At 70.2% G+C, this 47,594-nt stretch carries 41 protein-coding genes and 1 pseudogene (1 of these 42 cut by a window edge); 29 read left to right on the top strand and 13 right to left on the bottom strand.

Annotated elements, in window-relative coordinates:
• Positions 1–161: 161 nt before the first annotated feature.
• Entirely contained in the window at positions 162–752 is a 591-nt protein-coding gene (locus ACI2LP_RS09395) for a TIGR03086 family metal-binding protein (RefSeq protein WP_404723923.1), read from the bottom strand.
• A gap of 100 nt (positions 753–852) precedes the next feature.
• Here ACI2LP_RS09395 and ACI2LP_RS09390 point away from each other — a divergent pair, with 100 nt between their 5' ends.
• The gene (locus ACI2LP_RS09390; protein WP_404723922.1) at positions 853–1,938 is read left to right on the top strand and encodes a helix-turn-helix transcriptional regulator; all 1,086 of its coding nucleotides are present in this window, start codon (positions 853–855) and stop codon (positions 1,936–1,938) included.
• Here the strand turns inward: ACI2LP_RS09390 and ACI2LP_RS09385 are convergent.
• Positions 1,907–2,521 (bottom strand): TetR family transcriptional regulator, encoded by a 615-nt coding sequence (locus ACI2LP_RS09385; protein ID WP_404723921.1) that lies wholly within the window; start codon positions 2,519–2,521, stop codon positions 1,907–1,909. The genes ACI2LP_RS09390 and ACI2LP_RS09385 overlap by 32 nt on opposite strands.
• A 103-nt stretch (positions 2,522–2,624) precedes the next feature.
• Between ACI2LP_RS09385 and ACI2LP_RS09380 the strand changes: the two genes are divergently transcribed.
• From ACI2LP_RS09380 to ACI2LP_RS09370, 3 genes are all read left to right on the top strand, one after another.
• Complete coding sequence (locus tag ACI2LP_RS09380) at positions 2,625–2,777, top strand: hypothetical protein (protein WP_360881202.1); 153 nt, start codon at positions 2,625–2,627, stop codon at positions 2,775–2,777.
• A gap of 21 nt (positions 2,778–2,798) precedes the next feature.
• A complete protein-coding gene (locus tag ACI2LP_RS09375) occupies positions 2,799–3,179 on the top strand; it encodes a hypothetical protein (protein ID WP_404723920.1) in 381 nt (126 codons plus the stop codon).
• A gap of 153 nt (positions 3,180–3,332) precedes the next feature.
• Positions 3,333–4,496 (top strand): cysteine desulfurase family protein, encoded by a 1,164-nt coding sequence (locus ACI2LP_RS09370; RefSeq protein ID WP_404723919.1) that lies wholly within the window; start codon positions 3,333–3,335, stop codon positions 4,494–4,496.
• Between the two features lie 63 nt (positions 4,497–4,559).
• On the opposite strand, the gene ACI2LP_RS09365 is transcribed toward ACI2LP_RS09370, so the two are convergent.
• Positions 4,560–5,243, bottom strand: a complete 684-nt coding sequence (locus ACI2LP_RS09365; protein ID WP_404723918.1) for an N-acetylmuramoyl-L-alanine amidase — start codon at positions 5,241–5,243, stop codon at positions 4,560–4,562.
• Between the two features lie 61 nt (positions 5,244–5,304).
• Here ACI2LP_RS09365 and mnmA point away from each other — a divergent pair, with 61 nt between their 5' ends.
• Positions 5,305–6,432: a tRNA 2-thiouridine(34) synthase MnmA gene (mnmA, locus tag ACI2LP_RS09360; RefSeq protein WP_404723917.1), complete on the top strand. Its 1,128-nt coding sequence runs from the start codon at positions 5,305–5,307 to the stop codon at positions 6,430–6,432.
• Positions 6,433–6,476: 44 nt separating this feature from the next.
• On the opposite strand, the gene ACI2LP_RS09355 is transcribed toward mnmA, so the two are convergent.
• Both ACI2LP_RS09355 and ACI2LP_RS09350 read right to left on the bottom strand, forming a co-directional pair.
• Positions 6,477–7,274: an alpha/beta fold hydrolase gene (locus tag ACI2LP_RS09355; RefSeq protein ID WP_404723916.1), complete on the bottom strand. Its 798-nt coding sequence runs from the start codon at positions 7,272–7,274 to the stop codon at positions 6,477–6,479.
• 76 nt (positions 7,275–7,350) lie between these two features.
• Positions 7,351–7,689 carry a DUF427 domain-containing protein gene (locus ACI2LP_RS09350; RefSeq protein WP_404723915.1) on the bottom strand — a complete coding sequence of 113 codons (339 nt, stop codon included), beginning with the start codon at positions 7,687–7,689 and terminating at the stop codon, positions 7,351–7,353.
• Between the two features lie 217 nt (positions 7,690–7,906).
• Between ACI2LP_RS09350 and ACI2LP_RS09345 the strand changes: the two genes are divergently transcribed.
• The 8 genes from ACI2LP_RS09345 (at position 7,907) to gatB (ending at position 17,965) form a co-directional block, all read left to right on the top strand.
• A complete protein-coding gene (locus tag ACI2LP_RS09345) occupies positions 7,907–8,596 on the top strand; it encodes an SDR family oxidoreductase (protein WP_404723914.1) in 690 nt (229 codons plus the stop codon).
• Positions 8,593–9,588, top strand: coding sequence for a methionine synthase (locus ACI2LP_RS09340; RefSeq protein ID WP_404723913.1), 996 nt, complete (start codon positions 8,593–8,595; stop codon positions 9,586–9,588). Before ACI2LP_RS09345 ends, ACI2LP_RS09340 begins: the two co-directional genes overlap by 4 nt.
• 15 nt (positions 9,589–9,603) lie before the next feature.
• Complete coding sequence (gene ligA / locus ACI2LP_RS09335; RefSeq protein WP_404723912.1) at positions 9,604–11,787, top strand: NAD-dependent DNA ligase LigA; 2,184 nt, start codon at positions 9,604–9,606, stop codon at positions 11,785–11,787.
• 316 nt (positions 11,788–12,103) lie between these two features.
• Entirely contained in the window at positions 12,104–14,218 is a 2,115-nt protein-coding gene (locus tag ACI2LP_RS09330; RefSeq protein ID WP_404723911.1) for a putative bifunctional diguanylate cyclase/phosphodiesterase, read from the top strand.
• 187 nt (positions 14,219–14,405) lie between these two features.
• A complete protein-coding gene (gene gatC / locus ACI2LP_RS09325; RefSeq protein WP_360881180.1) occupies positions 14,406–14,702 on the top strand; it encodes an Asp-tRNA(Asn)/Glu-tRNA(Gln) amidotransferase subunit GatC in 297 nt (98 codons plus the stop codon).
• A gap of 5 nt (positions 14,703–14,707) precedes the next feature.
• Positions 14,708–16,201, top strand: coding sequence for an Asp-tRNA(Asn)/Glu-tRNA(Gln) amidotransferase subunit GatA (gatA, locus tag ACI2LP_RS09320; protein ID WP_404723910.1), 1,494 nt, complete (start codon positions 14,708–14,710; stop codon positions 16,199–16,201).
• On the top strand, positions 16,198–16,440 hold the full coding sequence (locus tag ACI2LP_RS09315) for a hypothetical protein (RefSeq protein ID WP_360881176.1): 243 nt from the start codon (positions 16,198–16,200) through the stop codon (positions 16,438–16,440). Before gatA ends, ACI2LP_RS09315 begins: the two co-directional genes overlap by 4 nt.
• A gap of 16 nt (positions 16,441–16,456) precedes the next feature.
• Positions 16,457–17,965, top strand: coding sequence for an Asp-tRNA(Asn)/Glu-tRNA(Gln) amidotransferase subunit GatB (gatB, locus tag ACI2LP_RS09310; protein ID WP_404723909.1), 1,509 nt, complete (start codon positions 16,457–16,459; stop codon positions 17,963–17,965).
• 314 nt (positions 17,966–18,279) lie between these two features.
• On the opposite strand, the gene ACI2LP_RS09305 is transcribed toward gatB, so the two are convergent.
• A complete protein-coding gene (locus ACI2LP_RS09305) occupies positions 18,280–19,188 on the bottom strand; it encodes a hypothetical protein (protein ID WP_404723908.1) in 909 nt (302 codons plus the stop codon).
• A 198-nt stretch (positions 19,189–19,386) separates the two neighbouring features.
• Here ACI2LP_RS09305 and ACI2LP_RS09300 point away from each other — a divergent pair.
• From ACI2LP_RS09300 to ACI2LP_RS09275, 6 genes and pseudogenes are all read left to right on the top strand, one after another.
• Positions 19,387–20,420 (top strand): annotated as a pseudogene (locus ACI2LP_RS09300) (phospholipase domain-containing protein); the annotation flags it as partial.
• Positions 20,421–20,624: 204 nt separating this feature from the next.
• Positions 20,625–22,829 (top strand): MMPL family transporter, encoded by a 2,205-nt coding sequence (locus tag ACI2LP_RS09295; RefSeq protein WP_404723907.1) that lies wholly within the window; start codon positions 20,625–20,627, stop codon positions 22,827–22,829.
• 40 nt (positions 22,830–22,869) lie between these two features.
• Positions 22,870–23,436 carry a GNAT family N-acetyltransferase gene (locus ACI2LP_RS09290; protein WP_404723906.1) on the top strand — a complete coding sequence of 189 codons (567 nt, stop codon included), beginning with the start codon at positions 22,870–22,872 and terminating at the stop codon, positions 23,434–23,436.
• A 35-nt stretch (positions 23,437–23,471) separates the two neighbouring features.
• The gene (locus ACI2LP_RS09285) at positions 23,472–24,020 is read left to right on the top strand and encodes a hypothetical protein (protein ID WP_404723905.1); all 549 of its coding nucleotides are present in this window, start codon (positions 23,472–23,474) and stop codon (positions 24,018–24,020) included.
• A gap of 266 nt (positions 24,021–24,286) precedes the next feature.
• Positions 24,287–24,469, top strand: a complete 183-nt coding sequence (locus ACI2LP_RS09280) for a hypothetical protein (RefSeq protein WP_404723904.1) — start codon at positions 24,287–24,289, stop codon at positions 24,467–24,469.
• 19 nt (positions 24,470–24,488) lie between these two features.
• Positions 24,489–27,590 (top strand): AAA family ATPase, encoded by a 3,102-nt coding sequence (locus tag ACI2LP_RS09275; RefSeq protein WP_404723903.1) that lies wholly within the window; start codon positions 24,489–24,491, stop codon positions 27,588–27,590.
• A gap of 9 nt (positions 27,591–27,599) precedes the next feature.
• On the opposite strand, the gene ACI2LP_RS09270 is transcribed toward ACI2LP_RS09275, so the two are convergent.
• From ACI2LP_RS09270 to ACI2LP_RS09260, 3 genes are all read right to left on the bottom strand, one after another.
• Positions 27,600–27,776 carry a DUF6191 domain-containing protein gene (locus tag ACI2LP_RS09270; protein WP_404723902.1) on the bottom strand — a complete coding sequence of 59 codons (177 nt, stop codon included), beginning with the start codon at positions 27,774–27,776 and terminating at the stop codon, positions 27,600–27,602.
• 14 nt (positions 27,777–27,790) lie between these two features.
• Complete coding sequence (locus tag ACI2LP_RS09265; protein WP_404723901.1) at positions 27,791–28,939, bottom strand: PQQ-dependent sugar dehydrogenase; 1,149 nt, start codon at positions 28,937–28,939, stop codon at positions 27,791–27,793.
• A 119-nt stretch (positions 28,940–29,058) separates the two neighbouring features.
• Positions 29,059–30,201 (bottom strand): aldo/keto reductase, encoded by a 1,143-nt coding sequence (locus ACI2LP_RS09260; RefSeq protein WP_404723900.1) that lies wholly within the window; start codon positions 30,199–30,201, stop codon positions 29,059–29,061.
• 90 nt (positions 30,202–30,291) lie between these two features.
• On the opposite strand from ACI2LP_RS09260, the gene ACI2LP_RS09255 reads away from it, so the two are divergent.
• From ACI2LP_RS09255 to serA, 6 genes are all read left to right on the top strand, one after another.
• Positions 30,292–31,242, top strand: a complete 951-nt coding sequence (locus ACI2LP_RS09255; RefSeq protein WP_404723899.1) for a 2-hydroxyacid dehydrogenase — start codon at positions 30,292–30,294, stop codon at positions 31,240–31,242.
• A 335-nt stretch (positions 31,243–31,577) separates the two neighbouring features.
• Entirely contained in the window at positions 31,578–34,388 is a 2,811-nt protein-coding gene (locus ACI2LP_RS09250; protein ID WP_404723898.1) for a putative bifunctional diguanylate cyclase/phosphodiesterase, read from the top strand.
• A gap of 203 nt (positions 34,389–34,591) precedes the next feature.
• A complete protein-coding gene (locus ACI2LP_RS09245; RefSeq protein WP_404723897.1) occupies positions 34,592–36,451 on the top strand; it encodes an acetolactate synthase large subunit in 1,860 nt (619 codons plus the stop codon).
• Positions 36,452–36,478: 27 nt separating this feature from the next.
• Entirely contained in the window at positions 36,479–37,003 is a 525-nt protein-coding gene (gene ilvN / locus ACI2LP_RS09240) for an acetolactate synthase small subunit (protein ID WP_005311534.1), read from the top strand.
• A gap of 108 nt (positions 37,004–37,111) precedes the next feature.
• Complete coding sequence (gene ilvC, locus ACI2LP_RS09235) at positions 37,112–38,113, top strand: ketol-acid reductoisomerase (RefSeq protein WP_360877718.1); 1,002 nt, start codon at positions 37,112–37,114, stop codon at positions 38,111–38,113.
• Between the two features lie 259 nt (positions 38,114–38,372).
• On the top strand, positions 38,373–39,965 hold the full coding sequence (gene serA / locus ACI2LP_RS09230) for a phosphoglycerate dehydrogenase (RefSeq protein ID WP_360877715.1): 1,593 nt from the start codon (positions 38,373–38,375) through the stop codon (positions 39,963–39,965).
• A 63-nt stretch (positions 39,966–40,028) separates the two neighbouring features.
• Here the strand turns inward: serA and ACI2LP_RS09225 are convergent, their stop codons facing one another.
• Entirely contained in the window at positions 40,029–41,594 is a 1,566-nt protein-coding gene (locus ACI2LP_RS09225; protein ID WP_404723896.1) for an MFS transporter, read from the bottom strand.
• Positions 41,595–41,690: 96 nt separating this feature from the next.
• Between ACI2LP_RS09225 and ACI2LP_RS09220 the strand changes: the two genes are divergently transcribed.
• Complete coding sequence (locus ACI2LP_RS09220) at positions 41,691–42,266, top strand: TetR/AcrR family transcriptional regulator (protein WP_404723895.1); 576 nt, start codon at positions 41,691–41,693, stop codon at positions 42,264–42,266.
• Between the two features lie 38 nt (positions 42,267–42,304).
• Here the strand turns inward: ACI2LP_RS09220 and ACI2LP_RS09215 are convergent, their stop codons facing one another.
• Complete coding sequence (locus ACI2LP_RS09215) at positions 42,305–43,648, bottom strand: PucR family transcriptional regulator (RefSeq protein WP_404723894.1); 1,344 nt, start codon at positions 43,646–43,648, stop codon at positions 42,305–42,307.
• 174 nt (positions 43,649–43,822) lie between these two features.
• Between ACI2LP_RS09215 and ACI2LP_RS09210 the strand changes: the two genes are divergently transcribed.
• From ACI2LP_RS09210 to ACI2LP_RS09200, 3 genes are all read left to right on the top strand, one after another.
• Positions 43,823–44,749, top strand: coding sequence for a proline dehydrogenase family protein (locus ACI2LP_RS09210; RefSeq protein WP_404723893.1), 927 nt, complete (start codon positions 43,823–43,825; stop codon positions 44,747–44,749).
• Between the two features lie 32 nt (positions 44,750–44,781).
• Positions 44,782–46,413 (top strand): L-glutamate gamma-semialdehyde dehydrogenase, encoded by a 1,632-nt coding sequence (gene pruA / locus ACI2LP_RS09205; protein WP_404723892.1) that lies wholly within the window; start codon positions 44,782–44,784, stop codon positions 46,411–46,413.
• A 109-nt stretch (positions 46,414–46,522) separates the two neighbouring features.
• Complete coding sequence (locus tag ACI2LP_RS09200) at positions 46,523–46,762, top strand: hypothetical protein (protein WP_404723891.1); 240 nt, start codon at positions 46,523–46,525, stop codon at positions 46,760–46,762.
• Positions 46,763–46,799: 37 nt separating this feature from the next.
• On the opposite strand, the gene ACI2LP_RS09195 is transcribed toward ACI2LP_RS09200, so the two are convergent.
• Together ACI2LP_RS09195 and ACI2LP_RS09190 are read right to left on the bottom strand one after the other, a co-directional pair.
• On the bottom strand, positions 46,800–47,150 hold the full coding sequence (locus tag ACI2LP_RS09195) for an ArsR/SmtB family transcription factor (RefSeq protein WP_404723890.1): 351 nt from the start codon (positions 47,148–47,150) through the stop codon (positions 46,800–46,802).
• On the bottom strand, positions 47,147–47,594 hold the 3' portion of the coding sequence (locus ACI2LP_RS09190; RefSeq protein ID WP_404723889.1) for an SRPBCC family protein. Its footprint extends 8 nt past the window's final position; the window shows 448 of its 456 coding nt (coding positions 9–456); its start codon lies beyond the right edge, outside the window; the stop codon is at positions 47,147–47,149. The genes ACI2LP_RS09195 and ACI2LP_RS09190 overlap by 4 nt, the downstream gene beginning before the upstream one ends.

Raw genomic sequence — 47,594 nt, 5'->3', positions numbered from 1 at the left:
TATGTTTGTGTTGGGGTTTGTGTGATTATTTTGGTTGTCCCCTCCCCGCGCCGGCGGCGGGGGGGGGGGGGGGGGCCCCCCCCCCCCCCCCCCGGGGGGGGGGGGGCCCCCCCCCAGAAGAACCCCCTTGCCCGGGCCCCCGTACGCCCGGGCCAGTGAGGTCAGACCTCGCGGCCCAGCCACGCCGCCAAGCGCGCGTACGCATCCGCGCCCGGCCCCGCCTCCCGCACCGCCCCGAACGGCACATCCTCCCCCCGGCTGTCCGCCGGCAGGACCTCCCGGGCGATCGGCAGGATCACCTCCGCCAACTCCTCGTCCAGGGCCAGCGGATGCCCCAGCGCCTGAGACAGATCCCACGTATGCGTCACCGTCTCCATCACATAGCCCCCGACCGCCGCCGCCCCCGGCAGCGCCGTCGCCCACGGCACCGCCACCAGCCCGCCCAGCTTCGCGTCCTGCGACCACGCCGCCGTGAAGCGGGCCCTCGCCTCCTCGTACGCCGCGCTCCAGCCGTCGTCCGCGACGCCGTCCATCCGCGCCGGCACCGACATCCAGTCGCCGCCCTCGCCGATGTGCGCGATCCGGTGCGTACCGCCGACGACATGGGACACCAGCGCCCGTACGTCGTACTCCGTACACGGCGTCGGATCGCCCAGCCGCTCCTGTGTCACGGTCTTCAGCAGGCCCGCGAACTGGTCGGCTGCGCGCTCGTAAAGGGGGCGGGGGTCCTGCATGGTGTTCGTGGCGTTCATGGTGTCCGTCTTCTCCTCATGTCCCGGTCTTGCTGACGGCACGCACTCTGCACGGATAACCTGACACCCACCGTCAAGTTTTCCGGAGACCCTCACACCTGTGAAATCAGACCGGCTGCTCTCGATCCTGCTGCTGCTCCAGACCCGCGGTCTCGTCCCCGCCGCCGAGCTCGCCGAGCGGCTCGAAGTCTCCGTACGCACCATCTACCGCGACATCGAGTCACTCTCCGCCTCCGGCGTCCCCGTCTACGCCGAACGCGGCCGGCACGGCGGCATCGCGCTGCTGCCCGGATTCCGTACCGACGTCACGGGACTGACCGCCGACGAGTCCCGCGCCCTGTTCGTGCTCGCGGCCCAGGGCGCGCACTCCGCGCTCGGCCTCGACGACGCGCTGGGCTCGGCATTGCGCAAGGTCATGGCAGCGCTGCCCGAACCGCACCGGCCCGCCGCCGAGTTGACGAGCCGTCGGATCCTGGTGGATCCGGCCCGCTGGATGCGCGTGGCGCAGCCTGCCGTGGATCTGGACGTGCTGAACTCCGCGGTCTTCACCGACCGGCGGCTGCGGCTGCGCTACCGCCACAGCGGCACGACCGAGCCGCGGACGTACACGCTCGATCCGTACGGGCTCGTCGTCAAGGCGGGCGTCTGGTACCTGGTCGCCGATCACCGGGCCGCGCCCCGGCTGTTCCGGGCCGACCGGGTGCTCGCCGCGACCCTGACCGACGCCCCGGTGCGCCGACGCTCCGGGCAGGAGCTGGCGGACGTCTGGGAGGTGCTGCGCCGTCAGGTCGAGGACCGGCCCGCGGAGGTACGCGTGACCGCGCGGGTGCGGGCGGACCGGCTCGACCTGTTCCTGCGCATCCAGGCGAGTCAACTCGCCGCGGAGCCGGTGCCGGCGGGGGAGTGGGCGCACGTGGAGCTCGCCCTCCCGTCGACGATGGCGGCTCGCGCGCTGCTGGCGTTCGGCGAGAGCGTGGAGGTGCTTTCGCCGCCCGAGGCCCGCGAGGAGCTGGCCCAAGCCGCGGCCGCGGTCGTCGAGTTGTACGGCAACCGCGGGCCCGGTCCGGCCGATGTCGGCGCCCGCGTGCCCCGTCCGGCCGGCGGAGGCGAAGGTGACCGTGCCGTCAGCCCTGCCAGTGACGGCGGGCGTGCCGTCAGTCCAGCCAGTGACGGCGGCCGAGGCTGATCAGCCGCAGTTGACGCCGCGCCAGCGCACCGACCTGCTCCTCCCCCTCCGGACCCGCCTCCAGGAACGTGTACGCGGTCACCACCATGTGGTCCACATACAGCCCCGCCAGCATCATCAGATCCGCCTCGCTCCACCCCGCCGCCTCCGGCTCCCCGGCGAACGCCGCCGCCACCTCCTCGGCGAACCGCCGCAGTTGGGCGTCAATGGCCTCCCGTACAGGCTGCACACCGCCGTACCGCTCGCGTGCGATGAAGCGGACGTGCGCGGGGGATGTCCGCACCAGCTCGGCGATGAGCCCGACGGTCCGGTCGATGCGTACGTCGTCGCCGTTCTCGTCGAGCGCCTCGCCGATCGTGGCGTGCAGACTGCCGAGCGCCTCCTCGACGAGTGCGACGCCGAGGTCGGCCGTGTCCCGGAAGTGCCGGTAGAACGCCGTCGGGGCCACACCCACGGCCCGGGTCACCTCACGCAGTCCGAGGCTGCTCAGACTCTGCTCCTCGAGCAGCTGCAGCGCGGCGTCCAGGAGGGCCTGACGGGTCTTCTGTTTCTGGGCCTGGCGTATCCCGAGGGTGTGACTCATGACATTCAGTAAACAACCGTTCTCTCAAAAAAGGAAGTGTAGACTCGACAGTCAGTGAACAGTCGTACTCTCAAGTGTTCACCGAGAATTCGAAAGGAAGACGATGATCGCCCTCGTCGCAGCGCTTCTCCTGCTGGGAATTCTGCTGGGCGCCGTGGCCCAACTTCCCGTCTCCGTAACCATCGTGGCGTGCTCCGTCATCGGCGCATGGCTGCTCGTCTTCGCCGTGCGTGAGCGTCGCGCACGCCACCACTGACCCGGAAGGAGCAGAACCACCATGCAACTCACCGCTATCGCACGCGCCGCTCGCACCACACGCACGGAGAGCACCCTCGGGGACGCCGACGTCCGGGGCGTCGACCGTGACCCCGACCGTGCCGCGGACCGTTCCAAGACCGAGCCCGAGACCCGGCGCGCGTTGCGCCGGGACGCAGACGGCATGGCCGTCGCCGCCTTCGTACTCGGCCTCGTCGGTCTGCTTGTGATGAACATCCTGCTCGGCCCGATCGCCATCGTGCTGGCGGGACTCGCCCTCTGGCGCGGCACCGCGCGCCGCGGCCGGGCCCTGCTCGGCCTCACCCTCGGCCTCGCCGATCTGGCCGTACTCGCCGTGCTGATCAGCGCGAACGGAACCGTCGTCTGGGGCCTCGGCGACTGACACCGCACCCGGGGGAACGCCTCACAAAGGTCAGGGAAAACCGGGGAAGGCCAGAGAAAGACGGGGAAACCCTGGGGAAATCGGCGCCCGCACGCCCGTGCCCCTCTGCGCCGAGTCCGCGCCCCCGCCGGGCCTCGTAGAATCGTGGCCACCATGGCATACCTCGACCACGCTGCGACCACTCCCATGCTGCCGGAGGCCGTCGAGGCGATGACCGCGCAGCTCACCGTCACCGGCAACGCCTCCGCGCTGCACGCGGCCGGGCGCCGGGCCCGCCGCGCGGTCGAGGAGGCCCGCGAGGCCCTGGCGGACGCGCTCGGCGCGCGGCCCAGCGAGGTGGTCTTCACCTCCGGCGGCACCGAGGCCGACAACCTCGCCGTGAAGGGCCTGTACTGGCAGCGGCGCGACGCCGACCCGGCCAGGACCCGGGTTCTGGCCAGCCCCGTCGAGCATCACGCCGTCCTCGACGCCGTTCACTGGCTGGGCGAGCACGAGGGCGCGACGATCGAGTATCTGCCGGTCGACGCGTACGGACGGGTGCATTCCGAGGCCCTGCGCGAAGCCATCGGGCGCAACCCCGACGATGTCGCGCTCGCCACGGTGATGTGGGCCAACAACGAGATCGGCACCGTGATGCCGGTTGCCGAACTGTCCGCCGTGGCAAGGGAGTTCGACGTCCCCCTGCACGCCGACGCGGTGCAGGCCTTCGGTCAGCTCGATGTCGACTTCGCCGCGTCGGGGCTGGCCGCGATGACCGTGTCCGGGCACAAGATCGGCGGTCCGTACGGCATCGGCGCACTGCTGCTCGGACGCGAGTACACCCCGGTCCCCGTCCTGCACGGCGGCGGCCAGGAGCGCCACGTCCGCTCCGGCACCCTGGACGCCCCTGCGATCGCCTCCTTCGCCGTGGCCGGCCGCATCGCCGCGGAGCGCCGCGAGGAGTTCGCCCGCGAGATCGGCGCCCTGCGCGACGAACTCGTCCAGGCAGTGCGTACGGCGGTCCCGGGCGCGATCCTAGGCGGTGACCCGGACGACCGCCTCCCCGCCAACGCCCACTTCACCTTCCCCGGCTGCGAGGGCGACTCGCTGCTGCTGCTCCTGGACGCGCAGGGCATCGAGTGCTCCACCGGCTCCGCGTGCACCGCCGGAGTCGCCCAGCCCAGCCATGTCCTCCTGGCCACCGGCACCGACCCTGATCTGGCGCGCGGCACGCTGCGCTTCAGCCTCGGGCACACCTCCACGAAGGCGGACGTGGACGCGGTCGCCGAGGCCATCGGCCCGGCGGTGGAGCGGGCCCGTACGGCGGGACTCAGCTAGTCCGTACGCCGGGGCTCGGCCAGTTCCGTACGGCGGGCCCCGGCCCGATTCCGTACGACAGGCTCAGCCGCTGCGCCCCGCGATCTCGCGCGCCCTCGGCAGCGCCTTCCGCACCAGCGCCAGATACCGGTTCCAGTCCCAGTGCGGACCGGGATCCGTGTGGTCCGTCCCCGGCACCTCCACATGCCCGATGATGTGCTCCCGATCCACCGGGATGTCGTACCGCGCACAGATCCTTGCCGTGAGCTGCGCCGACGAGCTGTACATCGCGACCGTGAAGTCGGCAGGCCGGTCCACGAAGCCCTCGTGCTCTATGCCGATGCTGCGTTCGTTGAACGAGCGGTTCCCCGAGTGGAAGGCCACATCCAGCTCGCGGATCATCTGCGCCACATGCCCGTCCTTGCGTACGACGTAGTGCGCCGCCGCCCCGTGCCCCGGGTCCTTGAAGACCTTCAGCGCCGTCAGAAAGCTGCCCTGGACGACATGGATGACCACGCGGTCGATGACATAGTCGTCCGGCCGGTCCGCGAGCCGCCAGTTCGCCCGGGAAGCCGCCGTCCACTCGGCGCCCGGGTAGTCGAGCTCACCCTCCTTGCGCGGCTTCGCCATCCCCGGCAGCCGCCACCAGGCACGTCTCAGCTCGTCCTGCAGCAGCGCACCGGTACCGAGCACCACGGCCCCGCCGCCGATCAGCACGGCACGCCTGCTCGGCCTCCGCCCGCCCCCGCGCTTCGATTCGCTCCCCATGCGATCCACAACGCATACTCGCGAGCTTTCGGTTCCCCGGGCCCCTTACCCTGGTAGAGCTATGACTCCTCAGACTCCCCAGCACCCCCTCCGAGTACTCGCCGCCATGTCGGGCGGCGTGGACTCCGCCGTCGCCGCAGCCCGGGCCGCCGAGGCCGGACACGATGTCACCGGTGTGCACCTCGCGCTCTCCGCGAACCCGCAGTCGTTCCGTACGGGCGCGCGCGGCTGCTGCACCATCGAGGACTCGCGCGACGCCCGCCGCGCCGCGGACGTCATCGGCATCCCGTTCTATGTGTGGGATCTCGCCGAGCGCTTCCGCGAGGACGTGGTCGAGGACTTCATCGCGGAGTACGAGGCGGGCCGCACGCCCAATCCCTGTCTGCGCTGCAACGAGAAGATCAAGTTCGCCGCGCTCCTGGACAAGGCGCTCGCGCTGGGCTTCGACGCAGTGTGCACCGGTCACTACGCGACGGTGATCGTCCGCGAGGACAGCTCGCGCGAGCTGCACCGGGCGTCCGACATGGCCAAGGACCAGTCGTATGTCCTCGGCGTGCTCGACGAGCGACAGCTGGCGCACGCCATGTTCCCGCTCGGCGACACCCTCACCACCAAGGGCGAGATCCGGGCGGAGGCCGAGCGCAGGGGCCTCGCGGTCGCGAAGAAGCCCGACAGCCACGACATCTGCTTCATCGCGGACGGCGACACCCAGGGCTTCCTCGCGAGCCGCCTGGGCACGGCGGAGGGTGACATCGTCGACGAGTCGGGCGCGAAGCTGGGCACGCACGACGGGGCCTTCGGCTTCACCATCGGCCAGCGCAAAGGTCTGCGCATCGGCCACCCCGCCCCTGACGGCAAGCCGCGCTACGTCCTGGACATCTCGCCGGTGAACAACACGGTGACGGTCGGCCCGGTCGAGGCGCTGGACGTCACGGGCCTGACGGCGATCAAGCCCCGCTGGTGCGGGACGGCTCCGGCCGGCCCGGGTACGTACACCGCACAGCTGCGCGCCCACGGCGGCGAGACGCCGGTGACCGCCGAGCTGGTCGGCGACGAGCTCCAGGTCTCCTTCGACGAGCCGGTCCGGGGTGTGGCACCCGGCCAGGCGATCGTGCTGTACGACGGCACGCGGGTGGTCGGCTCGGCGACGATCGCGACCACCGAGCGTGCGGCTGTGTCTGCCGCCTAGGCCCCTGTCCGGCCGATCTTGCCGCACCCACCAGGCGCTCGTCGCTATTCCGTGAAGAACTCGCTCAGCAGCGGGGCCAGCACGTGCGGCGCCACCTCGTGCGTCTGGCCGGTGAGCGTGTGATGCCGGCCGTGCGGCAGGCACTCCGACACCGCGCCGGCCGCGTCCCGCAGCCAGTCCGGGCTCGCGCCGCCGTCCACGACCATCACGCGCTGGGCGATCGTACGCAGCTGCTCGACCGGCACCCGGCCGTCGCCCATCACCTCGTGGTCGTAGGGGAGGGTGTGCGCCACCGCTTCCAGCCCGGCCCACATCGGCGTCTGCCGCATCCCTTCGACCGCCTCCGGCGGCATTCCGGTCCCCGCCAGGAAGAGCGCGAGTGCATCGCCGGGCCGCCCTTCCTGCACCAGCTCACGCAGTCGTGCTGTCCGGCCGGCGCGTCCTTCATGGGCCGCCGGGTCGGTCGTGAACGGCGGTTCGTACACCGAGAACTGGATGATCGGCAGCCCGGCGGCGGCCGCCTTCAGGGCGAGCGCCGCACCCGACGACATGCCGTGCACCGAGGCACTGCCGCCGGCCGCGGCGATGACGGCGGCGAGATCGTCGATCTCGCGCTCCACGGCGTACGGAGCGGTGTCACCGCTCGCGCCACGGCCGCGCCGGTCGTAGGTGAACACGTTGAAGGCCGAGGCGAGGAGCCCGGCCAGCGGCGCATCGCTCGCGGCGGTGCACAGCGCACCGCCGACCAGAACCACCGGCGGCCCGTCGCCCTGCTGCTCGTACGCGATGACCGTGCCGTCACTCGACTTCGCCTTGTTCAGTGCCCTGTTCGTGTTGTCCATAAGAGTGCTGACCGCCGCTCGGCGCGGAACTCATCGCCCCGGCACGAGATTCTTTCCGTCAGTCCTCGACCCGCGGTCAGTCCTGAACGACCTCGGTGTCGTAGAAGCAGAAGTGCCCCTTGATCTCGGCAACATCGTCGATCGGTTCGAGGTAGGCCCAGACCAGATCGGGTGCGTCCGGCAGGGACCAGTAGGAGGCATCGCCCTTGAAGGGACAGTGGGTGTGGTGCTCGGAAGGGGTGAGCAGTTCGGTGCGTACGTCCTCGGGCGGGAGGTAGTATCGGACCGGCAGGCCCGTTTCGCGCAGCAGCAGGGGCCGCCTGCTCTCCGCCAGCACCTGTCCGTCGCGCACGACGCGCACATGGGTCGTGCCCGGCTCCACCGTGATGCGATGTCCACCGCGTGTCTGTGTCATGGCAGTCACAGCGTCGGCGGGCGCGTGTGTTGTTCCCGGCCCGCCTCCGTCGTACCTGCTGTGTACCTGCTGTGCCGTACGTGGACCGTACGGTGGCCTCATGAACGCTCTCTGCCGCTGGCACTGACTGACCTGGTGTTCTTCGCCCAGGACGGCGTTTCGGCGCTCGTCCACCTGGAGGAGTCCGCAGGAGTGCAGTAGTGCGAGCATGTCCCCTATGGCTACACATCTGATCACCGGGGCAGGCTCCGGCATCGGCGCCGCCCTCACGCGTCGTCTGCACGAGCGCGGCGACGAGCTGATCCTGCTGGCGCGCGACGCCGGCCGCGCCAAGGAACTCGCCGCACAGTACGAGGGCGCCCGTACCCTCGTCGCCGACCTGTCGGATCCCGACCGCATCTCCCGGTCGCTCGGCATGCAGCCGATGCCGGACCACCTCGACTCCCTGCTGCACATCGCGGGCATCGTCGACCTCGGCCCGATCGCCGAGCTGCGGCCCAGGACCTGGCACCAGCAGCTCAACGCCAACCTGATTTCGCCCGCCGAACTGACCCGGCTCTTCCTGCCCCAACTGCGCGCCTCCCAGGGCCATGTGCTGTTCGTCAACTCGGGCGCGGGCCTCAAGGCCCATGCGGAATGGGGCGCTTACGCCGCCTCCAAGCACGGCCTCAAGGCGCTCGCCGACTCGCTGCGCGAGGAGGAGCACGCGGGCGGCGTGCGCGTGACCTCGGTCTACCCGGGACGCACCGCCGGCCCCATGCAGGCCAAGGTGCACTCCCAGGAGGGCAAGGAGTACGACGCGTCCCGCTGGATCAACCCGGAGTCGGTGGCCACGACGATCCTGACGGCGCTGGACCTGCCCCGGGATGCCGAGATCAACGACCTGACGGTGCGGCCGGGACGATGAACGCATTCCCCTGGGGCTCCGCCACCGGCGTCGGGTCCATGCCCGGCGGTGACGCCCGCGAGGCCGCCAAGACCGTCGCCGGCTCCGTCGAGGACTTCCCCCACCTGCCCGAGCTCCCCGCCCGTGGGCCCGGTGCCGACATGATCGGGCGCAGCATCGGGCTGCTCGTCGAGATGTACGCGCATGTCGAGCCCAGCGGCTGGCGGATCAGCGACCGGCCGGGGCGCGACACCCGGCGCGCCCACTCCTGGCTCGGCGAGGACCTCGACGCGCTGGAGGAGTTCACCCAGGGGTACGAGGGCACGCTGAAGGTGCAGGCGGTGGGGCCCTGGACGCTCGCCGCCGCGCTGGAGCTGCGGGGCGGCGAGGCCGCGCTGGGCGACCCCTGTGCCGTACGGGATCTCGCGGGCTCGCTCGCGGAGGGGCTGCGGTCACATCTGGCGGACGTACGCCGCCGGGTGCCCGGCGCCCGTGTTGTGCTGCAGCTCGACGAGCCGTCGCTCACCGCCGTACTGCGCGGACAGATCAGGACCGCCAGCGGGTATCGCACGCACCGGGCGGTGGACCGCCAGATCGTCGAAGGAACGCTGCGGGATGTGATCGGCGTGAGCGACGATCCGGTCGTCGTCCACTCCTGCGCGCCGGACGTGCCCTTCGCGCTGCTGCGCCGGGCCGGGGCCGCGGGCGTCTCGTTCGATTTCGGCTTGCTCACCGAACGTGACGATGAACAGATCGGTGAGGCGGTCGAGGGCGGTACCAAGCTGTTCGCGGGCGTCGTGCCGTCCACCGACGCTCCATTGTCAGACCCTGCCGGTAGCGTCATGGGTGTGAGGACGCTGTGGCGCAGGTTGGGGCTGAATCCGGGGACTCTCACCGAGTCCGTCGTGATCACCCCGGCGTGCGGCCTCGCGGGTGCCTCGCCTGCGTACGCACGCGCGGCGCTCGCCCACTGCGTCCGGGCCGCGAGATCGCTCGCAGACAACCCTGAGTAACGGGAGGACGAGACGGTGGCTGTCGAACAGCAAGGGTCTGTGCCCGCCGAGGCACGGGAGAAGCATGCCCAGCTGGCCGAGCAGGTCGAAGAGCACCGCTTCCGGTACTACGTGAACGCCCAACCGGTCATCAGCGACGCCGAGTTCGACAAGCTGCTGCGCGAGCTGGAGGCGCTGGAGGACACGTATCCGGAGCTGCGTACGCCCGACTCGCCGACCCAGAAGGTCGCCGGGCAGTACGAGACGGAGTTCGGCGCGGTCGAGCACCGCGAGCGGATGCTCTCCCTCGACAACGCCTTCGACGAGGCGGAGCTCACCGCCTGGGCCGAGCGCATCGCGCGCGACCTCGGCTCGCAGGAGTACCACTTCCTGTGCGAGCTCAAGGTCGACGGCCTCGCCGTGAACCTGACGTACGAGAAGGGCCGGCTGACCCGCGCGGCGACCCGGGGCGACGGCCGCGTCGGCGAGGACATCACCCCCAATGTCCGCACGATCGCGGACATCCCGGACAGGCTGCAGGGTGACCGCATCCCGGATCTCGTGGAGATCCGCGGCGAGGTCTACTTCCCGATGGAGAAGTTCGAGGAGCTCAACGCCCGCCTGGTCGAGGCCGGTGACAAGCCCTTCGCCAACCCGCGCAACGCCGCGGCGGGTTCGCTGCGCCAGAAGGACCCGAGGGTCACGGCGACCCGCCCGCTGCGCATGGTCGTGCACGGCATCGGTGCGCGCGCGGGTTTCGACATCGAGCGCCTGTCGGCGGCCTACGACCTGCTGCGCGAGTGGGGCCTGCCCACCGCCCGGCACAACAAGGTCGTGGACTCGCTGGAGGCTGTACGGGAGTTCATCGCCTACTTCGGCGAGAACCGCCACTCGGTGGAGCACGAGATCGACGGTGTGGTCGTCAAGCTCGACGAGATTCCGCTCCAGGGGCGGCTCGGCTCCACCTCGCGCGCACCGCGCTGGGCGATCGCGTGGAAGTACGCCCCGGAGGAGGTCAACACCAAGCTGGTCAACATCCGCGTGGGCGTCGGCCGCACCGGGCGCGTCACACCGTATGCGCAGGTCGAGCCGGTCACGGTCGCGGGCTCCGAGGTCGAGTTCGCCACCCTGCACAACCAGGACGTGGTCAAGGCCAAGGGCGTCCTGATCGGCGACACGGTGGTGCTGCGCAAGGCCGGCGACGTCATTCCGGAAATCCTCGGTCCGGTCGTGGATCTGCGGGACGGCAGCGAGCGGGAGTTCGTGATGCCGTCCGAGTGCCCCGAGTGCGGGACGGCGCTGCGGCCGATGAAGGAGGGCGACGTCGATCTGCGCTGCCCCAACGCCCGCTCCTGCCCCGCCCAGTTGCGTGAACGTCTCTTCTATCTGGCCGGCCGCAAGTCGCTGGACATCGAGAACTTCGGCTATGTGGCGGCGGCCGCGCTCACCAAGCCGCTGGAGCCGGCGACGCCGCCGCTGACCGACGAGGGCGATCTGTTCGACCTCACCATCGAGCAGCTGCTGCCCATCGAGGCGTATGTCCTGGACCAGGACAGCGGACTGCCCAAGCGCGACCCGAAGACCGGTGAGGAGAAGGTCGCGAGGGTCTTCGCCAACAAGGAGGGCGAGCCGAAGAAGAACGCCCTGGCGATGCTGGAGAACATCGCGGCGGCCAAGGAGCGACCGCTGGCCCGGATCATCACGGGCCTTTCCATCCGTCATGTCGGCCCGGTCGCGGCCGAGGCGCTGGCCCGGGAGTTCCGGTCGATCGATCGGATCGAGCAGGCCACCGAGGAGGAGCTGGCGGCGGTCGACGGAGTGGGCGACATCATCGCGGCCTCGGTCAAGCAGTGGTTCGCGGAGGACTGGCACCGCGAGATCCTGCGCAAGTGGCGGGCTGCGGGCGTGCGTATGGAGGAAGAGGGCGCGGGCGAGGACGAGGGGCCGCGGCCGCTGGAAGGACTCACCGTCGTCGTCACCGGCACCCTGGAGAACTACACCAGGGATGGCGCAAAAGAAGCCCTCCAGAGCCTCGGAGCAAAAGTGGCCGGTTCCGTTTCGAAGAAAACGGCCTTTGTCGTGGTCGGGGACAACCCCGGTTCCAAGTACGACAAGGCGATGCAGCTGAAGGTGCCGGTTCTGGACGAGGACGGCTTCGTCGTACTCCTCGAACAGGGCCCGGATGCGGCACGTGAGGCCGCTGTGCCTGCAGAGGCGTAACGGAGGGGGCGTGCGCGGGGCTTGGGAGGGGCTCGTACGGGGAGCCGGAGGGGGCGCACGGGACGGGAACCAGACGCGGGTTTCGGCCCTCGAACGACCGGTACAGGTCACCCGTTCAGCGCATACCAGATGGATAAGGGTGGCCGGGTCGCATTCGGGCAAGAGCTGTAGAGCGCTGCCCGTCCGAGCCCCCTGCGGCCTACTGTTGAGATGTGCGCCTGTCGTGCACGGCTGCGTGGTGGGATTTCAGTCGTGGTGGCATGACAACGAGGGCCATCGCGAGGCATCGGCACCGCCGGCTGTGAGAGGGACGGGAATGAAACCGACCGAGAGCACCGCCACGGTCTCACGGCCGCGTGGATTCGCGGCCCTTGCCGGCCTGACGCCGGGTCTGCCCGTCGCCGCCGTCGTATGTGCCGCCGTCCTGCTCACCCTTGGCGTCGTCAGCACACTCAAGGAAGGCCAGGCGCTGTTTCCCGGCGCCACGGTGGGCTGGTCGCTCGCCGTCCTCACCGGGATCATCGTCGGGCATCTGGTCGCGCTCGGCCGGGACCGCTGGTGGGGTGGCACCGGCTCCGGCGCCGCCCTGACCCTCGCCGTCCTGCTGCTCTTCGGCTGGGTACCTGCCGGACTGGTCAGCCTGGCCGTCGTGGCCCTCGTCGGCGCGGCCCGCCGACACCGCTGGCGCCAGGGCGTGTTGCACGGCTCCGTGGACATCATCGGCATCGGCGCCGCCGCCCTCGTCCTGGCCGTCTTCTCGGTGGAGCCGAGCGTCGAGGAGCCCTGGTCGCCACTCGAATGGAGTATCGCGGCCGCACCGGGAGTCGTGCTGGCGGCCACCTCCTATCTCGCGGTGACCCGGCTGCTGCTGTGGTATGTGCTGGCGCCGCAGGGCGGGGGCCTGCCCACCGTCGCCCGTACAGCCCTGCTCAGGCAGGGTCTCGTCGCGGTCGCTCTGCTCGGTATCGCCCCGCTGATCTGCGTTGTCGCGGTCGCCCTGCCACTGATGCTGCCGCTGTTCGCCGTGCCGCTGATCGCGCTGGACTCCACGCTGTGGATCGCCCGGGCCAGAGCCGAGGAGCAGCTGCGCGACCCGCTGACCGGGCTGCCGAACCGGCAGTGGCTCCTTGAGCGGACCTGGTCGGCCCTGGAGGACGCGGAGGGCAGCGGTGCGCGTTCGGCTCTCGTACTGATCGACCTCGACCGCTTCCGTTCCGTCAATGACACGCTCGGCCATCTCGCGGGCGACCGGCTGCTGTTGCAGATAGCCGACCGGCTGCGACTCGCGCTGCCGCGCGGCGCGGAGGCGGCCAGGCTCGGCGGCGACGAGTTCGCCGTACTGCTCCCGACCGCGGACTCCACCACCAGCGCCCAGCGCGTCGCCCGGCATCTGGTGGCCGAGCTCTCCTCGCCCCTCGACCTCGACGGGCTCACGCTCGTCCTGGAGGCGAGCGCCGGCGTCGCCGTCTTCCCCGAGCACGCGCTGGACGCGGAGGGGCTGCTGCGGCGCGCGGACGTCGCGATGTACCAGGCGAAGCGGGACCGTACGGGCGTGGAGGTGTACGAGTCCAAGCGGGACAGCAACACCCCAGACCGGCTCGGCCTGCTCGGCGATCTGCGCCGGGCTCTGGACGCCGGCGACGTGGAGCTCCACTACCAGCCCAAGGTGCGCTTCGACGGTCATGTCGCGGGACTCGAGGCGCTGGTCCGCTGGGTGCACCCGGAACGCGGTCGGGTCCCCCCGGACGAGTTCATCGCCATCGCCGAGTCCTCCGGTCTGATGCCGCATCTGACGGAGTACGTGCTCGACACGGCCCTCGCCCAGGTGGCGAAGTGGCGTGCGCAGGGCCTGAACGTGCCGGTCGCCGTGAATGTCTCGCCCCGCGACGTCCACACCCCCGGCTTTGCCGGATCCGTCGCCGCCCGCCTCGCCCGGCACGGCGTCCCGGCGGGCTCCCTCCAGCTGGAGATAACGGAACACGTGCTGCTCGAGGACCCGCAGCGGGCCGCCGACACCCTCGCCGGGCTGACCGACCACGGCGTGAAGATGTCGCTGGACGACTTCGGCACCGGGTACTCCTCCCTGGTGCATCTGCGCCGTCTTCCGGTCAGCGAGCTCAAGATCGACCGTTCCTTCGTGGCCCGGCTGGCCGTCGACACCGAGGACGCGGAGATCGTCCGCTGCACCGTCGACCTGGCGCACTCGCTCGGCCTGATGGTGGTCGCCGAGGGTGTCGAGGACGACGAGACCTGGGAGCGGCTGCGTGATCTGGGCTGCGACGCCGTACAGGGCTGGCTGGTCGCGGCCGCGATGCCGCCGCAGGAGACCACGGCATGGCTGCGGGCCAGGGGCGAGCGCGGCTGGCACCGCCCGGCCGAGCTGGCCGCCGCGTCGGACGCGGACGAGCCGTCCAGCCAGGTCGTTCCCTGACGCTGCGGGCACCACGGAAGCCGGCGAAGGGCCCGGTTTGATGCCGGTCCGGGGCCGGGTCGGAAGCCGGTGCAGGGCCGGTTTGATGCCGGGGGCAGGGCCCGGTCTCATAACCGTTTCGTGGGCAGGGCCCCGCGCCCCATAGGATTGGGGCCAAACACACACACTCACCCCTGAGGATCGCTGCATGCCTGGCATTACGCGCGAGGAGGTCGCCCACCTCGCCCGGCTGGCGCGTCTGGAGCTGTCCGGCGACGAGCTCGACCACTTCGCCGGACAGCTCGACGACATCATCGGCGCGGTCGCCCGCGTATCCGAGGTCGCCGACCAAGACGTACCCCCGACCTCGCACCCGCTGCCGCTGACCAATGTCATGCGCGCGGACGAGGTCCGTCCGTCGCTCACCCCCGAGCAGGCGCTCTCCTGCGCCCCGGCCCAGGAGCAGCAGCGTTTCAAGGTGCCGCAGATCCTGGGGGAGGACTAATCACCATGACGGACATCATCAAGCTCACCGCGGCCGAGATCGCGGCGAAGATCGCCGCCGGCGAGCTCGCCGCCGTCGAGGTCGCCGAGGCCCATCTGGCCCGGATCGAGGCCGTCGACGAGAAGGTCCACGCCTTCCTGCACATCGACCGCGAGGGCGCGCTCGCGCAGGCCCGCGCCGTCGACGCCAAGCGCGAGGCGGGCGAGAAGCTCGGCCCGCTGGCCGGCGTTCCGCTCGCGCTCAAGGACATCTTCACCACCGAGGGCATCCCGACGACGGTGGGCTCCAAGATCCTCGAGGGCTGGATCCCGCCGTACGACGCCACCCTGACGCGCAAGCTGAAGGAAGCAGACGTCGTCATCCTCGGCAAGACCAACATGGACGAGTTCGCCATGGGGTCGTCGACCGAGAACAGTGCGTACGGGCCGACCGGCAACCCCTGGGACCTGACCCGGATCCCCGGCGGCTCCGGTGGCGGATCCAGCGCCGCCCTCGCTTCGTACCAGGCCCCGCTCGCCATCGGCACGGACACCGGCGGCTCGATCCGCCAGCCCGCCGCCGTCACCGGCACGGTCGGCGTCAAGCCCACCTACGGCGGGGTGTCCCGCTACGGCATGGTTGCCTTCTCGTCCTCCCTGGACCAGGGCGGCCCGTGCGCCCGTACGGTCCTGGACGCGGCCCTGCTGCACGAGGTCATCGCCGGTCACGACCCGCTCGACTCGACGTCCATCGACGCCCCGGTCCCGCCGGTCGTCGAGGCCGCGAAGAACGGCTCGGTCGCCGGCATGCGCGTCGGTGTCGTCAAGCAGTTCCGCGGCGAGGGCTACCAGGCCGGTGTCGTGCAGCGCTTCGACGAGTCCGTCGCGTTGCTGCGCGAGCTGGGCGCCGAGATCGTCGAGCTGGACTGTCCGTCCTTCGACCTGGCGCTCTCCGCGTACTACCTGATCGCGCCGTCCGAGTGCTCCTCCAACCTGGCCCGCTTCGACGCCATGCGCTACGGCCTGCGGGTCGGCGACGACGGCACGAAGTCCGCCGAGGAGGTCACCGCGCTGACCCGTGAGGCGGGCTTCGGCGACGAGGTCAAGCGCCGCATCATGCTCGGCACGTACGCCCTCAGCTCCGGCTACTACGACGCGTACTACGGCTCCGCGCAGAAGGTGCGCACGCTCATCACCAGGGACTTCGAGAAGGCCTTCGAGCAGGTCGACGTGATCGTCTCGCCGACCACGCCGACCACCGCCTTCCCCATCGGCGAGCGCGCCGACGACCCGATGGCGATGTACCTCGCGGACCTGTGCACCATCCCGACCAACCTGGCCGGCAACTCCGCGATGTCGCTGCCCTGCGGCCTCGCGCCGGAGGACGGCCTGCCGGTCGGACTGCAGATCATCGCCCCCGCCATGAAGGACGACCGGCTGTACAGGGTCGGCGCGGCCGTCGAGGCGGCTTTCGTGGAAAAGTGGGGCCACCCGCTGCTCGAGGAGGCTCCGTCGCTGTGAGTAAGGCACTGACCAAGGCAAAGGGCTTCAAGAAGTCCAAGACCGGGACGTATCTGTCGATCGGCACCACCGCCTTCGGCGCGATCAGCGTCGCCAAGCAGGCCAAGAAGGCCCGCAACGAGGGCGACACGCTCCGGCTGATCGACGCCGTCATCTCTGCCGCCGCCATCGCCACCGGCGTCGCACTGCTCGTACGCGAGCTGAAGCGCCTGGGCGACGACGACGTCCTGCTGGGCTGAGAGGGAAAGTTTCACCGTGACCGTCACTGAACTGGTGTCGTACGAGGACGCCCTCGCTGCTTACGACCCCGTCATGGGCCTCGAGGTCCATGTCGAACTCGGTACCAAGACCAAGATGTTCTGCGGCTGTTCGACCGAGCTGGGCGCCGAGCCCAACTCGCAGACCTGCCCGACCTGCCTCGGTCTGCCCGGCTCGCTCCCGGTCGTCAACGAGATCGCCGTCGAGTCGGCCGTCAAGATCGGCCTCGCGCTGAACTGCGAGATCGCCGAGTGGTGCCGCTTCGCCCGGAAGAACTACTTCTATCCGGACATGCCGAAGAACTTCCAGACCTCGCAGTACGACGAGCCGATCGCCTTCAACGGCTATCTGGACGTCCAGCTGGAGGACGGCGAGGTCTTCCGTGTGGAGATCGAGCGCGCGCACATGGAGGAGGACACCGGCAAGTCGACACACGTCGGCGGTGCCACCGGCCGAATCCACGGTGCGTCCCACTCGCTGCTGGACTACAACCGCGCCGGCATTCCGCTGATCGAGATCGTCACCAAGCCGATCGAGGGCGCGGGCGAGCGTGCGCCGGAGGTCGCCAAGGCGTACGTGGCCGAGCTGCGCGAGCTCATCAAGGCGCTCGGCGTCTCCGAGGCGCGCATGGAGCAGGGCCAGATGCGCTGCGACGTGAACCTGTCGCTGCGCCCGCACGGCGTCGAGAAGTTCGGCACGCGCTCCGAGACGAAGAACGTCAACTCCCTTCGTTCGGTGGAGCGTGCGGCCCGCTTCGAGGTCCAGCGCCATGCCGCGGTGCTCTCGTCCGGCGGCACGATCGTGCAGGAAACCCGTCACTTCCACGAGGAGGACGGCTCCACGACGTCGGGCCGGGTGAAGGAGGAGGCCGAGGACTACCGGTACTTCCCGGAGCCCGACCTCGTCCCGGTGGCCCCCGCGCGCGAGTGGGTCGAGGAGCTGCGTGCCTCGCTGCCCGAGCTGCCGCGGGTGCGCCGGAACCGGCTGCGCGAGGAGTGGGGCATCTCGGAGCACGACATGCAGTCGATCCTCAACGCGGGTGCGGTCGACCTGATCGTCGCCACGATCGAGGCGGGCGCGGATGCGGCGTCCGCGCGCAAGTGGTGGATGGGCGAGCTGGCCCGCCGCTCCAACGAGGACGGCGTCGAGCTCGCCTCGCTCCCGATCACGCCGGCGCAGGTGGCCCGGGTGGCCGAGCTGGTCGCTGCCGGAGACCTCAACGACAAGCTGGCCCGTCAGGTCATCGAGGGCGTCCTCGCGGGCGAGGGCGACCCGGACACCGTCGTCGAGAAGCGCGGTCTGAAGGTCGTCTCGGACGAGGGTGCGCTCGGAGCGGCCGTCGACGAGGCGATCGCGGGCAACGCGGCGGTCGCCGACAAGATCCGTGGCGGCAAGGTCGCGGCGGTCGGCGCGCTGGTGGGCGCGGTCATGAAGACGACCCGCGGCCAGGCGGACGCCGCGCGTGTGAAGGAACTGATCCTGCAGAAGCTGGGCGTCGAGGGCTGACGCGAGGCGGTCGAGGGCAGACGGAGGCGGCTTGCACCGGAAGGTGCGGGCCGCCTCTGCTGTGGGGCGGCGGGCGCGGGTTTCCTGTGGGCGGCGGGCTCCGTCGAGCGCTGCGCCCATCTGTACGTCCTGTGCCCGCTGTACGTCCGGCGCTCGGCTCGCGCTGTATACGGCGCCGGATCGGCGGACCGCCGCGGCCGGGGTCCGTCTCCGCCGGGGCACGCAGTCCCCGGCCCGCATTCCGCACGATGTCGCGCCTGCGCGTCCGGGCCCCGTGACGACCGTGTCCGTACGGCATCGGCCCCGCGGTCAGCTCAGTGGCGTATGCCCAAGCCCGGGAGCCACAGCTCGCCGCGGTCCTTGCAGCTCGCGTCCCTCGCGCGCAGTTCGTCCGGCTCCTTTGTGCCGCGGGCCCGCAGTTCCGTGATGGCCAGGTGGGCCACCGCGGCGGCCTCCTGGCGGTCCGGCTCCGGGAAGTCCGTCTGCCACCAGCCGCGGTCGCGGGACTGCCAGCCGCGTGAGTGCATCAGCTGCGCGCGCTCCGGGCTGTCCTCGCCGTCCCGGTCGTCGACCGAGATGTGCAGCCCGTCCGCCAGGGCGTACGAGATGAGCAGCTGCCGGCCGCGGTCCGCCGAGCTGTACACGCTGAAGCTCGCCCAGTCGTCGCCGACCTGCACCGCAAGCTGCTCCACCCATGCCGCGAGGAGCAACTCCAGCGCGCTCTGGAAATGTTCGAGGCAGGACGCCAGCCGGCCCCCCGGCAGCTCGATGGGGCGCTCGCCCGGACCGCTGCGGTCCAACTGCCAGGTGTACGGCAGCAGATCGAAGTCGTGCGGCTCGCTCGCCGACCACGCGCCGCCCCACTCGAACGACCGCCGCTCATCGCCTTCCAGGTCGTCCGTGCGGTGGACCGACAGCTGGGCCCGGTGGTAGGAGCCCGCGAGCAGGACCACCCTTCTGCAGTTCCGCCAGCGGACGTTGGGACCCTCCGCCGAGCCGCCGTACAACGTCGGCTCGCCGATCCGCGCCACTATCGCGCCGTACACCTGACGAAACGCCTCCCGCCGCTCGCGCAGCGAGGCCCCCGGCTCGTACGCGAGCACCTGGACAGGCTCACTGCCGAAGTAGAGATCGGGCGCGTCATGGAACGCCAGGGCGAACTCCGCGGCGTCGCCAAGCGAAAGCATCGGTTGGTTGGTCCCCGTGTTTTCCATGTCACTCATCGTGCCAGCCGCCACCGACATCGCCTGCCGCTCGCTTGGGGATTTACGCCTCTGGAACCTGCAGGGGTGAGTTCAGGACAGATTCAGGACAGATTCAGGACAACGGCGGGAGGCGTCGCGGACATCGTTGTCGCCCAACGGCCGCCGGACCACGGTCCGCACCGTTCGAACTCCTTGTACGAGCTCTTGGACGTTCACCGCGTGCTCGACGCGCTCGGCTCGCACCCCGACGTATGGCGGCACACCGTCGTCCTGATCAACTACGACGAGAACGACGGCTTCTTCGACCACGTTCCGCCGCCCGTGCCGCCCGCCGACAACAGGCACGAGCGCTGGCAGGGCTGCCGACCGGGCTCGGCATCAGGGTGCCGATGCTGGTCGTCTCGCCCTGGTCGGTCGGCGGCTATGTCTGCTCCGAGGTCTTCGACCACTCCTCGGTGATCCGGCTGCTGGAGAAGTGGACGGGCGTCGCGGAACCGAACATCACCCCCTGGCGGCACGCCGTTACCGGCGATCTCACGTCGGCCTTCGACTTCCGCCGCGGCAGGCCACAGCCCGAGGTGGAGCGGCCGGGCGCGATACCGCCGTTCACGGGACGCTGGCGGCCCGTGCCGCCGAAGGTGCAGCACATGCCCGTACAGGAGGAGGGGATCCGTCCCGCGCGGCCGCTGCCGTACCAGCCCGACGCGCACGGCAGGGTCAGGGGTGACGTCTTCAGCGTCGAGCTCAGCAACAGCGGGCGCGCGAGCGCGCACTTCGCGCTGTATCCGTACGCCGGTGAGTTCCCCGTTCCGCAGCACAACGACGTAAGGGGCAGGGCGCAATGGTCGGTGCCCCTTACCGGAGCCACCCGGGGTGAGGGTGGCGCCTACCGCTTCACGATCACCGGGCCGAACGGTTTCCGCCGCGAGTTCGCGGGCAGCGCGGGCGGTCCGGCGGAGGTCGCCACCTCCATCGACCACCATCACCGCGATCTGCACCTCACGCTTCGCAACGAGGGCAGTAGGCCGGTCACGTTCACCATCCGCCCGCTGGCCTACGTCGACGAGGCCGACCTCCACGACTGGACCCGCACCATCACGGTCAAGGCGGGCCGCAGCCGCACCGTCGTGCACTCGGCGGCCGACGCGCACGGCTGGTACGACATCGAGGTGACCGCCGACCGGGACGAGAGGTTCCGGCGCCGTCTGATGGGTCACATCGAGAACGGGCGGGCGAGCGTGTCGGGCTGAGCCCCGGACGGAAAGAGGCGCAGGTAACGAGCGGTGTGCCGGAGCCCGCCGACCATGGCCCGGGCTCTGGCACACCGCTGTGAGTAAGCCCACGAAACGGGCAAAGGATCACTATTGCCTGCCAGAGTGTCTCTTTCTAGGTCATGAGTTCTTTGCGGGCTGTTCCCGATCAAAGATCCACGAACCACCCAGGGAGCACCCACGTTGGCCGCAATCGCCCGGTGGTGCATCAAGCACCGCCTTGTCGTCGTTGTGCTCTGGCTCTTCGCTCTCGGCGGCGTCGCGACCGCGGCGGGGGTCGCGGGTTCGGCCTACTCCAACGACTACGAGGTCCCGGGCACCGAATCCGGCCGCGCCGCGGCCCTCCTGGAGGAGGGATTCCACGGCCAGGGCGGCGACAGCGACACCATCGTGTGGCACACGGACACCGGTAGCGTCCGCGCCGACGGCATCCACCAGCGGATGTCCGGGATGCTCCACGAGGTCGCCAGGCTCGACGGGGTCGCCGCCGTCGTCAGCCCCTACGGCAACGAGGGCGCCGGCCGGACCAGCCCCGACGGGCACACCGCCTACGCCACCGTCACCTTCGACCAGCAGGCCGACAACGTTCCCAAGGCTCAGGCCGAGGCGGTCGTCACCACCGCGAAGGCAGCCGAGACCGACGGGCTCCAGGTCGAGCTGGGCGGCAGCGCCATCGCGCCGACCGAGGGGTCGAGCGCGCATGTGGCCGAGATCGTCGGCGTGGTCGTCGCCGCCGCCGTCCTCTTCCTCGCGTTCGGGTCGCTCGCCGCCAGCCTGCTCCCCATCGCCACCGCCCTCGTGTCGGTCGGCACCGCCTTCGCGGGCATCGTGCTCCTCGGGCATGTGATGACCGTCGCCGACTTCGCCCCCATGCTCGGCATGCTGATCGGGCTCGGCGTCGGCATCGACTATGCGCTGTTCATCGTGAGCAGACACCGCAAGGGCCTGCGGCGCGGGCTGCCAGTGGCCGAAGCGGCCAGGGACGCCGTCGCCACCACCGGCCGTGCCGTGGTCTTCGCCGGCGCCACCGTCTGCATCGCGCTGCTCGGCATGCTCATCCTGCAGCTCGGCTTCCTCAACGGCGTCGCGATCGCGGCCTGTCTGACCGTCGTCCTCACCGTGGCTGCCTCGGTGACGCTGCTGCCCGCGCTGCTGTCCTTCATCGGCATGCGGGCGCTCAGCAGGCGTGAGCGGCGCCGGCTCATCGAGCACTGTCCGCAGCCCGAGCTGCCGACCGGCTTCGCCGCCCGCTGGTCCGCTTTTGTCGAACGCCATCCGAAGCTGCTCGGAGCCGTCGCCGCGGTGGTCATGCTGGTGCTGGCCCTGCCGACGTTCTCGCTCCACCTCGGCACCTCGGACCAGGGCAACGGCCCCTCCTCGGCGACCACCCGCCAGGCATACGACCTGCTGGCGGAGGGCTTCGGCCCGGGCGTCAACGGCCCGCTCACCCTCGTCGCCCATCTCGACGGCGCCGACGACCGGCTGGCCATGGGCAAGCTGCCGGACGCCCTTCGGCGCGCCGATGGCATCACATCCGTCGGCCCTGTCACGTACAACGGCAGCGGCGACACGGCGGTGCTCACCGCCGTACCGGACTCGGCACCCCAGTCGAAGGCGACCAGCGAGCTCGTCGACCACCTGCGCGACGACGTCCTGCCCGCAGCGTCGGACGGCACCTCCCTCCAGGTGCACGTCGGCGGCGTGACGGCGAGCTACGACGACTTCGCCGAGGTCATCGTCGGCAAGCTGCCGCTCTTCGTCGGCGTCGTCATCGCGCTCGGCTGTCTGCTTCTGCTGCTGGCCTTCCGCTCCCTGGGCATCCCGCTGAAGGCCGCATTGATGAATGTGGCCGCCGTCGCCTCCTCCTTCGGGATCGTCGTCGCGATCTTCCAGTGGGGGTGGGGCAGCGAGCTTCTCGGACTCGGCCGGGCGGGCCCGATCGAGCCCTTCCTTCCGGTGATCATGGTCTCGGTGCTCTTCGGGCTCTCCATGGACTACCAGGTCTTCCTGGTCAGCAGGATGTACGAGGAGTGGCTGGAGACGGGCGACAACCGGCGGGCGGTACGGGTCGGCCTCGCCGAGACGAGCCGCGTGATCAACTCCGCGGCCGTGATCATGATTTCGGTCTTCCTCGCCTTCGTCCTCAGCGGCGATCGGGTCATCGCGATGTTCGGCATCGCACTGGCGGCGGCGGTCGCCCTGGACGCCTTTGTACTGCGTACGCTCCTGGTGCCCGCCCTCATGCACCTGCTGGGCGACGCGAACTGGTGGCTGCCGCGCTGGCTGGGCCGGCGGCTGCCGCGGATCAGCATCGAACCCCCCGAGTGCCGTGTGCATGCGAAGATCCCTGGGCAGCGCGCGAGCGAGGACGGGCAGCTCGTGCCGTAAACGGGCCGAGCTCGTGCCGTAGAGGGGCCGGAGGAGAACGATGTTCGCGATATCACTGGGCGACGACGGAGCGGAACTGCGCCCCCTTGAGCCGTGGCAGGCCGAGGAGTTCCTCGCCCATATGGACCGAGGGCGGGAGTTCATCGGCGAGTACATCGCGTTTGCGGCGGCTGCCGCGGATCTCGAATCGGCGCGTGCCCTCCTCCAGTCGTACGCGGACAAGCAGGCCGCGGACAGCGGCCGGCTCTACGGGATCTGGCTGGACGGGACCCTCGTCGGCGGCGTGCTCTTCCGGATCTTCGAACCCGCTTCGGGCAACTGCGAGGCGGGCTGCTGGCTGGAGCCGTCCGCTGCCGGGCGCGGTCTGGTCACACGGGCGGTACGGGTGCTGATCGACTGGGCCGTGGAGCAGCGCGGGATGCACCGGGTCGAGTGGGTGGCCGCCTCGGCGAACACGGCGAGCATCAACGTCGCGAAGCGGCTGGGGATGACGCGGGAGGGGGTGCTGCGGGAGAACTATCCGTACCGCGGCGTGCGGCACGACATGGAGGTGTGGTCGGTGCTGGCGCCCGAATGGCGGGAGCTGCGGACGCAGGCCGGTCATTAAGCGGAATCTCAGACAGGCCGCCTAACGTGCGGCGCATGAATCCCACCGAGACCAAAGAGACCACCGACACGACCGCACCGACCGAGGCGGCGGAGGCGACCGACACGACTGCCGAGCCCACATCCGACGGGCACGACGGGGAAGCCACCGACCAGTCAGCGTCGGCGGAGGGCGACCCGGACGACGCCGAGGAGACGCCGCGCACCTCCTCGGGCCTCGGATCCGCCGCGGCGGGCATCGTCGCGGCCGGTCTGGGTGTCGTGGCGCTCAGCGGCAGCTGGGTCGGGAGGGTCGCCGCGGAGCGGCAGACGCTGATCGGCCAGATCAAGACCTCACAGGGCGGCACCCCGGCCCAGCAGATCTCAGCGGTATACGGCGACGCCTGGCACACCACCGCCCTGACCAACGGCATCTTCGCGCTCCTCGCCCTGATCGTCGGCGCCGCCGTGCTTGCGCTGCCGCAGAAGGCCGGATGGGTAAGGGCATTCGCCGTGGCCGGCGTCGTGCTCGGCGCCCTGGGGATGATCGTCTCCGCGGGGATGTACTTCGACCTCTTCCTGACACTGCCCAGTACCGGCTCCTGAGCCGCACGACCTCGGCGCACGGCTGCGGGCAGCAGGCTTCACGCGACCAGAGGTCCGCAGGCGAAGAGCGGTTGGGGCTCCTTCGGCGAGGGCGGCCCTAAGGCGTCTCGGGAGGGGGCCTTAGGTCATAGGCGCAGGGCACCCCGGGCGTCTAAGGACCCCGCGCCCGCGAAGATGCGGAAAGATCCCGATGTGGCAGACCCCCTGGGGAACGAAAGTTGAGGCATCGCAAGACGCCAAGACGATTCACCACCAGGGAGTACGAGATGTTCGAGCACCACATCCACCAGATCCACCAGTTCCGTCAGGCCGAGCTCATCCGTCAGGCCGAGGCGGCGCGGCTCGCGCGGCAGGTGCGCAAGGCCCGTCGTGCTGCCAGACGAGCGGCCAAGGAATCAGGAGAGGGCCGGGTGAGTTCCGGCAACTCCGGCTATGCACGGGCCGCGTAAGCCGACAGGGCCTCGTGTGATGACTGTCATCCCGATCACCGGCGCCGCGTTGTCAGAGGGCTGTGCGATGCTCGGCGACGTGGAGACCAGGTCCGTAAGCCCGGTGTTCGTCGGCCGCGCCGGCGAACTGACCGCGCTCACCAGTGCGCTCGCCCGTGCCGCCGCGGGCGAGCCGCAGCCGTTGCTCGTCGGCGGTGAGGCCGGGGTCGGCAAGACCCGGCTCGTCGAGGAGCTGCTCGCCGAGGCGTGCCGCCGCGAGGCCGTCGTCGCGGTCGGCGGCTGCGTCGAGATCGGCGCGGACGGGCTGCCCTTCGCACCCTTCTCGACCGCGCTGCGCGCGCTCCACCGTCAACTGCCCCAGGAGCTCGCCGCGGCCGCCGCCGGTCAGGAGGACGAGCTGGCGCGGCTGCTGCCGGAGCTGGGGGAGACCCCGCGCGGGGAGCGCGGCCGGCATGACGAGGAGGGCACGGCCCGCCTCTTCGAGCTGACCGCGCGGCTGCTTGAGCGCGTCGCCGCGGACCGCACGGTGGTCCTGGTCCTCGAGGACATGCACTGGTCCGACGCGTCCACGCGCCACCTGCTCGCCTATCTCTTCCGCACGCTGCGCCGCGGTCGGCTGGTCCTGATCGCTACGTACCGCTCGGACGATGTCCACCGGCGCCATCCGCTGCGGCCGTTCCTCGCCGAGCTCGACCGGATGCGCACCGTCCAGCGCATCGAGCTGACCCGTTTCAACCGCGCCGAGGTCCACCGCCAGATGGCCGGCATCCTGGCCGTCGAGCCCGAACCGGCCATGGTGGACCGGGTCTTCCAGCGCTCGGACGGCAATGCCTTCTTCGTCGAGGAGCTTGCCTGCAGCATCACTGACGAGGGCTGCTCCAAGGGCCTGCCGGACACGCTGCGCGACATCCTTCTCGTCCGCATCGAGGCGTTGCCGGAGGACGCCCAGCGGGTGGCTCGCATAGTCGCGGAAGGCGGCTCGACCGTGGAGTACGGTCTGCTGTTCGCCGTCGCCCGGCTCGGTGAGGACGACCTCATCGAGGCGCTGCGGGCCGCCGTGGGGGCGAACATCCTGCTGGCCACGCCCGACGGGGGCGGCTACCGCTTCCGGCACTCCCTCACACGCGAGGCCGTCAGCGACGATCTGTTGCCCGGTGAGCGATCCCGGCTCAACCGGCGGTATGCGGAGTCGCTGGAGGCCGACCCGTCCCTCGTCCGGGACGACGAGCGGGCGATGCGGCTTGCGACGTACTGGTACCACGCACACGACGCCGCCAAGGCGCTGCCCGCCGTGCTGAGCGCCTCCGTCGAGGCGCGCCGACGCCACGCATACTCCGAGCAACTGCGGCTGCTGGAACGGGCGATGGAACTGTGGGACGGCGCGCCCGATGAGGTGCGGGGCGAGCTGCGGCCCGTCGACTACGCGGAGGCGTATCCGCCGTGCGGCTGCGATCCCGCCACCACGCCGCTGCGCTTCCTCGACCTGATGGCGGAGGCGGCCGTCGCGGGCCGCCTCAGCGGTGAGCGGGAACGAGCACTGAAGATCACCAAGCGCGGGCAGCGGCTGGCACAGGCGGATGACGACGCGCTGCGCGCCGCCTGGTTCTCCGTCCAGCGCTCCCGGCTGATCTCGTCGCTGGGCCGCGGTGACGGCTGGGCGGAGCTCGCCGCCGCACAGGAGTTGGTGCGCGGACTGCCGCCGTCCGCCGTCCATGCGGAGGTGCTCGCGGAGGCGGCGGGCTGGGGCATGGTGCACGATCCCGGACCGGGGAGCCTGGCGACCGCCGAGCTCGCCTTGGAGTACGCGCGCATGGTCGGCATGGAGGACAACGAACTGCGTGCCCGCCTCACCCTCGGCAGTCTGATGGTCGACGCGGGCCATATCGACGAGGGGCTCGCGGAGATGTACGCGGTCAAAGAGCGGGTCGTCTCCCTCGATCTGCCCTCACATGTGGGGCGCACCCATGTGAATCTGCCGTCCGTGCTGGAGGGAATCGGCCGCTCGCAGGAGTCCGTGGAAGTCCTCACCGAGGGGGTCGAACTCTCCCGCAACTACGGCCTGTTGGACACCGAGGCGTGGGTCCTGAACAACCTGGCCGAGTCGTACCAGTCGCTCGGGCGCTGGGACGAGACGGCCGAGGCCACGGACCGGGCGGCGCGGATTGCGCTGAGCCCCAAGCCCCGGGGCTATGCGGCGATCCAGTGTGCCGAACAGGCCCTGGCCCGGGGCGATGTGGCGAAGGCGTCGGAGCATCTGAAGGCGGCGCGCGAGCACTTCGGACCCAATGACCCGATGCCGCAGACCAACCTTCCGCTGCACACGCTCGCCCTGAGCATCGCGGCGGCACAGGGGCGTGTGCTGGACGCTCGGGCGGAGTTCGAGCGGGCGGCGACCGAGGGCTTCCCGGCGGGCACCCAGCGGTACGCGTGGCCGCTGCTGCGGGCCGCGGCCACGCTGGAGGCGGACACCCGCGGCCTGCCCCTAGCGGAGACGGGCCGCACCGAGGCGCTCGAACGGATCAGCAAGGCGTCGAGAGGGCTTGTCACCGCGGTGCCGGTGTGGGTGGCCCACGAGCGCTGGGTCCGCGCCGAACTGCTGCGCGCGGGCGGCGAGGACACGGCCGTCGACTGGGCGGAGGCGGGCACGGCCTTCGAGGCGGTGGACCGCCCGTACGACCTGGCGAGGGTCCGCCACCGCTGGGCGGAGGCGCTGCTCCAGTCGGACCGCGCGCTGGCGGGGGACCTGCTGCGCCAGGCGGCCGCGACGGCCAAGAAATTGGGCGCGCGCCCCCTGTCCGAGGACATCGCCCTGCTGGCCCAGCGCGCCCGCATCTCCCTGATGGACGCCCCCAGCCAGCCGACCGCCGCACCACCGCAGGGACCGGCGCTCGGCCTGACCCGCCGCGAGGAGGACGTGCTGCGCCTGGTGGCGGCGGGCCGCAGCAACCGCCAGATCGCGGAGGAGCTGTTCATCTCCCCGAAGACCGCGAGCGTCCACGTCTCCAACATCCTGTCGAAACTGGGCGTCTCGGGCCGCGGCGAGGCAGCAGCGATGGCCCACCGCCTGCGCCTGTTCCCACCCTCGGGAGACCCGACCTCTCACCCCGCGGCCTCGGCCTGACGACCGTCGTCAGGACGTGTTCTCGTCCTTCGGGAGGCGGATCGTGACCTTGCCCGAGGCCAGGTCTATCGGGCCGTGGCTCGGGTCGTTGTCGCCTATGTCGACCCTCGTCAGGGCCAGGCGGTTGCGCTCCTCGTCGGTGTGCTTGCGGCCCGGTGCGAAGAACTCCTCGAAGACGTTGAACACAAGCCGTTCACCCCCTACTTCACCTCCAGCTGGAGGATCTTGTCGTCCCCCGGCTCGGGCGTACCCCGGGTGTCGGTCTCGCTCGTGACGAGCCAGACCTTGGCGCCGCCCGCCGACAGGACCGTGCGCAGGCGGCCGTACGTCCCCTTCAGAAACGCCTGGGGCTGCGCCGAAGGTTCCGTGCCCGCCAGCGGGATCCGCCAGAGCCGCTCGCCCCTCAGCGACGCCATCCAGATCGAGCCCTCGGCGTACGCGATTCCGCTCGGCGACGCGTCCGCCGTCTTCCACTGGACCACGGGGTCGACGAAGCCCGGCTTGCCGCTCTTGCCTTCCACCTCAGGCCAGCCGTAGTTCTTGCCCGGCTCGATCAGATTGAGCTCGTCCCAGGTGTCCTGGCCGAACTCGGCGGCCCACAGGCGTTTGTCGGAGTCCCAGGCCAGCCCCTGCACATTGCGGTGGCCCCATGAGTAGACGACCGAGTCCGCCTCCGGATTGCCGTGCACCGGCTGGCCGTCCGGGGTCATCCGCAGGATCTTGCCGCCCAGTGACTTCTGGTCCTGCGCGAGCTCCCTGTCACCCGTCTCGCCCGTGCCCGCGTAGAGCATCTTGTCCGGTCCGAACGCGATTCGCCCGCCATTGTGGACGCGCCCCTTGGGGATGCCCCTCAGGATCGTGTCCGGTGCGCCCAGTTGCTGGTCGGCCGGCTTCTGCTCGTCGTAGAGCATGCGGGCGATGCGGTTGTCCGACTCGGTCGTGAAGTATGCGTACACCTGCTGGTCGGAGGCGAAGGACGGGGAGACGGCCAGGCCGAGGAGTCCGCCCTCGCCGCCCGGGGAGACGCCGGGCACGGAGCCGATCTGGGTCTTCTTGCCGGTCTCCACGTCGACCCGGGTGATCGTCCCCTCGTCACGCGAGGCGACCAGGAGATCACCGTCGGGCAACGCGGCCACACCCCACGGCGACTTCAGGTCCTTGGCCAGCGTGGACACGACCTTCACCGAGCCCTTCGCGGGCGGGCCCGTGGGACTCGGCGAGCCGCCCGAGCCGGACGCGGAAGGGCTCGGGGTGGCGGATGTCGCTCCCTGGCCGGCCGCTGCGGTGTCGCCGCCGGACGAGCACCCGGTCGCGAGCAGCAGCACGGCGGTGGCCAACACGGCCGTCACAGCAGGACGTTGCACGGTTCTGATCCCTTCGACGGCTGCATGATCTGCCCGACTACTGTTCTTACACCGCTCACGGCTCCCAGGTTCCCGATCTTGGGTTCCCGGTCCCGCCCGCGATCTCAGTCCCAGGATCCCCGCGCCTGCGGCAGCCCCGCCACTTCAGCCGCGTCCCGCACCGTCAGCCCGAGCCCCGCCGCGGCGGCGTTCTGCGCCGCCCACTCCTCGCGCTTCGTCCCCGGCACAGCCACCACATGCCGCCCCTGCGCCAGCACCCACGCCAGTGCCACCTGCGCCGGTGTCACACATGGGCCGTGCCGCTCGGCGATCCTCCGGAGCCCCGCCACCACCGGCTGGTTCGCCGCCATCATCTCCGCCGTGAACCGCGGATGGCGTGCTCGCACATCGTCCGGCTCGAAACCCTGCCCGGGCGTGAGCCTCCCCGCGAGAAAGCCGTTCCCGAGCGGCATCGCCGCCAGTAACCCCACGCCGCGTGCCTCGCACCACGGCACCAGTCGCTCCAGTGCCTCCGGCGACCACACCGACAGCTCCGCCTGCACCGCGCTCACCGGAAAGACCTGTTGCACCCGCTCCAGCTGCCGGATCGTTCCGTCGTACAGATGCGCCCCCGCGCGAGCCCCCGAACCCCCCGGAGCTTCGGCGCGAGCCCCCGCAAGCCTCGAAGCCCCCGCAAGAGCTCCCGAAGCCCCCGGAGCCCCTGCACGTGCTCCCGAAGCCCCCGATGTACCCGCACGTGCTCCCGACCGTGCCCCCGGGCGCCGGGACGCGCGCGCCCCCACCGCGCAGAACCCCAGCGCCCGCACCTTCCCGGCCGTCACCAGCTCCGCCATCGCACCCCAGGTCTCCTCGACCGGTACCTCGGGATCCGGGCGGTGCAGCTGATAGAGGTCGATCACATCGGTCCCCAGCCGCCGCAGCGAGGCGTCACAGGCCCGCTTCACATACCCCGGCCGCCCATTGGCCACCACATGCTGATCGCCGACGAGCAGCCCGACCTTCGTCGATACGAACGCCTCCCGGCGCCGCTCCTTCAGCACCCGCCCGATCAGCAGCTCATTGGTGAAGGGCCCGTACATATCGGCCGTGTCCAGCAGGCTGGAGCCGGCATCCAGCGCTGCGTGCACCGTACGCAGCGACCGGTCGCTGCGCTGCTGGGAGCTGCTGTACGCCCAGCTCATCGGCATACAGCCGAGCCCGATCGCGCCCACTTCGAGGGCCGCCGCACCGATTGTCCTGCGCTCCAACTACCCGTACCCCTCACTCGGCCGCTGACCAAACTAACGAATGTGGAGCGCCGGGATGCGCCCAGCCTCGTGAGGATTAGCCTCCTGACCATGACTGCAGACGTGTGGCTCCCGATTCCGGCCGACGAGATCGAAGGGCTTCCCACCCCCTCCGACGCGGGCCTCAACTACCTCTTCTGGGACGGTGGTCCGGACTTTCCCGGCGACCCCGCCAGCTGTGTCTTCTACGCCGTCCCCTACATGAAGGGCCTGGAGGTCGCGGTACGCCCGCTGGCCGCCATGACGTCCGTACGCGTCGTCCAGACGCTCTCCGCCGGAATCGATCACGTCGAGCCGGGGCTCGGCTCGCTGCCTGCCGGCGTACGTCTGTGCAACGCCAAGGGAGTCCACGAAGCCTCCACCGCGGAGCTCACCCTCGCCCTGATCCTCGCCTCGCTGCGTGGCATTCCCGGCTTCGTACACGGCCAGGACAAGGAGGAATGGCGTGCCGGCTTCTATCCGGCGCTCGCCGACAAGTCGGTGCTCATCGTCGGATACGGATCGATCGGTGCCGCGATCGAGGACCGGCTCGCACCGTTTGAATGCGCGCGGGTGGCGCGCGTCGCGCGCTCCGCACGCGCCACGGAGCGCGGCGAAGTGCGCGCACTCACCGATCTGCCCGCCCTGCTTCCGGATGCGGATGTGGTGATCCTTTCGACCCCGCTCACCGAGCAGACGAAGGGCCTGGCGAACGCCGCTTTCCTGGCCCGCATGAAGGACGGCGCGCTTCTCGTGAACGTCGCGCGCGGCCCCGTCGTGGACACCAAGGCCCTGCTGGCCGAGGTGGAGAGCGGACGTCTGACCGCCGCGCTCGATGTCACCGACCCCGAGCCGCTGCCTTCGGGACACCCGCTCTGGCACGCTCCGGGCGTCCTTGTCAGCCCCCATGTGGGCGGCTCCACCTCCGCGTTCATGCCGCGCGCCAAGCGGCTGCTGGCCGGACAAATCACCCGGTTCGCCGCGGGAGAGCCGGTGCGCAACGTGGTGTTCACAACGGAATAGCCGCGCGGCCCGCCCCTCTTCCGGCACTCTGTGAAGTCACCTGGATGCGCCGCGTGCCGACAGTGGTATTCATCGTCACGGAGAGTAGAGGAGCTATGTCCCTGAGTGACCGTTCTGGTGTATCGTCCCGAACTGGGGGCTGCACCTGGCAAGGGGCGGTGCGGTAGCGAGACCTGACTGCCGATCAGACTTCGAGGGGGGCGACGGGCGATGTACGGCCTATGGACGAACAATCCGACGCGGCGGGGCCACCGACGGCGACCCTCGCACACTCCGAAGCGCAGATCCCATCCGATGTCTCACCCACCGGTGGCGGTGCTCCCCGGGGCGGCCCGGTGAGCGCCCAGGGGGCGATCATGGCCCGGCGGCCCGTGCCCGGTGGCAGCACGGGACCGTTCTCCCAGCTCCTCCTGGCCGGCGTCTGCGGCGGTTACGGCATCGGCTCCGCCTTCGGCTGGGGCTCGCACGAAGTCGCATTGGTCATGGGCGACTTCGGCCTCAGCGCCGCCGCCCTGATCGCGGCCGTCTCCTGCTTCCTCTACGCCCGCGCGAGTCAGAGCCGCTTTCGGCTCGCCTGGCTGCTGTTCGCGGTCTCCTCCGCGATGGCCGCGGCGGGCAACGCGGTGTGGGGCTGGTACGAGGTGGTGCTGGACCGTGAGGTACCGAGCCCCTGCATCGCCGACCTGTTCTTCCTCTGCTTCGCGCCGCCCGCCATCGTCGGCCTGCTCGTTCTCGCCAAGCGTCCGGTCACCAGGGCGGGTTGGGTCTGCCTCGCGCTGGACGCCTGGCTGATCGGCGGCTCGCTGCTCACGCTCTCCTGGAGCCTCGCGCTCGCCCACAGCGCGCAGGTGCAGGGCGAGAGCGTGGCTCCCGCCGCACTCTCCCTCGCCTATCCGCTGCTCGACATCGTGCTGGTCAGCATGCTGCTCGCGCTGCACTTCCGCCGCTCCGCCACCAACCGCTCCGCCGTCAACACGGCCATCGCCGCCCTCGCCCTGACCGTGCTGTGCGACGCGCTGTTCACCTCGCCGCTGCTGCGTGAGAACTACCGCTCGGGCCAGCTCCTCGACGCAGGCTGGTTCGCCGGTTCGCTGCTGCTCGCGTACGCCCCCTGGGGCGCACGCCGCACGGCCGAGGCGACGCGGCACCCGCGCGGACCTCGCCACCTCAGCCGCCCCGTCGCAGGCTCGCTGGCCGCCCTCACGCCGTATCTCGCCGCCGCCGTCTGCACCCTCGGCATCCTGCACAACGTCATCGAGGGCCGCCGGGTGGACCGGGTCGTCGTCCTCACGGGCTGCACGGTCGTCCTCGCCCTGGTGGTCCGGCAGGGCATCATGCTCCTCGACAACATCGCCCTCACCCATGAACTGGCGCAGAAGGAGAACCACTTCCGCTCGCTGGTGCAGGGGTCGAGCGACGTCATCATGATCGCCGCCCCGAGCGGGATACTGCGCTATGTCAGCCCCGCCGCCGCCGGTGTGTACGGCCGGGATGCCGAGGAGCTGATCGGCTCCGAGCTGGCCTCGATCATCCACCCCGAGGACCTGGGCCGGGTGGTCCACGAGGTGCGCCGGTTTCTGGCCGCTCCTCCGGCGGAGGAGCCCACCACCCGGATCGAGTGCCGCTTCAAGTCGGGCAGCGGCGAATGGCTGAATGTGGAGTCCACGGTCAACCGTCACCAGGGCGGACTGATCTTCAACAGCCGCGACGTCACCGAACGGGTCCGGCTCCAGGCCCAGCTTCAGCACAACGCCGAGCACGACCCGCTCACCGACCTGCCCAACCGCGCCCTGTTCACCGAGCGCGTCCGCCAGGCCCTCACCGGGCGCCGCGCGGGTGACTCCGGCACCGCGGTCCTCTTCATCGACCTCGACGGCTTCAAGGGGGTCAATGACCGCCTGGGCCACCAGGCCGGCGACGAGCTGCTGATCCAGGCGGCGCGCCGCCTCCAGGACTCGGTACGGACCGGGGACACCGCCGCCCGGCTCGGCGGGGACGAGTTCGCGGCCCTGATCGTCGGCGACGGCGGCCGGGACCGGACCGCCCGCGAGTACCAGGTCCAGGAGATCGCCGACCGGCTGCGCCTCACCCTCTCCCAGCCGTACCGCATCGACGGCAACGAAGTGCGGGTGGCGGCCTCCATCGGGGTGGCTTTCGCCGAGCCCGCCATCACGCCCACCAACCTCATGCGCAACGCCGACCTCGCCATGTACCGCGCCAAGGCGGCGGGCAAGGACCGGGTCGAGCTGTACGCGCCACAGATGCAGGATGAGGTGGTCCGCCGCTCCGAGCTGGCCGCGCGCCTGCGCAGCGCCCTGCACGAGGGCGAATTCGCGCTGCTCCATCAGCCCGTCGTGAACCTCGCCACCGGCCGTATCGCCGCCGTCGCCGCCCAGGCCCGCTGGCGCTCCGCCCAGGGCATCCTGTTCACCCCGGCCGAATTCCTGCGGGTCGCCGACGACGGCGACCGCAGCGCCGAGATCGGCCACTGGCTGCTCGAGGAGGCCGTGGAGCAGGCCGCCGAGCGCGGCAGACTGGGCCATCTGGTGCCTGTCTCGGTCCGGATGTCGGCCCGCAGGCTGCTGGACAAGTCCCTGCCCCTCGGCTCCGTCGAGGCCCTCCTCACCCGGCACGGACTACCGTCCGGAGCGCTGATCATCGAGCTCGCCGACAGCGATCCGCGGATCTCCTTCGACGATCTGGAGCAGCGTCTCGCCTCGCTGCGCAGACTCGGCGTGCGGATCGCCCTGGACGGCTTCGGCAGCGGATACGCCGCCATCAACGCACTGCGCAGGCTCCCCGTGGACGTACTGAAACTGGACAGAGGTCTGGTCGAGGGCGTCGTCGAGTCGGCCCGGCTGCACAAGATCACAAGCGGGCTGCTCCGTATCGCCTGCGACCTCGGCATGCAGTCCGTGGCGGACGGGGTCGACGTGCCCGAGCAGGTGATCGCCCTGCGCGCCATGGGGTGCACGCACGGCCAGGGCATGGCCTTCTCGGGGCCGCTGGACGAGTACCGACTGCGCCGCTCGCTGGTTCGCGAGGACTTCCCGGTGCCTGGCGGGATCGCCCTGCCCGTCCTGACGGGTGGCGCATTCACCGCACGCAATGGCTCAAATAATGAGACGCGTGTCCCACCCACTTGACAGTCATGGCGCGCCGGGGGGAGGGTCAGTGCCATGCGCACCCGAATTCTCGTACTTGGAAAGCGCGTCGGCTGAGCAGGGTCCCCTAAAACCCTGCGGACACCTCCCGACGCGCTCCCCTCGCTTGCCTCACGGCACGAGGGGTTTTTTGTTGCACTGGCACACCCCAAACCCTCGCAAAAACCCTCAGCTTCGAGAAGAGAATGCCGATGACCGAGCAGGCCACCGGGGCCCACCATCCGCAGCCGCGGGCCCGTACCGGCGGACACCAGACCGCTGCAGTTGAGCACGTCACGGGCGCGCAGTCCCTCATCCGTTCTCTCGAGGAAGTAGGGGCCGACACGGTCTTCGGCATCCCCGGCGGTGCCATCCTCCCCGCGTACGACCCGATGATGGACTCCACCAAGGTCCGTCACGTCCTGGTCCGCCACGAGCAGGGCGCGGGCCACGCGGCCACCGGCTACGCGCAGGCCACCGGTAAGGTCGGCGTCTGCATGGCCACCTCGGGCCCCGGCGCCACCAACCTGGTCACCCCGATCGCCGACGCGCACATGGACTCGGTGCCGCTCGTCGCGATCACCGGCCAGGTGGCCTCCAAGGCCATCGGCACCGACGCCTTCCAGGAGGCGGACATCTGCGGCATCACGATGCCGATCACCAAGCACAACTTCCTGGTCACCAAGGCCGACGACATCCCGCGCACCATCGCCGAGGCCTTCCACATCGCCTCGACCGGCCGCCCGGGACCGGTCCTGGTCGACATCGCCAAGGACGCACTCCAGGCGCAGACCACCTTCAGCTGGCCGCCGCAGCAGGACCTGCCCGGATACCGTCCGGTGACCAAGCCGCACGCCAAGCAGATCCGTGAGGCCGCCAAGCTGATCGTCCAGGCCCGGCGCCCCGTCCTGTACGTCGGCGGCGGCGTTCTCAAGGCCGGCGCCACCGCCGAGCTGAAGGTCCTCGCAGAACTCACCGGAGCGCCCGTCACCACCACCCTGATGGCGCTCGGCGCATTCCCCGACAGCCACCCGCTGCACGTGGGAATGCCGGGCATGCACGGTTCGGTCACCGCCGTCACCGCGCTGCAGAAGGCCGACGTGATCGTCGCCCTCGGAGCCCGCTTCGACGACCGTGTCACCGGCAAGCTGGACAGCTTCGCGCCGTACGCAAAGATCGTCCACGCCGACATCGACCCGGCCGAGATCGGCAAGAACCGCACCGCGGACGTCCCGATCGTCGGTGACGCCCGCGAAGTCATCGCCGACCTGGTGCAGGCCGTCCAGGCAGAGCACAGCGACGGACACGCCGGCGACTACGGCACCTGGTGGAAGGACCTCAACCGCTGGCGCGAGACCTACCCGCTCGGCTACGACCAGCCGGACGACGGCAGCCTCTCGCCGCAGCAGGTCATCCAGCGCATCGGCGAGCTCGCCCCGGAGGGCACCATCTACGCCGCGGGCGTCGGCCAGCACCAGATGTGGGCCGCGCACTTCATCCAGTACGAGAAGCCCGCGACCTGGCTGAACTCCGGCGGCGCGGGAACGATGGGATACGCGGTCCCGGCCGCGATGGGTGCCAAGGCCGGCAAGCCGGACCACACGGTCTGGGCGATCGACGGCGACGGCTGTTTCCAGATGACCAATCAGGAGCTCACCACCTGCGCCCTGAACAACATCCCGATCAAGGTCGCGATCATCAACAACGGCGCGCTGGGGATGGTCCGCCAGTGGCAGACCCTCTTCTACAACCAGCGTTACTCCAACACCGTGCTGCACTCGGGCCCCGATGCGTCCGGCAAGGAGCCCAGCGCCGGCACCCGGGTCCCCGACTTCGTGAAGCTGTCGGAGGCGATGGGCTGCCACGCGATCCGCTGTGAGTCCCCGGACGACCTCGACAAGGTCATCGCCGAGGCCAATGCGATCAACGACCGCCCGGTCGTGGTCGACTTCATCGTCCACGAGGACGCCCAGGTCTGGCCGATGGTCGCCGCAGGCACCTCCAACGACGAGGTCATGGCGGCGCGCGGCGTCCGCCCCGACTTCGGCGACAACGAAGACGACTGAGAGCAGTAGGAAGAGGTACGACGCACCATGTCCAAGCACACGCTCTCCGTCCTGGTCGAGAACACGCCAGGCATCCTCGCCAGGATCGCCGCACTGTTCTCCCGTCGCGGCTTCAACATCGACTCGCTCGCCGTCGGTGTCACCGAGCACCCCGACATCTCCCGCATCACGATCGTGGTCAATGTCGAGGACCTGCCGCTGGAGCAGGTGACCAAGCAGCTCAACAAGCTGGTCAACGTTCTGAAGATCGTCGAGCTCGAGCCCGGCGGCGCGATCCAGCGCGAACTGGTGCTGGTGAAGGTCCGCGCGGACAACGAGACCCGCTCCCAGATCGTCGAGATCGTCCAGCTGTTCCGCGCCAAGACCGTGGACGTCTCGCCCGAGGCGGTCACCATCGAGGCCACCGGTTCGAGTGACAAGCTGGAGGCGATGCTCAAGATGCTGGAGCAGTTCGGCATCAAGGAGCTCGTCCAGTCCGGCACGATCGCCATAGGGCGCGGCGCCCGGTCCATCACGGACCGGTCCCTGCGGGCCCTGGACCGTTCCGCCTAGGCAGACCGCGCACCGGCGGACCGTTCCGCCTGGCGAGACCCCGAAACGTCCCCGTCCCTCCCCGCCGTACGGTGGGACGTAACACCAGCACTCCAAGGAGATATCCCAGTGGCCGAGCTGTTCTACGACGACGACGCCGACCTGTCCATCATCCAGAACCGCAAGGTCGCGGTCATCGGCTACGGCAGCCAGGGCCACGCCCACGCGCTGTCGCTCCGTGACTCGGGTGTCGACGTCCGCGTCGGTCTGCACGAGGGCTCCAAGTCCAAGGCCAAGGCCGAGGAGCAGGGCCTGCGCGTGGTGACCCCCGCCGAGGCCGCGGCCGAGGCCGACGTCATCATGATCCTCATCCCGGACCCGATCCAGGCCCAGGTCTACGAGGAGTCCATCAAGGGCAACCTCAAGGACGGCGACGCGCTGTTCTTCGCCCATGGCTTCAACGTCCGCTTCGGCTTCATCAAGGCGCCGGCCGGTGTCGACGTGGCCCTGGTCGCCCCAAAGGGCCCCGGCCACCTGGTCCGCCGCCAGTACGAAGAGGGCCGTGGCGTCCCGGCGATCGCCGCCGTCGAGCAGGACGCGACCGGCAGCGCCTTCGCGCTGGCGCTCTCGTACGCGAAGGCCATCGGCGGCACCCGCGCCGGCGTCATCAAGACGACCTTCACCGAGGAGACCGAGACCGACCTCTTCGGCGAGCAGGCCGTCCTCTGTGGCGGTACGTCCGCGCTGGTCAAGGCGGGCTTCGAGACGCTGGTCGAGGCCGGCTACCAGCCGGAGATCGCGTACTTCGAGTGCCTCCACGAGCTGAAGCTGATCGTGGACCTCATGTACGAGGGCGGCCTGGAGAAGATGCGCTGGTCGGTCTCCGAGACCGCCGAGTGGGGCGACTACGTCACCGGCCCCCGCATCATCACCGACCAGACCAAGGCCGAAATGAAGAAGGTCCTCACCGAGATCCAGGACGGCACGTTCGCCAAGAACTGGATGGACGAGTACCACGGCGGTCTGAAGAAGTACAACGAGTACAAGACGCAGGACGAGAACCACCTGCTCGAGACCACCGGCAAGGAGCTGCGCAAGCTCATGAGCTGGGTGGACAACGAGGAGGCGTAAGCCGCAGGCGGGGGGCGGGGACAACAGCGTCCCGGCCCCCCGCCCAGTTGTTTTCGCCGCGCTCCAGCGCTTCTCCACTCTGTCCAGCCACGGACGGGTGATCCTGCCTTGGAGGCGCAAGACGCACCCCACTGCACCACTACACTGCTCAACACATACGCGTCAGGCCCACAGTGTCGTGCGTCTTCCACGCGGCTAGCCCCCTCCACCGCCTGCGGCCGTCGGGACGGCCGTCCGCACTGGACTAGTGAGGACTCACGTGAGCTCGAAACCTGTCGTACTCATCGCTGAAGAGCTGTCGCCCGCCACCGTCGACGCGCTGGGCCCGGACTTCGAGATCCGGCACTGCAACGGCGCCGACCGCGCGGAGCTGCTCCCCGCCATCGCCGATGTCGACGCGATCCTCGTACGCTCCGCCACCAAGGTCGACGCCGAGGCCATCGCTGTAGCGAAGAAGCTGCGTGTCGTCGCCCGCGCGGGCGTCGGTCTGGACAACGTCGACGTCTCCGTCGCCACCAAGGCCGGCGTGATGGTCGTCAACGCCCCCACGTCGAACATCGTCACCGCCGCCGAGCTCGCCTGTGGTCTGCTCGTCGCCACCGCGCGCAATATCCCGCAGGCCAACACCGCCCTGAAGAACGGCGAGTGGAAGCGCTCCAAGTACACCGGCGTCGAGCTGAGCGAGAAGACCCTCGGCGTCGTGGGCCTCGGCCGGATCGGCGTCCTGGTCGCCCAGCGGATGTCCGCCTTCGGGATGAAGATCGTCGCGTACGACCCCTACGTACAGCCTGCGCGCGCCGCGCAGATGGGCGTCAAGCTGCTCTCGCTCGACGAGCTGCTCGAGGTCTCCGACTTCATCACCGTCCATCTGCCGAAGACCCCCGAGACCCTCGGCCTCATCGGCGACGAGGCGCTGCACAAGGTCAAGCCGACCGTCCGCATCGTCAACGCCGCGCGCGGCGGGATCGTCGACGAGGAGGCGCTGTTCTCGGCGCTCAAGGAGGGCCGGGTCGCGGGCGCGGGCCTCGATGTGTACGCGAAGGAGCCGTGCACGGACTCCCCGCTGTTCGAGCTGGACCAGGTCGTCTGCACCCCGCACCTCGGCGCGTCAACGGACGAGGCGCAGGAGAAGGCGGGCGTCGCCGTCGCGCGCTCCGTGCGTCTCGCGCTCGCCGGTGAGCTCGTGCCGGACGCGGTCAACGTCCAGGGCGGCGTCATCGCCGAGGACGTACGACCCGGTCTGCCGCTCGCCGAGAAGCTCGGCCGGATCTTCACCGCGCTGGCGGGCGAGGTCGCGGTCAGGCTCGATGTCGAGGTGTACGGCGAGATCACCCAGCACGACGTCAAGGTGCTCGAACTGTCCGCACTCAAGGGCGTGTTCGAGGATGTCGTCGACGAGACCGTCTCGTACGTCAACGCTCCGCTGTTCGCACAGGAGCGCGGTGTCGAGGTGCGGCTGACGACGAGCTCGGAGTCGCCGGACCACCGCAATGTCGTCACCGTCCGCGGCACGCTCTCGGGCGGCGAGGAGGTCGCGGTCTCCGGCACGCTGGCCGGCCCCAAGCACCTCCAGAAGATCGTCGCGATCGGCGACTACGACATCGACCTGGCGCTCGCCGACCACATGGTCGTGCTGCGTTACGAGGACCGCCCCGGTGTCGTCGGCACGGTCGGCCGGATCCTCGGCGAGGCCGGACTGAACATCGCGGGCATGCAGGTCTCGCGCTCGGAGGAGGGCGGCGAGGCGGTTGTCGTGCTGACCGTGGACGACACGGTGCCGCCGCAGGTGCTCTCCGAGATCGCGGACGAGATCGGCGCGGCGTCGGCCCGTTCGGTGAACCTGACGGACTGATCCGTACATCGCGAAGGGCCCGGCTCGCTGTGGGTGAGCCGGGCCCTTTCGCGTTGCCGGGTGTCAGTGCACGAGGACCGGTTCAGGTGTGGGCTCCTCCTCCGTGCTGCTGTCCTTCTCGGTCCCTGCGCCCCGCAGCAGCGTCGCCGCGAGCACCGCGGCCGCCACCAGCAGCACCCCCGCGCCGACCGACGCCAGCTGCATGCCGTGCACAAACGCGTCCCGGGCGACGTCCAGCACCGACTCGCCGAGCTTTCCCGGCAGTTGACCGGCGACTACCGTCGCACCGCCCAGCGTCTCGCGGACGGCGTCCAGCGCATCGGCCGGAACACCCTCGGGCGCGGAGTGGGCCACGTCGGCGCGGTAGACCGCCGTACCGATGGAGCCCAGGACCGCCATGCCCAGCGCGCCGCCGAACTCCTGGCCCGTCTCCAGCAGTGAAGCGGCCGAACCGGCCTTCTCGATCGGGGTGGCGGACAGCGCCAGGTCCGAGACCAGCGCCATGACGGTGACGATGCCGCAGCCGATGACAGCTGCGCCGGCCAGCAGCAGCCAGAGCGAGTCCGTACCGGTCAGGGTGAGCAGGGCGAACCCCGCGGCGGCGATGAGGAATCCGGCCGCGATGACATAGGCCCGGTCGATTTTCTGGGCGAGCGCGGAGGCGGTCGGGGCCGCGGCGCCGACCGCGAAGGACGGGGCCAGGCTCCACAGCGCGCCCTCCATGGTGCCCATGCCGAGCACGGACTGGAGGTACTGGGTGGTGAAGTAGGCCGAGCCCATTATCGCGAAGGCGGCGATGGTGTTGAGCGCGATCCCGGAGCCGAAGACGCGGCCGCGGAAGAGCTCCCGGCTGATCATCGCGTCCGTACGGCTCCGCTGGCGGCGTACGAAGAGCGCGCCGACGGCCAGACCGGCCGAGATGCACAGTGCCCTGGCGAGGCTGAAGCCCTCGGCCGCGATCTCCTTCAGGCCGTACACCACCGGCAGGACGGCGCCCATCGACAGCGGCACGCTCAGCAGGTCGAAGCGGCCGGGGGCCGGGTCCTTGAACTCTGGTACCAGCACCGGCACCAGGACCAGCAGAAGCAGCATCGCGGGCACATTGATCAGGAACACCGAGCCCCACCAGAAGTGGTTGAGCATGACGCCGCTCATCACCGAACCGAGGGCGATGCCGCCGGCCATGGCTCCCGACCAGATGCCGATCGCCTGACTGCGCTGCTTGTCGTCCTGGAACATATTGCGTACCAGGGCCATCGTGGACGGCATCAGGGTGGCGCCGCCGATGCCGAGCAACGCCCGTGCGGCGATGAGCATTTCGGCGCTCTGCGCGTACGCCGCGCCGACCGAGGCGATCCCGAAGGCCGTTGCCCCGATGAGCAGGAGCTTGCGGCGTCCGATGCGGTCGCCGAGCGAGCCCATGGTGATCAGCAGCCCGGCGAGGGTGAAGGCGTAGATGTCGAAGATCCACAGCTGCTGGGTGCTGCTCGGGTCGAGCTCGCGGCTGATGGCGGGGATGGCGAAGTAGAGGACGGAAACGTCCATCGAGACCAGGAGGAGGGGCAGCAGGAGGACGACGAATGCGGTCCATTCCCGGCGGCCGGAGCGACGTGCGGTGGGGTTCGTCATGCAGAGCAATGTACGGACGTCTTAAACGCTTGTCTAGTACGGACGTTTAAGACGTTCGTATGGGACGCCTGTATGTCTGCGGAGTACGCTGCCGACATGGGACATCGTGAGGATCTGCTCGAAGGCGCCAAGCGCTGCCTGCTGGAAAAGGGCTACGCCCGCACGACCGCGCGCGACATCGTCGCCGCCTCCGGCACGAACCTGGCTTCCATCGGCTACCACTACGGCTCCAAGGAGGCCCTGCTCAACCAGGCCTTCCTGGCGGTTACCGAGGAGTGGGGCGACGCGGTCGGCCCGGCCAACAAGGAAGCGGCCGAGTTGCCCAAGGATCCGATCGAGCGTTTCGAGAAGACCTGGGAGCAGGTCATCGCCGCGTTCGACGCCAGTCGGGCGGTCTGGAAGCTCCAACTGGAGGTCGTGTCGCGGCTGGACGAGGACGAGCAGTTGCGCCAGGCGATCCTTGGGCCGCAGAAGGAGGGCAGGGCGGGTATGGCCGAGGGTTTCCTCGGCCTGGACCCGCAGGCGGATCCGGAGAAGGCCCGGGTGGCGGGCCTCTTCTACCAGGCGCTGGTGGCGGGCGTGATGATCCAGTGGATGGTCGACCCCGAGACCGCGCCGTCGGCGAAGGACCTCACGGACGGGCTGCGGGCGATTCTCGAGAGCCAGGCCTGACAAGCCGGGCCCGAGCGCGGGTTGACCGGACGCAGCGGCTACAGGCGCGCCGCCTTCAGCGCCATGTGCAGCAGCAGTCTGTCCTCGCCCTCGGCGAGATCGAGGCCGGTGAGCTGCTCCACCCGCGAGAGGCGGTAGTAGAGCGTCTGCCGGTGGATGCCGAGCGCCGCGGCCGTGCGGCTCGCCTGGCCCGCGCAGTCGAGGAACATCTCGGCGGTACGGGCCAGTTCGGCATGCGAGAGGTCCAGCAGCTCGCGTACGGCGGGGTCGTGCGCGGTGTCCGTCGGCAGCGCGGTCAGCATGCGGTACGGACCGATGTCCGCCCACTGGGCGACCGGGCCGAGCCGGGGCTGGGCCTGCGCCGTCCGCGCGGCTGAAGTCGCCTCCAACCAGGCGGTGTTGAGCTCGGCCAGACCGCGGCGGGGGACGGCGACCCCGGCGGCAGCCCGGCCCGCGGCCGCGGCCGCGGAGTCGCGGAGCCGGTCCGCGGCGGTCAGGACGGGGGAGAGGGCATCGGCCGACCGGAGCCGGATGAGTACGGCAAGCGCGTAGGTGTCCGGCGCGTCGTCCGCGGGGAGAGCGACGGCGGATGCGCTGCGGCGGTCCGCCGCGACTGCGGGGGCGTCGGCCCCGGCGCCTTCCACCTCGCCTGCCGCGCCGCGGCGGGCCGCCGCTCCAGGACGGCCGCCCGGCTGTCCGGCCCAGGCCGCACCGGCGGTCGTACCGGCGACGGGATGCATGCCCGCATCCCACCGCAGCGTGCACAGCGCCGCCGTACCCGGCAGGGAGCGGGACGACGGTGCGTCGGCCTCCGTCCACGGTGTCACGCACACCACCGCGTGCAGGCCGTCGGCCTCCGCGCCCCCCAGCGCCGCCCGCAGCGCCGACACCGCCATGTCGTACTGCCAGCCGCCCTCCGCCGTCAGCACCGCGCGGAACTCGCGGGACAGGTCCGACCCCGCCCGCTCCTCGTCCGCCAGCAGCGTGCCGATCCTCGCCGTCACCTCCATCGCCGCCGCCAGCTGTTCCTCCGTGGGGCCCGGCGTCGCGTCGAGCAGCCATACGTAACCGAGCACGATGCCCCGGTGGCGTACGGGAAGACAGATCCGGTCCCGGTAGACCCCCGCGTCCGGGGCCGCCGGGATGCGGACCGGGCCGGTCGCGCGCGCGATGCCGAAGCCCTCGAACCAGGCGCGCACCGCGGGCGTGGACTTCCGGGTCAGGATCGAACGCGTCCTGACCGGGTCCAGAGTGGTTTCGTCGAATTCGCTGCCGCTGTCGTGCGCGAAGGCGATCAGGCCGAAGTCCCGGTTCTCCAGCGTCGCGGGGACGGCAAGCAGCGCGGAGATTTCGTCGACCAGTTCCTGGTAATCGCCCTTCATCCGGACATTCTCGCACCCTCTTCAGACATATGTCTGAGATCCGGGCCACGGATGCGTGACAGCTGTCGATGGCCCAGGATCAAAGCGATCCTTAGGTTTCACGGTGGTTCTTCGTGCTGTTCCCGATTCGTTCGGGTCCGGTCTCACTCAACCCCTGTTTCCGTGGAGGTGCCCGTGCTGGGTCCCGTGATCCTCGCCGCGTCGCGCAGCGACAAGATGCGCCGCTTCGTCTCGGCAGCCCCGGGGACCAAGCAGGTCGTCGCCCGGTTCATCGCCGGTGAGACGGTCGAGCAGGTCATCCCGATCGTCGAGGAGACCGTGGGAAAGGGCCTTGAGGTCACCCTGGACGTGGTGGGCGAGGACATCACCACGCGCGATCAGGCTTGCGCCGCGCGCGACGCCTACCTTCAGCTGATCGACCATCTCAAGGACCTGGACCTGGGTACCAAGGCCGAGATGTCCGTCAAGCTGTCGATGTTCGGCCAAGCCCTGGACGACGGCCACGAACTGGCCCTCGCCAATGTCCGCCCCGTCGTCGAGGCGGCCGCCGCCATCGGCACCACGGTCACCCTCGACGCGGAGGACCACACCACCCTCGACTCGATGTTCGCCATCCACGAGGAGCTGCGGCAGGATTTCCCGCAGACAGGCTGTGTGATCCAGGCCTATCTGTTCCGCACCGAGGACGACGCACGCCGCCTCGCCGCGGCCGGCAGCCGCGTACGCATCGTGAAGGGCGCGTACAAGGAGCCCGCCACGGTCGCGTACCAGGACAAGGCGGAGATCGACAAGGCGTACGTCCGCATCCTGAAGATCCTGATGGACGGCGACGGCTACCCGATGATCGGGTCCCACGACCCGCGCCTCATCTCCATCACTCAGGAGCTTGCCCGCCGCGCCGGGCGCAAACTGGACGAGTACGAGTTCCAGATGCTGTACGGGATCCGCGGCGACGAGCATGTCCGGCTCGCGGCCGAGGGGCACCGTATGCGCGTCTACACCGCTTACGGCACCGACTGGTACGGCTACTTCATGCGCCGTCTCGCCGAGAAGCCCGCGAACCTGCTGTTCTTCGTCCGGTCGATGATCACCAAGGGCTGAGCCCCACCCCTCACAAAGGAGTTACGGAACTCATGGACGCTGTGACCCAGGTCCCCGCCCCGGTCAACGAGCCGGTGCACGGCTACGCCCCCGGTTCGCCCGAGCGCGCCCGACTGGAGGCCAAGCTCAAGGAGCTGGCCGAGAACCCGATCGAGCTGCCGATGACGATCGGCGGTGTGAAGCGGATGGGCGGCGGCGAGCGTGTCGACGTCGTACAGCCGCACAACCACAAGGCCGTGATCGGCACCTTCGCCGGCGCGACCCGGCAGGACGCGCAGGACGCGATCGACGCCGCGCTGGCCGCCGCGCCCGCGTGGCGCGCGATGTCCTTCGACGACCGCGCCGCGATCATCCTGCGCGCGGCCGAACTGCTGGCCGGCCCGTGGCGCGAGACGCTCGCCGCCTCCACCATGCTCGGCCAGTCGAAGACCGTGCAGCAGGCCGAGATCGACACCCCCTGCGAACTCGTCGACTTCTGGCGCTTCAACGTCAAGTACGCCCGCGACCTGCTCGCCGAGCAGCCGGTCGCCAACTCGCCCGGCGTGTGGAACCGTCTGGACCACCGCCCGCTCGAGGGCTTCGTCTACGCGATCACGCCGTTCAACTTCACCGCGATCGCCGGCAACCTGCCGACCGCTCCCGCTCTGATGGGCAATGTCGTCGTGTGGAAGCCGTCCCCGACGCAGACCCACGCCGCCGTGCTGCTGATGCAGCTCCTGGAGGAGGCCGGTCTGCCCAAGGGCGTCATCAACCTGGTGACGGGCGACGGCATCGCCGTCTCCGAGGTGGCGCTGAACCACCCCGACCTGGCCGGCATCCACTTCACCGGCTCGACCAAGACCTTCCAGCACCTGTGGAAGACGGTCGGCAACAACATCGAGAAGTACCGCTCCTACCCGCGCATCGTCGGGGAGACGGGCGGCAAGGACTTCGTCGTCGCCCACCCGAGCGCCGACCGCGCCGTGCTGAAGACCGCGCTGACCCGCGGCTCCTTCGAGTTCCAGGGCCAGAAGTGTTCGGCGTCCTCGCGTGCGTACGTTCCCGCCTCGATCTGGAACTCCGGCTTCAAGGAGGAGTTCGCGGCCGAGGTCGACGGGATCAAGATGGGTGACGTCACGGACCTGTCGAACTTCATCGGCGCCGTGATCGACGAGCGCGCCTTCGCCAAGAACAAGGCCGCGATCGACCGTGCGAAGCAGGACCCGACCTGCACGATCGTCGCGGGCGGAAGCTACGACGACTCGGTCGGCTACTTCGTCCGCCCGACCGTCGTCGAGTGCTCGGACCCTTCGAACGAGGTCTTCACGACCGAGTACTTCGGCCCGTTCCTCGCGATCCACGTCTACGAGGACGATCAGTACGACGCCATGCTGGAGCAGATGGAGTCGGCGTCGGCGTACGCCCTGACCGGCGCGGTCGTCGCGAACGACCGTGCGGCGGCGGCGTACACGATGGAGAAGCTGCGGTACGCCGCGGGCAACTTCTACATCAACGACAAGTCGACCGGCGCGGTGGTCGGCCAGCAGCCCTTCGGCGGCGGCCGCGCCTCCGGCACGAACGACAAGGCGGGCGCCCCGCAGAACCTGATGCGCTGGACGCTGACCCGCGCGATCAAGGAGACGCTGGTTCCGCCGACGGACTACTCCTACCCGCACATGGGCTGACGCTTCGGCCCCCCACAGGCTCCGCCCCCGTCCGGCCCCCAAGCCGGACGGGGGCGGACTCCATTCGGCGGGTCTACGCTGCAAAGAGGGATGCCGAAGGGAGATCGTGATGCCTGGTTCCACGACGATCGGCGGCGGGCACGGGGCCGACGCGATCGAGCACAGCGACGCCGTCCGGCTGGCGGGCGTCCTGCGGGAGATGAGCGAACTGCTGACGGTGGACGGGCCGAATCGGCTCACCGATGCGCAGGTCAGCGCGTTGTGCGGGGGGCAGGTGCAGCACCGCCAGGAGTTCGGCGAGTGGATTGCGCGGGTGGCGCGAGAGCTGCACCAGAGGGTGTCGGCGTAATCCCTGCCCGCAGATCCGGCCCCTTGCCCGGAAAGGCTTAGGTGTCGCTGTCGTCAGGGCCGGCCTCGGCGAGGCTCTTGATCGCCGCGAGCCTGGTGTCCCACTCCGACGCGACCCGTTCCATCCACCGCGCGGTGACGCCGAGTCGCGCGGGCAGCACCCTGTAGCGCGCCTCGCGGCCCTCCCGGCGACCGGCCACAAGGCCGGCCCGGGTGAGAACCGCGAGGTGCTTGACGATTGCCTGCCGGCTGACCGGCAGCTCCGTGGCCAGGACCGTGGCTGTCGCCTCGCCGTGCGCGGCGAGGGCGTCGAGCAGCCGGCGGCGGGTCGGGTCCGCGAGCGCGGACAGGACCTCCGTCACGGCCTCCTGGTCTGCGTCCGCCGTCATGCCGCGAGCTGCTCCGCGTACTTCTGGAAGTTGCCGACAACCTCGGTCCAGCCCGCCGAGTGGCTGTCGTACCCGGCGGTGTCGATCCTGTCCTCGGGGATGGCCAGTGCGGCGAAGCCGGTCTCCACCACCCGCAGGTGCGTGCCGTCGCCGTCCGGGGTGAGGGTGAACTCCACCAGGGTGGAATTTCCCTCGACCGCCTGCTCCCCGGGGAAGGCGCTCGCCCAGCGGTATGAGAAGTGATGCGGCGGGTCGACCTTCACGATCGTGGTGGGGAACTGGCCGTACTGCCCGTGATCCAGCTCCATGGTCCCGCCCGGGCGCAGGTCGACCGGCGTCGGCTTGCCCTGCCCGAACCAGGAGCCGACGTGCTCCGGCTCGGTGAGCACCGCCCAGACGCGCTCCACGGGCGCGGCGATGGTGATTTCACGTTCGATGCGGTCC

The organism is Streptomyces sp. NPDC019890, assembly GCF_044903445.1.
In the GTDB taxonomy this organism is placed as follows: domain Bacteria; phylum Actinomycetota; class Actinomycetes; order Streptomycetales; family Streptomycetaceae; genus Streptomyces.
This window is presented reverse-complemented; position numbering and strand designations above follow the sequence as displayed.

What these genes read in the sequence shown, in the direction of transcription:
- ACI2LP_RS09395 (WP_404723923.1), bottom strand. Translation starts at nt 752, where the DNA reads ATGAACGCCACGAACACCATGCAGGACCCCCGCCCCCTTTACGAGCGC.
- ACI2LP_RS09385 (WP_404723921.1), bottom strand. Translation starts at nt 2,521, where the DNA reads ATGAGTCACACCCTCGGGATACGCCAGGCCCAGAAACAGAAGACCCGT.
- ACI2LP_RS09380 (WP_360881202.1), top strand. Translation starts at nt 2,625, where the DNA reads ATGATCGCCCTCGTCGCAGCGCTTCTCCTGCTGGGAATTCTGCTGGGC.
- ACI2LP_RS09375 (WP_404723920.1), top strand. Translation starts at nt 2,799, where the DNA reads ATGCAACTCACCGCTATCGCACGCGCCGCTCGCACCACACGCACGGAG.
- ACI2LP_RS09370 (WP_404723919.1), top strand. Translation starts at nt 3,333, where the DNA reads ATGGCATACCTCGACCACGCTGCGACCACTCCCATGCTGCCGGAGGCC.
- ACI2LP_RS09365 (WP_404723918.1), bottom strand. Translation starts at nt 5,243, where the DNA reads ATGGGGAGCGAATCGAAGCGCGGGGGCGGGCGGAGGCCGAGCAGGCGT.
- mnmA (WP_404723917.1), top strand. Translation starts at nt 5,305, where the DNA reads ATGACTCCTCAGACTCCCCAGCACCCCCTCCGAGTACTCGCCGCCATG.
- ACI2LP_RS09355 (WP_404723916.1), bottom strand. Translation starts at nt 7,274, where the DNA reads ATGGACAACACGAACAGGGCACTGAACAAGGCGAAGTCGAGTGACGGC.
- ACI2LP_RS09350 (WP_404723915.1), bottom strand. Translation starts at nt 7,689, where the DNA reads ATGACACAGACACGCGGTGGACATCGCATCACGGTGGAGCCGGGCACG.
- ACI2LP_RS09345 (WP_404723914.1), top strand. Translation starts at nt 7,907, where the DNA reads ATGGCTACACATCTGATCACCGGGGCAGGCTCCGGCATCGGCGCCGCC.
- ACI2LP_RS09340 (WP_404723913.1), top strand. Translation starts at nt 8,593, where the DNA reads ATGAACGCATTCCCCTGGGGCTCCGCCACCGGCGTCGGGTCCATGCCC.
- ACI2LP_RS09330 (WP_404723911.1), top strand. Translation starts at nt 12,104, where the DNA reads ATGAAACCGACCGAGAGCACCGCCACGGTCTCACGGCCGCGTGGATTC.
- gatC (WP_360881180.1), top strand. Translation starts at nt 14,406, where the DNA reads ATGCCTGGCATTACGCGCGAGGAGGTCGCCCACCTCGCCCGGCTGGCG.
- gatA (WP_404723910.1), top strand. Translation starts at nt 14,708, where the DNA reads ATGACGGACATCATCAAGCTCACCGCGGCCGAGATCGCGGCGAAGATC.
- ACI2LP_RS09305 (WP_404723908.1), bottom strand. Translation starts at nt 19,188, where the DNA reads ATGAGTGACATGGAAAACACGGGGACCAACCAACCGATGCTTTCGCTT.
- ACI2LP_RS09290 (WP_404723906.1), top strand. Translation starts at nt 22,870, where the DNA reads ATGTTCGCGATATCACTGGGCGACGACGGAGCGGAACTGCGCCCCCTT.
- ACI2LP_RS09285 (WP_404723905.1), top strand. Translation starts at nt 23,472, where the DNA reads ATGAATCCCACCGAGACCAAAGAGACCACCGACACGACCGCACCGACC.
- ACI2LP_RS09280 (WP_404723904.1), top strand. Translation starts at nt 24,287, where the DNA reads ATGTTCGAGCACCACATCCACCAGATCCACCAGTTCCGTCAGGCCGAG.
- ACI2LP_RS09275 (WP_404723903.1), top strand. Translation starts at nt 24,489, where the DNA reads ATGACTGTCATCCCGATCACCGGCGCCGCGTTGTCAGAGGGCTGTGCG.
- ACI2LP_RS09255 (WP_404723899.1), top strand. Translation starts at nt 30,292, where the DNA reads ATGACTGCAGACGTGTGGCTCCCGATTCCGGCCGACGAGATCGAAGGG.
- ACI2LP_RS09245 (WP_404723897.1), top strand. Translation starts at nt 34,592, where the DNA reads ATGCCGATGACCGAGCAGGCCACCGGGGCCCACCATCCGCAGCCGCGG.
- ilvN (WP_005311534.1), top strand. Translation starts at nt 36,479, where the DNA reads ATGTCCAAGCACACGCTCTCCGTCCTGGTCGAGAACACGCCAGGCATC.
- ACI2LP_RS09225 (WP_404723896.1), bottom strand. Translation starts at nt 41,594, where the DNA reads ATGACGAACCCCACCGCACGTCGCTCCGGCCGCCGGGAATGGACCGCA.
- ACI2LP_RS09220 (WP_404723895.1), top strand. Translation starts at nt 41,691, where the DNA reads ATGGGACATCGTGAGGATCTGCTCGAAGGCGCCAAGCGCTGCCTGCTG.
- ACI2LP_RS09215 (WP_404723894.1), bottom strand. Translation starts at nt 43,648, where the DNA reads ATGAAGGGCGATTACCAGGAACTGGTCGACGAAATCTCCGCGCTGCTT.
- pruA (WP_404723892.1), top strand. Translation starts at nt 44,782, where the DNA reads ATGGACGCTGTGACCCAGGTCCCCGCCCCGGTCAACGAGCCGGTGCAC.
- ACI2LP_RS09200 (WP_404723891.1), top strand. Translation starts at nt 46,523, where the DNA reads ATGCCTGGTTCCACGACGATCGGCGGCGGGCACGGGGCCGACGCGATC.
- ACI2LP_RS09195 (WP_404723890.1), bottom strand. Translation starts at nt 47,150, where the DNA reads ATGACGGCGGACGCAGACCAGGAGGCCGTGACGGAGGTCCTGTCCGCG.